47 protein-coding genes and 7 pseudogenes (1 of these 54 running past the window's edge) are annotated in these 46,767 nt (G+C 61.6%); 20 read left to right on the plus strand and 34 right to left on the minus strand.

Annotation, left to right across the window (positions count from 1 at the left end):
- A pseudogene (locus JCM12178_RS02335) lies at window positions 1-801 on the minus strand (nucleotide sugar dehydrogenase) (it extends 512 nt beyond the left edge of the window).
- A gap of 80 nt (window positions 802-881) precedes the next feature.
- Between JCM12178_RS02335 and JCM12178_RS02340 the strand changes: the two are divergent.
- Window positions 882-1,085, plus strand: coding sequence for a DUF2065 domain-containing protein (locus JCM12178_RS02340; protein WP_054648414.1), 204 nt, complete (start codon window positions 882-884; stop codon window positions 1,083-1,085).
- Here JCM12178_RS02340 and JCM12178_RS02345 read toward each other — a convergent pair.
- The 7 genes from JCM12178_RS02345 to JCM12178_RS02370 form a co-directional block, all read right to left on the minus strand.
- Complete coding sequence (locus JCM12178_RS02345; protein WP_054648416.1) at window positions 1,054-1,818, minus strand: ubiquinone/menaquinone biosynthesis methyltransferase; 765 nt, start codon at window positions 1,816-1,818, stop codon at window positions 1,054-1,056. The genes JCM12178_RS02340 and JCM12178_RS02345 overlap by 32 nt on opposite strands.
- A 3-nt stretch (window positions 1,819-1,821) precedes the next feature.
- Window positions 1,822-1,989 carry a hypothetical protein gene (locus JCM12178_RS18565; protein ID WP_172677056.1) on the minus strand — a complete coding sequence of 56 codons (168 nt, stop codon included), beginning with the start codon at window positions 1,987-1,989 and terminating at the stop codon, window positions 1,822-1,824.
- Between the two features lie 220 nt (window positions 1,990-2,209).
- Window positions 2,210-3,985 carry a midas domain-containing protein gene (locus JCM12178_RS02350; protein WP_054648418.1) on the minus strand — a complete coding sequence of 592 codons (1,776 nt, stop codon included), beginning with the start codon at window positions 3,983-3,985 and terminating at the stop codon, window positions 2,210-2,212.
- 79 nt (window positions 3,986-4,064) lie between these two features.
- The gene (locus JCM12178_RS02355) at window positions 4,065-4,439 is read right to left on the minus strand and encodes a cytochrome c3 family protein (protein WP_054648420.1); all 375 of its coding nucleotides are present in this window, start codon (window positions 4,437-4,439) and stop codon (window positions 4,065-4,067) included.
- Between the two features lie 170 nt (window positions 4,440-4,609).
- Window positions 4,610-5,356 (minus strand): precorrin-3B C(17)-methyltransferase, encoded by a 747-nt coding sequence (cobJ, locus tag JCM12178_RS02360; RefSeq protein ID WP_054648422.1) that lies wholly within the window; start codon window positions 5,354-5,356, stop codon window positions 4,610-4,612.
- On the minus strand, window positions 5,341-6,396 hold the full coding sequence (locus JCM12178_RS02365; protein ID WP_054648424.1) for a cobalt-precorrin 5A hydrolase: 1,056 nt from the start codon (window positions 6,394-6,396) through the stop codon (window positions 5,341-5,343). Before JCM12178_RS02365 ends, cobJ begins: the two co-directional genes overlap by 16 nt.
- A 41-nt stretch (window positions 6,397-6,437) precedes the next feature.
- The gene (locus JCM12178_RS02370) at window positions 6,438-7,079 is read right to left on the minus strand and encodes a class I SAM-dependent methyltransferase (RefSeq protein ID WP_157054673.1); all 642 of its coding nucleotides are present in this window, start codon (window positions 7,077-7,079) and stop codon (window positions 6,438-6,440) included.
- Between the two features lie 171 nt (window positions 7,080-7,250).
- Between JCM12178_RS02370 and JCM12178_RS02375 the strand changes: the two genes are divergently transcribed.
- The 3 genes from JCM12178_RS02375 to JCM12178_RS02385 are packed head-to-tail and all read left to right on the plus strand — an operon-like array spanning window position 7,251 to window position 9,607.
- Window positions 7,251-7,949 (plus strand): flagellar brake protein, encoded by a 699-nt coding sequence (locus JCM12178_RS02375; protein ID WP_054648428.1) that lies wholly within the window; start codon window positions 7,251-7,253, stop codon window positions 7,947-7,949.
- 18 nt (window positions 7,950-7,967) lie between these two features.
- The gene (locus JCM12178_RS02380; RefSeq protein ID WP_054648430.1) at window positions 7,968-9,170 is read left to right on the plus strand and encodes an HD-GYP domain-containing protein; all 1,203 of its coding nucleotides are present in this window, start codon (window positions 7,968-7,970) and stop codon (window positions 9,168-9,170) included.
- Between the two features lie 11 nt (window positions 9,171-9,181).
- Window positions 9,182-9,607, plus strand: coding sequence for a hypothetical protein (locus tag JCM12178_RS02385; protein ID WP_054648432.1), 426 nt, complete (start codon window positions 9,182-9,184; stop codon window positions 9,605-9,607).
- Here JCM12178_RS02385 and JCM12178_RS02390 read toward each other — a convergent pair.
- The 4 genes from JCM12178_RS02390 to JCM12178_RS02405 form a co-directional block, all read right to left on the minus strand.
- Window positions 9,604-9,849: a cysteine-rich small domain-containing protein gene (locus JCM12178_RS02390; protein WP_054648434.1), complete on the minus strand. Its 246-nt coding sequence runs from the start codon at window positions 9,847-9,849 to the stop codon at window positions 9,604-9,606. The genes JCM12178_RS02385 and JCM12178_RS02390 overlap by 4 nt on opposite strands.
- A 79-nt stretch (window positions 9,850-9,928) precedes the next feature.
- Window positions 9,929-10,147 (minus strand): DUF4389 domain-containing protein, encoded by a 219-nt coding sequence (locus JCM12178_RS02395; protein WP_245628570.1) that lies wholly within the window; start codon window positions 10,145-10,147, stop codon window positions 9,929-9,931.
- Window positions 10,148-10,202: 55 nt separating this feature from the next.
- Window positions 10,203-11,039 (minus strand): substrate-binding periplasmic protein, encoded by an 837-nt coding sequence (locus tag JCM12178_RS02400; RefSeq protein WP_054648436.1) that lies wholly within the window; start codon window positions 11,037-11,039, stop codon window positions 10,203-10,205.
- Window positions 11,040-11,212: 173 nt separating this feature from the next.
- Entirely contained in the window at window positions 11,213-11,608 is a 396-nt protein-coding gene (locus JCM12178_RS02405; protein ID WP_054648438.1) for a secondary thiamine-phosphate synthase enzyme YjbQ, read from the minus strand.
- A 243-nt stretch (window positions 11,609-11,851) separates the two neighbouring features.
- Between JCM12178_RS02405 and JCM12178_RS18570 the strand changes: the two genes are divergently transcribed.
- Window positions 11,852-12,010, plus strand: coding sequence for a hypothetical protein (locus JCM12178_RS18570; protein ID WP_172677057.1), 159 nt, complete (start codon window positions 11,852-11,854; stop codon window positions 12,008-12,010).
- Window positions 12,011-12,070: 60 nt separating this feature from the next.
- On the opposite strand, the gene cobM is transcribed toward JCM12178_RS18570, so the two are convergent.
- The 8 genes and pseudogenes from cobM to JCM12178_RS02445 all read right to left on the minus strand — a co-directional run bounded on the left by cobM (window position 12,071) and on the right by JCM12178_RS02445 (window position 20,754).
- Entirely contained in the window at window positions 12,071-12,835 is a 765-nt protein-coding gene (cobM, locus tag JCM12178_RS02410) for a precorrin-4 C(11)-methyltransferase (protein ID WP_054648440.1), read from the minus strand.
- A gap of 362 nt (window positions 12,836-13,197) precedes the next feature.
- On the minus strand, window positions 13,198-14,601 hold the full coding sequence (gene gltX, locus JCM12178_RS02415; protein WP_054648442.1) for a glutamate--tRNA ligase: 1,404 nt from the start codon (window positions 14,599-14,601) through the stop codon (window positions 13,198-13,200).
- 80 nt (window positions 14,602-14,681) lie between these two features.
- A complete protein-coding gene (locus JCM12178_RS02420) occupies window positions 14,682-14,906 on the minus strand; it encodes a NifU family protein (protein WP_054648444.1) in 225 nt (74 codons plus the stop codon).
- 56 nt (window positions 14,907-14,962) lie between these two features.
- Window positions 14,963-16,036, minus strand: coding sequence for an HDOD domain-containing protein (locus JCM12178_RS02425; protein ID WP_054648446.1), 1,074 nt, complete (start codon window positions 16,034-16,036; stop codon window positions 14,963-14,965).
- A gap of 69 nt (window positions 16,037-16,105) precedes the next feature.
- Window positions 16,106-17,502, minus strand: a pseudogene (locus tag JCM12178_RS02430) (sigma-54-dependent transcriptional regulator).
- Complete coding sequence (locus JCM12178_RS02435; protein WP_054648448.1) at window positions 17,499-19,280, minus strand: two-component system sensor histidine kinase NtrB; 1,782 nt, start codon at window positions 19,278-19,280, stop codon at window positions 17,499-17,501. The pseudogene JCM12178_RS02430 and the gene JCM12178_RS02435 overlap by 4 nt, the downstream one beginning before the upstream one ends.
- Before the next feature lie 12 nt (window positions 19,281-19,292).
- Window positions 19,293-20,114 (minus strand): DUF4405 domain-containing protein, encoded by an 822-nt coding sequence (locus tag JCM12178_RS02440; protein ID WP_054648450.1) that lies wholly within the window; start codon window positions 20,112-20,114, stop codon window positions 19,293-19,295.
- Between the two features lie 148 nt (window positions 20,115-20,262).
- Entirely contained in the window at window positions 20,263-20,754 is a 492-nt protein-coding gene (locus tag JCM12178_RS02445; RefSeq protein ID WP_054648452.1) for a periplasmic heavy metal sensor, read from the minus strand.
- 280 nt (window positions 20,755-21,034) lie between these two features.
- Between JCM12178_RS02445 and JCM12178_RS02450 the strand changes: the two genes are divergently transcribed.
- Window positions 21,035-21,274, plus strand: coding sequence for an FmdB family zinc ribbon protein (locus JCM12178_RS02450; protein ID WP_054648454.1), 240 nt, complete (start codon window positions 21,035-21,037; stop codon window positions 21,272-21,274).
- A 197-nt stretch (window positions 21,275-21,471) separates the two neighbouring features.
- Window positions 21,472-22,683, plus strand: a complete 1,212-nt coding sequence (locus JCM12178_RS02455; protein ID WP_218185621.1) for a permease — start codon at window positions 21,472-21,474, stop codon at window positions 22,681-22,683.
- A 73-nt stretch (window positions 22,684-22,756) separates the two neighbouring features.
- Here JCM12178_RS02455 and glyA read toward each other — a convergent pair.
- The 8 genes and pseudogenes from glyA to JCM12178_RS02495 all read right to left on the minus strand — a co-directional run bounded on the left by glyA (window position 22,757) and on the right by JCM12178_RS02495 (window position 29,434).
- Window positions 22,757-23,994: pseudogene (glyA, locus tag JCM12178_RS02460) on the minus strand (serine hydroxymethyltransferase).
- 18 nt (window positions 23,995-24,012) lie between these two features.
- Window positions 24,013-25,253 (minus strand): annotated as a pseudogene (gene fabF, locus JCM12178_RS02465) (beta-ketoacyl-ACP synthase II).
- Between the two features lie 104 nt (window positions 25,254-25,357).
- On the minus strand, window positions 25,358-25,591 hold the full coding sequence (locus JCM12178_RS02470) for an acyl carrier protein (protein WP_054648458.1): 234 nt from the start codon (window positions 25,589-25,591) through the stop codon (window positions 25,358-25,360).
- A gap of 38 nt (window positions 25,592-25,629) precedes the next feature.
- Window positions 25,630-26,373: a 3-oxoacyl-[acyl-carrier-protein] reductase gene (fabG, locus tag JCM12178_RS02475; protein ID WP_054648460.1), complete on the minus strand. Its 744-nt coding sequence runs from the start codon at window positions 26,371-26,373 to the stop codon at window positions 25,630-25,632.
- 100 nt (window positions 26,374-26,473) lie between these two features.
- Window positions 26,474-27,459: pseudogene (locus tag JCM12178_RS02480) on the minus strand (beta-ketoacyl-ACP synthase III).
- Between the two features lie 181 nt (window positions 27,460-27,640).
- A complete protein-coding gene (gene plsX / locus JCM12178_RS02485) occupies window positions 27,641-28,678 on the minus strand; it encodes a phosphate acyltransferase PlsX (protein WP_054648462.1) in 1,038 nt (345 codons plus the stop codon).
- A complete protein-coding gene (gene rpmF / locus JCM12178_RS02490) occupies window positions 28,671-28,850 on the minus strand; it encodes a 50S ribosomal protein L32 (protein ID WP_054648464.1) in 180 nt (59 codons plus the stop codon). The genes plsX and rpmF overlap by 8 nt, the downstream gene beginning before the upstream one ends.
- 56 nt (window positions 28,851-28,906) lie before the next feature.
- Window positions 28,907-29,434, minus strand: a complete 528-nt coding sequence (locus JCM12178_RS02495; protein ID WP_054648466.1) for a YceD family protein — start codon at window positions 29,432-29,434, stop codon at window positions 28,907-28,909.
- Window positions 29,435-29,641: 207 nt separating this feature from the next.
- Between JCM12178_RS02495 and rpmB the strand changes: the two genes are divergently transcribed.
- The 5 genes from rpmB to JCM12178_RS02520 all read left to right on the plus strand — a co-directional run bounded on the left by rpmB (window position 29,642) and on the right by JCM12178_RS02520 (window position 32,546).
- The gene (gene rpmB / locus JCM12178_RS02500) at window positions 29,642-29,854 is read left to right on the plus strand and encodes a 50S ribosomal protein L28 (protein WP_054648468.1); all 213 of its coding nucleotides are present in this window, start codon (window positions 29,642-29,644) and stop codon (window positions 29,852-29,854) included.
- Between the two features lie 345 nt (window positions 29,855-30,199).
- The gene (locus JCM12178_RS02505) at window positions 30,200-30,469 is read left to right on the plus strand and encodes an SHOCT domain-containing protein (protein WP_157054684.1); all 270 of its coding nucleotides are present in this window, start codon (window positions 30,200-30,202) and stop codon (window positions 30,467-30,469) included.
- 254 nt (window positions 30,470-30,723) lie between these two features.
- Window positions 30,724-31,029 (plus strand): TadE family protein, encoded by a 306-nt coding sequence (locus JCM12178_RS02510; RefSeq protein ID WP_054648471.1) that lies wholly within the window; start codon window positions 30,724-30,726, stop codon window positions 31,027-31,029.
- Window positions 31,030-31,118: 89 nt separating this feature from the next.
- Window positions 31,119-31,889: a prolipoprotein diacylglyceryl transferase gene (gene lgt, locus JCM12178_RS02515; RefSeq protein WP_054648473.1), complete on the plus strand. Its 771-nt coding sequence runs from the start codon at window positions 31,119-31,121 to the stop codon at window positions 31,887-31,889.
- A gap of 66 nt (window positions 31,890-31,955) precedes the next feature.
- Complete coding sequence (locus JCM12178_RS02520) at window positions 31,956-32,546, plus strand: hypothetical protein (protein WP_054648475.1); 591 nt, start codon at window positions 31,956-31,958, stop codon at window positions 32,544-32,546.
- Window positions 32,547-32,552: 6 nt separating this feature from the next.
- Here the strand turns inward: JCM12178_RS02520 and JCM12178_RS20625 are convergent.
- Window positions 32,553-33,339, minus strand: a pseudogene (locus JCM12178_RS20625) (glutaminyl-peptide cyclotransferase).
- 88 nt (window positions 33,340-33,427) lie between these two features.
- Window positions 33,428-34,054: a TetR/AcrR family transcriptional regulator gene (locus tag JCM12178_RS02535; protein ID WP_054648481.1), complete on the minus strand. Its 627-nt coding sequence runs from the start codon at window positions 34,052-34,054 to the stop codon at window positions 33,428-33,430.
- A gap of 150 nt (window positions 34,055-34,204) precedes the next feature.
- Between JCM12178_RS02535 and ispH the strand changes: the two genes are divergently transcribed.
- From ispH to JCM12178_RS02565, 8 genes and pseudogenes are all read left to right on the plus strand, one after another.
- Window positions 34,205-35,053: a 4-hydroxy-3-methylbut-2-enyl diphosphate reductase gene (gene ispH, locus JCM12178_RS02540; RefSeq protein WP_054648483.1), complete on the plus strand. Its 849-nt coding sequence runs from the start codon at window positions 34,205-34,207 to the stop codon at window positions 35,051-35,053.
- A gap of 404 nt (window positions 35,054-35,457) precedes the next feature.
- Window positions 35,458-35,820, plus strand: a complete 363-nt coding sequence (locus JCM12178_RS02545) for a molybdenum cofactor biosynthesis protein MoaE (RefSeq protein ID WP_054648485.1) — start codon at window positions 35,458-35,460, stop codon at window positions 35,818-35,820.
- A gap of 71 nt (window positions 35,821-35,891) precedes the next feature.
- Window positions 35,892-36,545 (plus strand): FmdE family protein, encoded by a 654-nt coding sequence (locus JCM12178_RS21215; protein WP_439646687.1) that lies wholly within the window; start codon window positions 35,892-35,894, stop codon window positions 36,543-36,545.
- Window positions 36,518-37,516 (plus strand): molybdopterin-binding protein, encoded by a 999-nt coding sequence (locus JCM12178_RS21220; protein ID WP_439646688.1) that lies wholly within the window; start codon window positions 36,518-36,520, stop codon window positions 37,514-37,516. Before JCM12178_RS21215 ends, JCM12178_RS21220 begins: the two co-directional genes overlap by 28 nt.
- 9 nt (window positions 37,517-37,525) lie before the next feature.
- The gene (gene moaA / locus JCM12178_RS02555; protein ID WP_054648487.1) at window positions 37,526-38,521 is read left to right on the plus strand and encodes a GTP 3',8-cyclase MoaA; all 996 of its coding nucleotides are present in this window, start codon (window positions 37,526-37,528) and stop codon (window positions 38,519-38,521) included.
- Window positions 38,522-38,565: 44 nt separating this feature from the next.
- Complete coding sequence (locus tag JCM12178_RS02560) at window positions 38,566-39,864, plus strand: cache domain-containing protein (RefSeq protein ID WP_054648489.1); 1,299 nt, start codon at window positions 38,566-38,568, stop codon at window positions 39,862-39,864.
- A pseudogene (locus tag JCM12178_RS18575) lies at window positions 39,810-40,067 on the plus strand (PAS domain-containing protein); the annotation flags it as partial. The gene JCM12178_RS02560 and the pseudogene JCM12178_RS18575, both read left to right, overlap by 55 nt.
- Window positions 40,068-40,273: 206 nt before the next feature.
- Window positions 40,274-41,416: a putative bifunctional diguanylate cyclase/phosphodiesterase gene (locus tag JCM12178_RS02565; RefSeq protein WP_245628574.1), complete on the plus strand. Its 1,143-nt coding sequence runs from the start codon at window positions 40,274-40,276 to the stop codon at window positions 41,414-41,416.
- A gap of 18 nt (window positions 41,417-41,434) precedes the next feature.
- On the opposite strand, the gene JCM12178_RS02570 is transcribed toward JCM12178_RS02565, so the two are convergent.
- From JCM12178_RS02570 to JCM12178_RS02585, 4 genes are all read right to left on the minus strand, one after another.
- On the minus strand, window positions 41,435-42,718 hold the full coding sequence (locus JCM12178_RS02570) for a nucleotide sugar dehydrogenase (protein ID WP_054648493.1): 1,284 nt from the start codon (window positions 42,716-42,718) through the stop codon (window positions 41,435-41,437).
- A gap of 18 nt (window positions 42,719-42,736) precedes the next feature.
- A complete protein-coding gene (locus tag JCM12178_RS02575; RefSeq protein WP_054648495.1) occupies window positions 42,737-44,290 on the minus strand; it encodes a glycosyltransferase in 1,554 nt (517 codons plus the stop codon).
- Window positions 44,291-44,293: 3 nt separating this feature from the next.
- A complete protein-coding gene (locus JCM12178_RS02580) occupies window positions 44,294-45,994 on the minus strand; it encodes an HlyD family secretion protein (RefSeq protein ID WP_054648497.1) in 1,701 nt (566 codons plus the stop codon).
- Between the two features lie 84 nt (window positions 45,995-46,078).
- Window positions 46,079-46,767, minus strand: a 689-nt coding sequence (locus JCM12178_RS02585) for a nucleoside hydrolase (RefSeq protein WP_054648499.1), incomplete at its 5' end; no start/stop codon positions are given.

Raw genomic sequence — 46,767 nt, forward strand, 5'->3', positions numbered from 1 at the left:
CGCCGATGCAGTGGCCGCCCACGAGCCCGGGCGGAAAGGCAGGAAGTTCCATTTGGTGCCGGCCGCCTCAAGCACGTCGAGGGTGTCGATGTTCATGCGGTCGAAGATCATGGCCAACTCGTTCATCAGCGCGATGTTCAGGTCGCGCTGGGTGTTCTCGATGACCTTGGCGGCTTCGGCGGTGCGGATGTCCGCGGCGCGGTGGATGCCCGCTTCAACGACGGTGGAATACACCTTGTCGAGCAGCTCGGCGCTCTCTGCGTCCTGCCCGGCCACCACCTTGACGATGGTCTGGAGGCAGTGCTCCTTGTCGCCGGGGTTGATGCGTTCCGGCGAGTAGCCCACCTTGAAGCCCGTGCCGCAGGCGAGGCCGGACTCGCGTTCGAGGATGGGGACGCAGACATCCTCGGTCAGGCCGGGATAGACCGTTGATTCGTACACGACAACGGTGCCCTCGCGCATGTGCTTGCCCACCGTTGTGGAGGCCCCGACCACCGGCCGCAGGTCCGGGCTGCGGAATTCGTCGATGGGCGTGGGTACGGCCACGAGGATCAGCCGGGTTTCGCTCAGGCGGGAGACGTCCGCGGTGAAGTCGAGCTTGACGTCGCCCACTTCGGAAAAGTCCACCTCTCCGGTGCGGTCAATGCCTTTCTTCAGCTCGTCCACGCGGGTCTGGGAAATGTCCACGCCCAGCACGTCGAAGTGCTCCGCCAGCGCCACGGCGAGCGGAAGCCCGACGTAGCCGAGGCCGAGAATGGCAATGGAATCCTTCTTCTGTTTCAGGCTCTCGAAAGTGACCATGGTTCTATATTCTCCGTCATTCGTGTGTTGATCGTCGTTACGGGTGGACAGCCGTCGCCGCGCAAGGTTAGAACGGGCGCATGAACATCGACTGGTCAACCCTTCTTTGTGCCGTAGGAATCGCGTTCATTTTCGAGGGCATCCCGTATTTCGCCTTTGCCGAGCGGATGCCCAAGGTCCTGTTGACGCTGGCGTCACAGCGGCCCAGAAGTCTTCGCTACCTCGGCCTGAGCGCCATCATCCTCGGCCTGCTCACGGTTTCGCTGGCGCGCTCCCTGAGCTAGGCGGCTTTTCCGCCACGTGCAGGAAGACGATGCCGGACATCATGGGCACGTGATACACGCGCCCGAATCCGGCCTCGGCCATCTCCCGTGCGAGGCTGCGCTCATCCGGGAACGTACGGATGGTGTCCGCCAGATAGCGGTACGCGTCCTCGTCGCCGGAGACGATGCGGCCCACGCCGGGCAGCATCCTGTCCAGATAAAAATTGTACAGCCCCTTCCAGACCCGTCTGCTGCCGGTGCCGAACTCCAGCACGCACAGCCGTGCGCCCGGCTTCAGCACCCGGTAGAACTCCGACCACGCCTCTTCCCGCGGCACGATGTTGCGGATGCCGAAGGCGATGGTGGCCGCGTCCATTGATGCGTCGGGCAGGGGCAGGGCGCGTCCGTCCGCGTGGACCGGGAAAATGCGGTTCTCACGTCCGTTTTTGAGCTTCTTGCGCTTGCCCTGCTCCAGCATGGGCAGCGAGTAGTCCAGTGCGGCGACCCGGATGCCCGGGTACTGGCGCAGCAGCTCCATGGAGACATCCATTGTGCCTGCCGCGAGGTCAAGCACGAATCCGTCCGGCGCGGGCTTGGCCGCGCGGGCGAGGCGGTAGCGCCAGTAGATGTCCTGCCCGAGGCTCAGGAAGTGGTTGAGAAAATCGTACCACCCCGCGATCCTGCCGAACATGTCGGAGACTTTGCGGCCGTGCTCTTCCGGGTCCACTGCGGGATGGGCGGTGTTTTCGGTCATGCGCTACTCGTCGTCGCCTGTCTGGCGGCTTTCGGCAATGGTGTTGACCACGTCGTCGTAGATGGTCTTGAAGTGCTCGCCGAAGTTGGCGGGAGAAATGCGGCCCACTTCGATGAATTTGATGACGACTTCCTTGGCGACCTGCAGGGCCTGCTTGTCGATCCTATCCATATGCTATCTCCATGAATTGTAAAACCCGCCCGGTGGGAAACGGCCTTGACCCCGTGTCAAAGTCAGCCGGGCGGGGGAAACGAAAGAAACCTGGCGGCACCTTTCGTTTTTGGGCGTCTGTATCATGGTCGGCCCCGGCTCGTCGAGTCGGAAGTGGGGCCGGAAACGAATACAGGCCCGCATGGGCGGGCCTGTGGGAAACACGTATGTGCAGGGCGCCCTAGTCGCCCATTTCGTTCATGAGCGCGGCGATCTCTTCGCGGATGATCCGCGCGGCCTCGGCTGGAACAGCCTTGGCAACCTCCTCCCGGACCATCTCGGCCACGGGGTCGGTGTCGGGCGTTTCGGGCTCGAAATCGGCTGCGGCTTCGGTCACTGCCTTGCGGGCCTCGTCGGCCACGAGGTCGCGAACGGCCTTTTTGACTTCCTCACGGATGAAGCCCTTGAAGCTTTCCACGCGGTTTTCCAAAACGTCCACGCGGGAGACGAGCTCCAGTTCATGCGCGGCTCCGGCCTTCATGAGCATCTCTTCGATGCGGCCCACGCGGTTGTCCACCGAGGCGCTGCCTGCGCCGCCTTCCATTTGGCCGAGGCGGCTTTCCAGCGCGTCAATGCGCATCATGAGCGCCTCGCTCACAACGGCGTCGGTGGTCAGATCGCCGCCGAGGTCGAAGGTGTCGTCCTCGGCCATGTCGGAGACGTCGATATCCGAGACGTCTATATCGCTTTCGTCAAGCAGGCTTTCCATGGCCTCGTCATCGCCGGTGTCGTCGTCGGGCTCTTCACCCGTTCCACCGCCGAGGCTTGCGAGTTCCTCGTCGGTCAGGGCGTCGATGTCCGGCTCGGCTATGTCGATGTCTTCTTCGATGATAGCGTCAAGGGCCGCTTCCTCGGGGCCTTCGTCGTCTTGGGCGTCTTCCTGCGCTGCCGGGGAATCTTCGTCTTCGACATCGGCCAGCAGTGAGTCGATGTCGTCGGCTTCGGTGTCCGCCTCGGGTGCAGGTTGGGCGACTTCCGGCTCGTCCGGGGTTTCCGCCGGAGCTTCTGGCTCCGTTGCGGTCTCGGGCGGGGCTGCCGGTTCCGCTTCGGGCGCGGGCTCGGCCTCTTCAGCCGGTTCCGCTTCTTGGGAAATTTCCTGAGGCTTTTCTTCCTGTACAGTTTCTTCGGGCTGCACAGTTTCTTCGGGCTGCGCGGCTTCTTCGGGCTGCGGCTCTTCCGCCGCCGTTTCCCCTTCGCCGCCTTCTTCAAGCAGGTCGTCCAGCTCTATGGCGTCAAGGTCGTCGCCGGAGTCCGCCTCCGCTGCAGCGGCGGGCTGGGACGTCTCTTCGCTGATTTCGTCCACCCCGGCCAGCAGGGCGTCGATGTCGTCTTCCTCTTCCTGCGGCTGGTCATCATCGGAGAGGGCGTCTTCAAGCCCGTCGAGGTCCAGATCGTCGTCGGAGCCCGGTGCTGCCAATTCGGCACCAAGGTCGAGGGGTTCCTCGTCGGCTTCCGGTCCGGCGGTGTCTTCCGCGCTTTCGGGAGAAGGTTCGGGAGCGGCTTCAGCTTCGGGCTGGGCGGCATCGTCCGGGACTTCAAAATCCGCGCCGAGTTCGAGGGGCTCCTCGTCGTCGGAGACGGTCATCTCTTCGCCGAGTTCAAGGACATCGTCGTCTTCACCGTCGCTGGCGATGTCGTCTAGAACCAGTGGCTCGGAGTCGTCCTCGAGCACGTCGTCCAGAACGAGCACATCGTCGTCGGCGTCGTCGGGAGTCTTTGCGTCCGGCTTTTCCGTGGCAGGGGAGTCGTCGCCTGCCTCGGCCTCATCGTCGAGCATGATGGGTTCCGCCTCGCCTGTGGGTGCTTCTTCACCGAGCTCTTCGGCAAAAAGATCCTCGAGTTCCTGCTCGAAGTCGGCGTCCGTGGCTTCCGGCGAGTTGTCACCGGAGGAGTTGCCGTCGCCTTCCACAATGTCGGTCAGCTCGAGAATGTCATCGGACGAATCAGACGGGGCCATGCTCGGAACCTCCGGAGAGACGGTTTTGGAAAAAGAGGGGGGCCGCTTGCCGCAGCCCCCCTGTCAACCTAGTGCGGCTTTAGCCCTTGGGGTGGCAGTCCTTACAACCCATGGGGCCCTTCTTCTCTGCCCTGTGGCACTTGATGCAGAGATCGTGGTAGGCCTTCTTGAAGGAAGGCGTTTCGCCCTTCTTGGCGCGCTTGGCTACGTGGCAGCCTTCGGCAGCGCAAGACTGAACTTCAGACTTGCCGTCCCACTCGTGGTGGCAAGTAGTACATTCGGGCACGAGCTTTTCGTGAGCGGCGTGCGGGAATTGAACGGGGGCCTGTCTCATTTTGAAGGGAGCCTTCAGTTCGATGTCAGCCGGAGCCTTGGGGGCGGCGCTCAGGTTGGGCAGTGCGAAAGCACACACCAGAGCGGCGACTACAAGGCTGATCATGAGAGATTTTTTCATTACTCCTCAGTCCTCCTGTTGCGAAAAGGTATAACGTCACACTCTCTACTATTGCGGAATAAATGACCAGTCCCGCTGTGTCAAGCCGACTTGACCAAGAGAGAGGCCGCCTTTCTACTAGAAATGTGGGGACTTCTGCAAGTGGATTGTGACATATTTCACCACTTCCCCTACAGTTGGTATTTGTCCCCGTACCCTCTTGGCGTGAGCATGTATCCGCCGCAGAGGCGAGTGCTGCTATTGCCAATGATGAGGGTCGTTTGCATGTCCACGTCCTCGGGGTTCACCGAGTCGAGGCGGACTGTCCTGACCTGCTGCCCCGGACGAAAGGCGCGGCCCACGATGCCCACAGGCGTGTGCGGTTCCCGGTGCCGGGAGATGATTTCGAGCGCTCTGGGGAGCTGCGACCTGCGCTTTTTTGAACGCGGATTATAAATGGCCATGACAAAGTCCGCTGCTGCTGCGGCGTCGAGGCGGCGTTCTATGGTCTCCCAAGGGGTCAGAAGATCCGAAAGGCTTACGGAGGCGAAGTCGTGCATCAGGGGTGCGCCCAGAAGCGCTGCCGAGGCGTTGAACGCCGCAATACCGGGAATGACCTCGAAGGGCACGCTGTCCAGCAGTCCCTCGACTTCGAGGATTTCCAGCGCAAGCCCGGCCATGGCGTAGATGCCCGCGTCCCCGGAGCAGACCAGCGCCACGCGTCGGCCCTTTGCGGCCTGCTTCACGGCGGCGCGCACGCGCTCCACTTCGCCCATCATGCCGGTTGAGAAAACTTCCTTGCCCGACAGCATGGCCGGGTCGACGAGGTTTATGTATCCTTTGTATCCGACAACGGTGTCGGCGTCCTTGAGCGCACGGCTGGCGGCCGGGGCCATGAGGGCCGCGTCGCCGGGACCGAGACTTACGACAACAAGCATTCGCTGCTCCGCGCCACGGCAAGCGTGGCCTTTTTCGATTTCTTTTTGGGGATGACCAGTGCTCCGCCGCCCGAGCCGAGGATGGCGGCGGCCTCGCATACTGACGGCGTGCCGATGACGTCAAGCACGAACTCCGAAGGCGAAGGGGCGTCCACTTCGGCCAGCGTCTCGCTGGGGTAGAACTCGATATCGAGGCCGAGTTCGCGGGCCGCTTCGAGAAGACCGGCTTCGTGACGTTTGGCCTCCACCGAGGCGATGCCGGTGACGCTCTTCAGGCTGAGGCGGGCGTCGCGGAGGGTCTCGTGAATCAGGGTGAGGATTTCGTCGCGCTCCGCCCCCCGGCGGCAGCCGATGCCCATGACGAGCAGCCTCGGGTGCAGACGCAGCGCGGTTTCGTCGCGACAGTCCTCGCGCCATGAGACCCAGATGCCGGGATCGCCTTCTGTCCATTCTTCGCGGCGCACTTCGCGCATGAAGCGTCCGTCGATGCCTCGCAGGTGCTCTTCGGGGTCGTATATCTGCACTTCCATGCCTTCAAGCCAGGCTGCGTTGATGCGTTTGACCGCGTCGAGGTTGCCGATGACCAGCCCGGAGCGGGCGGCCATCATGTCTGCGGAGGGAAGCCCCTCCATGTCCGTGGCGGTGGTGATGACCGGGTGGCCCTTGACCGCTTCGGCTACTCTGAGCGTCAGGGCGTTGCCGCCGCCGAGGTGTCCCGAGAGCAGGCTGATGACGTGACGGGCGTGGTGGTCCATGCAGACCACTGCCGGGTCGGTGTCCTTGCTGATGATGTGCGGGGCGATGACGCGCACTGCGATGCCCGTGGCCGCAATGAAGATGTGTCCCTCGTACCGATTGTAGGTGTCCGCAAGGCATTGGCGCAGGGAGGTGTATGGCGTGGCGGCCTCGCCCCCGGCCATGCGTTCGGGCACGAAGACGTCCGCGTCGAATGTTTCGCGAATCCTGCGCGCCGGGCTCAGGCCCTGCCGCGTGACCACGTAGACTGCCAGCTTCATGAGAAAGCTATAGCCGATTTGCATCCGATGCGCCACGGTTGCGCCCGAGGTGCAGGGCAGAGGCGCTATGACTGGCTAACGAAGTACAGCCCGGTCGTTCCCGAGAGGGCTGTGCGGCGCAGCTTCCAGCGAGCGTTCATGCGGTCGAGGAAGCCTTCGGCAGCGCCCGTGCGCATCCAGTTCCGGTAGTTGGCGAAATGCTCGCCGCCCGCCAGCCGCTCCACACAGTGCACGCCCCATGCGCCGAGTCGTGACGCGCCGTGCGGGTGACGGTAGTCGGCCAAGACCACCAGACCGTGCGGTCCGACCACGCGGATGGCCTCGCGGAAGATCGCCTGCCTGACCGGTTCCGGTTTTTCGTGCAGGGCAAAGGTCAGCGTGGCGGCTGGAAAGGACGCGTCGAGGAACGGCAGGGCCGTGGCATCGGCCAGAGCTACGGGGATGTGCGGCCGTTTCTTGCGGGACACGGCAAGCATGGCCGGGGAGAGGTCAACGCCGGTGGCTGGGATGCCGGCTCCGGCAAACACCTCGGCCAGCAGGCCTGTGCCGCTGCAAATGTCGAGAACCGCTCCCTGCCCGGCCAGAAGTCCGGACATGCGGCGGAAGACCGATGCGAGCGGCCTGCCCACTATGAAGTCGTACCAGTTGGCGGAAACGGCGTATTCGTCCATGAAGGGCAGAGTACGGGCTTCGCTTGTCGGCGGCAATGGATTATGCGTGCACGGGAGGAAAGAATTGCACTTTCAGACGGTTGGGGGTTTTCCCCAAAAAGATGTCTTATTTTGGGTTTATTTCCCTGTATCAGGCTCTTGCGCATCAGGCGACATAATGGCTATGATTATTATCTGGTGAAAAGAGAATAAATACAGGAAAGCCGCATGCAAACACAGGTGGAGACCAGCGTTGCCGAGGAAGCATCCTCGGGCAACGGCCAGATAACCAAAATGCCGGGTGTCAACCTTGAGGTGGCGCTGGGGGCTGACATCGTGGTCAAGTTCCCGGGCGTGCCGCAGGGCTACCGGGGCCGCATTGTCGGGTTCGACCCGTATGAGTACATTGCTTCCAATGTGCGCCTTCCCTCATCGGTGCGGCAATCCTTGAGCTACAAAGGTTCAGTGGTTATCAAATACGTCCATGAAGGAACTGTGTACGGTTTCGAGTCCGTTGTCCTCAATCACATCACCCGTCCGGCACCTCTTCTCTTTTTCGACTACCCCGACACCATTGAGAAGCTCGACCTCAGAAAGTCCTCACGCACGAACTGCAACATCGACGGCACCCTGCATACCTCGGAAGCCGACTACGACTGCCTTGTTGTCAACGCCAGCGAGACCGGCTGCCGACTGTCCGTGGCAGTGAAGAGCCGCGACGCGCTCACGCGGGCTCAGGTGGATGACGACATGGTCGTCAGTCTTGCGCTGGGCAATCTCGGCAATCTCAAGCTGCCGATCGTGATACGCAATATAGAAACCAGCCACGGCGTGATACTGCTCGGCTGCATGTTCACGGATATAAACGAGGAAGAGCAACAGCTTATCACCGCCTACGTGGAGAGAATCGCCAAGTTGGCCCGTTGACGGTGAAGGAGAGGGGCAATGATCAGGAAGATTTCCGTTCAGGATCTCAAGCCCGGAATGGAAGTGGTGCGCATGTCCTCGGACATGTGGACCCATCTGCCCTATCTGTACACCAAGCCCGGCGTCATCGAGTCGGAGATGCAGATACACCGCATCCGGCAGGAAGGGTATCTGGACGTCTTCGTGCGGTACGAGATCCCGGGATCGACGGAATCCGAGGAGGAGCGGCTGGAGCGGCTCATTCTCGACCGCACCAGCAAGGCCCCGGCCAAGAACAACGCGCCGTTTCACGAGGAATTTCGCAACGCCCGCAAGGCCTACGACGAGGCGTTGCATCTGACCAGGCGGATGGTCTCCGACGTCAAGATGGGTCGGCAGGTGGACGTGGAAGCCACCGGCCACGCCGTGGAAGGCATCATCGAAACCGCGGCCCGCAACCCCGACGCGCTCATCTGCCTCTCCAAGCTCTCTCGCTACGATTCGTACACCTACGCGCACAGCATTAACGTGGCCGCCATCGCCGTCGTCTTCGGCGAGTATCTTGAACTGCCCAAGGATGAACTGCTCATGCTCGGCATGGCTGGGATGCTGCACGATCTCGGCAAGACCGCCGTGCCGGACCGGATCATCAACAAGAAAGGCAGGCTGACCCCCCGGGAGTTCGAGGAAGTCAAGAAGCATCCCACCTACGGTCGAAAAATACTGGAAAAATCAGGCAACATCCCGCAGCGCATCATTCAGGCCGTGGAGGAGCATCACGAGAAGTTCAACGGCTCCGGCTATCCGAGCGGGCTGCGCAAGGACGACACCGGCGTGTTCGGGCGACTGCTCTCGCTCGCCGATGTCTACGACGCGCTGACCAGCGACCGCTCCTACAAGAACGCCATCCTGCCCAACAAGGCGCTGGCCATCATGTACGGCATGCGCGATCAGGACTTCTGCTCCAGCGAGGTGCAGATGTTCATCAAATGTCTTGGGATTTTCCCCTCGGGAAGCCTTGTGCGGCTGGACTCCGGCAATCTGGGCGTGGTGCTTGAAAGCAACCCGCAGCGGCCGCTTCTGCCGAAGATCAAGGTCATCCTCGACGAGGACCTGAGGCCCATCCCGGCCCAGCTCGTCGACCTTGCGGCCACCGAGACCCCCACGGTCTCCATCGTGGAGTGCGCTGACCCGTCCCAATACCGCATCAACCTGAAACCCTACCTGCAGTCGCCGCGCTGAGGAAACCCGTCATGCTTGATAACGACCTCTGGATACCGCTTTTTGCCCTCATGGGCCTTGCTCTGGTCATTAAATTCGCGTGGCGGCCGAAGAAGCGCAAGATCCTGCGGATATCCCCGGCTTCCGTTCAGGCCTCGCGCAAGGTGGCCATCGAGGTGCTGCCTCTTGTGGAAGGGGACGCGGACCATCCCATGGATGAGCGTCTGCTGCCGTACCCCAAGGACAGGATCAAGAGCGCCCTGAAGATTCTCATCTACCAGTTCGCGCATACCAAACAGAGTGGTGAGCTGGAGCGGGTCAAGAACTGTTATGTCGGGTTGGCTCGGTTTCAGGACCTTGAGATGCTGGGAGAAAATGCAGTCAAGGTGTGCGCCTCGGAGCGGGAACGCCTTTCAGCGGACATTCACCGCTACCTCATGAACGCCCCCCGGGGCTAGCCCCGGATGCGTTCGCGCAGTTTTTTCAGGATGTAGTCATATCCCTCGGGCATATGCGGGATGGTGCAGCCCGTGCAGTCCTTGACTCCCGCCTCGGTCATCGCAAACCGCCCGCCGCAGTCCTCCATGAAATAGAGCGGACAAAAGCAGAACAGACAGTTGAATTTCTCCGGGTCGCGCACCTTGTGGCACGGGAAGTATTCACATTCGCTGTTCCTGAAAAAACGATAGTTGTTCTTCACTGCTTCTCGAACTCCGGTTCGGGTGCGGGCTCGCCCTCGGCGGGAAATTCGTCAAACGGGAAGGGCCGCTCGTTTTCATTCAGCGTGGCGTAGCGCAGCAGCGGTAGGCGTAGAGCGAGAGGCGATTGTTGAAGCGTCTGAGCGGGCCGCTGTAGTTCTTGGTCAACAGCAGCCACGCGTACTGGAAGAGCGTGGAGACCTGAACGATGAGGCGGACGATCTCGAAGACGAGCAGACAGACCAGCGTAACGGCCAGTCGTTTGAGGATGCTTATGCGGTCGGTATCGGTATGTGCCATGGGTGCTCCGTGGTAAATCGGTTATGTTGGCGGCCTCCCTGCTTGCGAGGGCGGATTACTGTTCGGCTGTTGACTGCGGGACAAGGAACGGGTTCGGAATATGGATGATTCGTCTGCCTTCAAGCCCGGCCTTCATCTTGTTTTCGCTGAAGTGCTCATTGAACAGCTTGTCAAAGCTCCCATCTTTTTGTGCCCGGCGCAAGCCCGCTTCGATTCTTCGGGCCAGCCGGGGCGCTTCCGGCGAGACGAAAAAGTAGCTGGGCATGGGCAGATGCAGCGCCAGCGTGGGCTCGATCATCAGGTTTGGATACTGGTTGGAGTGGGTCTCGTGTTCATCATAGATTTCAAAAAGCCCACGGATCAAGGCATCGAACCGTCCGTAGGACAGCATGCCGAAAAGACCTTCAAAATTCGGTGCGGTGACAATCTGAAAGCCATGTTCTTTGAGAATTCGGGTGGTTGTCCACTGTATTCGGGCTCCAAAGCGGACAGCCTTCAGGTCCGAATAGCTTTGAATGCGTGAGAACTTCCGGGCGTTTCCCCTCGTGACGAGCAGCAGGCGATAGTCCAGAAGGTCCTTGAGGATGGGAACGCGAATCGGGATGGCTGCTCTTTCCCACTTCGGCCTTGTGGCGGCCACGGCGACGTTCAGGCGTTTGCCTTCAATCAGTTCGGCAAGTGTTCGGTTGCGCGTCGACCCTTCGTAAGTCTTCAGCAGATTGAAGGGGCCGAAATCCGAAACGGTTTTTTCGAAAGCCAGTTCAAGCAACGCCAAGGGGTAATCGTGCCGTTTGTCGGTGGGGTTGGGGGCGTAGGTGATGACCGTGTCCAGTGCCGCGGCGGGTACGGAAAACATGAAGATGAAAAGAAGGATTGTGGACAAAATACGCATGGAGCACCATCGTTGTCAGAATAATGGCCTTCCAATAGCCCAGATTCCGTGTCTTGAGAAGGCGTAAATGGTATTGTGGGGGCAGAGTATAATGCGTGTCTTTACCCCCGCATCAAGTGATGGCGTGAACAGGTGGCCCCTTCTATCGAAGCGCGGGCTGCCGTTGGCGAAGGCTACGCCGACAACCACTTCACCCACAGCTTGCGGGTGCGCGGCCCGTCGAATTCACAGAAGAAGACACGTTGCCATGTGCCGAGCTTCAGGTCGCCGCTCTCCACGATGATCATCTGGGACGGGCCGAACATGCTGACCTTGAGGTGCGCGTCTGAGTTGCCCTCGGCATGCCTGTAGTCGCCCTGATGCGGCACCAGTCTGCGCATGTTCACCACGATGTCGCGCTTGACATCGGGATCGGCGCCTTCGTTGATGGTGATGGCACCCGTGGTGTGCGGGCAGTAGAGCAGCACGCCGCCGTCGCCCCAGCCGTTCTGCCGGATGAGCTTCTGGACTTCCGTTGTGATGTCGATCATCTCTTCCCGTTCGCGGGTGGGAATCTGCAAGGTCTCCATGGTCACACTCCCTGATGTTGCTGTCTTTGACGCAGGCTTCGGCATTCGCCGGGGCCGTTTTCATGTATACGCATGATTGCGTAAAATATCCACGCCGTTAACAGCCTTGACTGCCGCACAAGCCCCGGATGCGAGCCGAAAAAAGCGGCAATCGCTGGACTTCGTGGGGTGTATATGGGAAATACTGGTACTGTGTGAGCAGTGTCGCTCGCGCCGAGAAACCCCATACTGAGGAGAATCGAAATGGCGAATTGTCACGAGATGAAACCCGGCGACGTGTATTACTGTGAATCCTGCGGCCTGACCCTGAAGGTCGAGAAGTCCTGTTCCTGCGAGCCGGGCGGCGAGGGAGCCTGCACCGTGCCCCTGAGCTGCTGCGGCAAGGAGATGACCAAGAAGTAGATCGGACTGAAACCATCAGAAAAAAGCCCTCCCTGCACTGTGCGGGGAGGGCTTTTGCGTTTACGTGGCCTTGGCGTCGCGGAACATGTGGCGGAAGTCTTCGTCGTACAGGAGTGAGCGGGCCTCCCGGCTGTCCTGTCCCGGAAGGATGAGGAAAAGGGTCTGGCGGGTGAAGCCGTTCTCCCGCGCAGTGCGGGCAAGGTCGGCAAGCCGGGTCTCGACAATGGACTCCTCGGGCCAGCCCACGCGGTAGGCGATGACAGCAAGGGTTTCGTCCGGGCACCCGCCTTCCTGTATGGCTGCCTGCACCCCCTCGGGATCGCCAGCGGAAAGGTATACGGCCATGGCCGAACCGTGACGGGCAAGCCTGCTGAGGTGCTCGCGCTCAGGCACAGGCGTGCGTCCCTCCAGACGGGAAATGATGAGCGTCTGCGTGCCGCCGGGAATTGTAAAGGAGCGGCCCGCCGCAGCCATCCCCGCCGAGGCGGACGTCACGCCGGGAACAATGGCCCACGAAACGCCCTCGGCATCCAGCAGCTCCGCCTGCTCCCGAACGGCTCCATACAGTCCGGGATCACCGGTATGTACCCGCGCCACCGTGCCGCCGCCCTGAACGGTCTCCATGATGAGCCCATGCGTCTCTTCAAGCGACAACGGCGCGGAATCCTCAACACGAGCGTCTTCCCTCGCACACCCCACAAGCTCGCGGGGAACAAGCGAACCGGCATACAAAACAAGGTCGGCCTCCTGAATGAGCCGCCTGCCCTTAACCGTCACAAGCTCCGGATCACCCGGCCCCGCCCCGATGAAATATACTTTTGTCATGATGCCTCGCAATCCAGATTGCCCGCTACACGCTTAGCAGGCGTGCGCCTTCAAAAACCGCCCAACCTATACCCCCTCGTTCCGTCAAAGCCAACCGCTACCCTGCATCCGAGGGTGCCAGGGAGCGAGTGCCTCCGGCGGCCCTCCGGGGGCTTAAGAACCTTTTGCAAAAGTTCTTAAGAATCTCCAAAAACCTTTGGGTTGCCTTCGGCAGGGCTAGTCGTTGACGCGCAGTTTTTGCGTGTCACAAACGCCTTCAAGTCAGGGAGTGCAGAGGGGATTATCCTCTTTGCCGGGTGCAGGGCAGCGCCCTGCCCGCCGGAGGCAAAAAAAGCCCGCCGTGCAGGGCGGGCCGTTTTCTTTTAGAGCTTCACTGCCCGTTCGAGCCGTGCGAGTGTTTCGTCTTTTCCGAGCACGAGCATGGTGTCATAGATGCTTGGGCTTTGGGTCGAGCCGGTGACGGCCACGCGCAGGGGCTGGGCGAGGTTTTTGAACTTGAGTTCCTTTTCTTCCACGAGTCCTTTGCAGATGGCTTCGAGGGAGTCGTGGGTGAAGTCGCTGTCGGCTTCGATTTTGGCGCGGATTTCTTCGAGCAGCGGGCGGGCCTCGTCGTTGATGAATTTGGTGGCGGCTTTCTCGTCGTATTCGAGCTGGTCGGCGGTGACGAGGAAGGGGCGCGACTGGGGGACCATCTCGACGATGGATTTGGCGCGGGGCTGCAGGTGCGGGATGAGCGCGAGCAGCTTGGTGCGCGGGGCGTTTTCGGCGGCTTCGGGGCCGTCTTCGCGGGCGAGGAAGTCGAGGATGAGGTCTGCGAGGCGTTCGGGGTCGGCTTCCTTGATCCAGTGGGCGTTGACCCATTCGAACTTTTTGAGGTCGAAGACGGACGGGGAGTTGCCAAGGTTTTTGGTGTCAAAGAGCTTGACCATTTCTTCGGTGGAGAAGATTTCCTGATCGCCGTGGGACCAGCCGAGCCGGGCGAGGTAGTTGACGGCGGCTTCGGGGAGGTAGCCCATCTTTTCGTATTCCATGACGGAGAGCGCGCCGTGACGCTTGGAGAGTTTCTTCTTGTCCGGGCCGAGGATCATGGGCACGTGGCCGAAGACGGGTACGTCCCAGTTCATGGCTTTGTAGATGAGGATCTGGCGCGGGGTGTTGTTGACGTGGTCGTCGCCGCGCAAAACGTGGTTGACGCCCATGTCGTGGTCATCGACGACCACGGCGAGGTTGTAGGTGGGCGTGCCGTCGGAGCGGCGCAGGATCATGTCGTCCATTTCCTCGTTGTTGACGGCGATGGGGCCTTTGACCATGTCGTCGTAGGCGGTGGCGCCGTCGATGGGGGCTTTGAGGCGTACGACGCGGTCGGGACCGGGGCCGAGGTTTTTCTCGCGGCAGGAGCCGTCGTATTTCGGCTTGCGGCCTTCGGCGCGGGCTTTTTCGCGCATGGCGTCCACCTGCTCCTTGGTACAGTCGCAGTAGTAGGCGTGGCCTGCTTCGACGAGCTGGTCGATGACCTCGTTGTGGCGTTCGGCGCGTTCGCTCTGGTAGGTGATTTCGCCGTCATGGTCGAGGCCGAGCCATTTCATGGCGTCGAGGATGGCGTCGATGGCTTCCTGGGTGCTGCGTTCGCGGTCGGTGTCTTCGATGCGCAGCAGAAATTTTCCGCCGGAGTGGCGGGCGAGCAGCCAGGAGAAGAGGGCGGTGCGGGCGCCGCCGATGTGCAGGAAGCCGGTTGGGCTGGGGGCGAAGCGGGAAACGATGGTCATTGGGGTTCCTTTCATTTCGTGCGAACGCGACGCTTCGGACGAATCCTCGGCGTCGCGGTCACTGTCGTGTGCGGTTGTATCTAGTCGGCCTTTTCCACGCCTTTGACTTCGGGGATGGCCTTGAGGATGGTGCGTTCGATGGCGTTCTTGAGCGTCACCTGAGACATGGGGCAGCCTTTGCAGGCGCCTTGCAGACGGACCTTGACGATGCCGTTGTCGGTGATTTCCACGAGTTCGACATCGCCGCCGTCGGCCTTGAGCATCGGGCGTACCTGATCGAGCACGGCTTCAACTTTTTCGCGCATGGGGTTTTCCCTCCGGTTTCGATATGGAGGTGAGGTAAGTCCTTTGCCCGATTATGTCAACGAGGCTCGGGTATGAGGATGCTGAAGGAGTCTTCGAGCTCCTCGTCGAGACCGAGGATCATGTCTTCGAGCTGGTCGGGCGTGATGCCGAGGGAGGCCCATGTCTCCGGGTTGGGCGGCTGGACGTAGAATTCTCCGCTGGAGCCGATACCGAGGCCGGTGGTGATGGTTTCGGCGCAGTGGACGAGGCCGGGTTCGGCTTCCTTCTGGTTTTTTTTGGGGTTGTGGTGTTCCAGCACGGCGGCCACCAGCACGTAGGGGAAGTTCCATTTGCGCAGGAGCATCCCGCCGAGGGTGGCGTGGTCGAAGCCGATGATTTCCGCTTCGGCGTTGAAGAGCAGGTCGTCCCGGCGGCGGGCCTCGGAGATGAGCTGGGCGGCGCGTTCGGGGCGGGTCTTGAAGAATATGAGCTGGCCGATGTCGTGCAGCAGGCCGGCCACGAAGGCGCGTTCGGGGTCGCCTTTGCCGGTGACGCGGCAGAGGCCTCTGGCAACGAGACCGCAGGCGATGGAGTGCATCCAGAAGCGTTCCATGTCCACGATTTCGGGCGGGATATCCTTGAAGAGCTGCATGACCGAGGTACCCACGGCCATGGTGGAAAGCTGTTTGACGCCGACAACGGTGACGGCGCGGGAGATGGTGTCGATCTGCATGGGCAGGCTGTAGAAGGCGGAGTTGACCATGCGCAGCAGGAAGGCGGTCAGGCCGGGGTCCTGGCTGATGATGTCGGCAAGGTCGCTCGCGCTGGTTCTGGGCGAGTTGATGGCCTGCTGCAGTTCCATGAACACCTGCGGCAGGGAGGGAAGCTGCTGCTCCTTGCGCAGGATGTCGAGGGGGTCGATGTGCGTGGTGTCGACTGGCTCGTCCGTAGCTTGTTCGACGGGTTCGTATTTTTCCGGGTGCGCGGCCATGTCGCGGGCCACGTGCTCCAGCCCGAGGCGCGCGAGTTTCTTCATCAGCGCGTCGGGCTTGTGGATATGCCTGTACCGTTTGGTCAGGTAGGCTTTCGCCTTCTCCCGGATTTCCGGGGATACGTCCTCAACGTGGGTGTCGAGCAGCTCTTCGGTCATTGCACCATCCTGTTGTTCAGACCTGTTACTTACACCTTAGAGCAAATGCTCATTGACCGGAAGGATAATCTATCCCCTTCGTGTCAGTCCGAATTTCTTGAGCTTGTATTGCAGGGTGCGCCTGCTTACGCCGAGGGCGTCGGCGGTGCGCTCGCGGTGGCCGCCGTTTTCCTCCAGCGCGCGGATGATGGCGAGCTTTTCGGCCTCCTCGAGTGACGCCGGGGACTGGTGCTGCGGCTGTTCCATGTCCGGGGCAGGGGCGGCCGCGCCGGTGATCATGGGCGGCAGCAGGTCCGGGCCGAGAGCGTCGGAGCGGGCGAGGATGAGCGCGCGTTCCAGCACGTTCTCCAGTTCGCGCACGTTGCCGGGCCAGTCGTAGCGGGAGAGGGCTTCGAGGAAGGGAGGCGTGACGGTGCGCACGGCCTTTCGGTTCTTTTCGCCGAGCCTGCCGAGCAGGAAGCTGACCAGCAGGGGCAGGTCTTCCTTGCGGTCGCGCAGGGGGGGGATGCTGATTTCGAGCACGGCCAGCCGGTAATAGAGGTCCTCGCGGAAACGGCCTGCCTCGACTTCGGCGCGCAGGTTGCGGTTGGTGGCCGCGATGATGCGGACATCGGTCTGCACGGGCTGCACGCCGCCGAGGGGTTCGATGGTCTTTTCCTGCAGGGCGCGCAGGAGCTTGGCCTGCAGGGCGGCGGGCATCTCGCCGATTTCGTCGAGGAAGAGGGTGCCGCCGTCGGCGAGCTGGAAGCGGCCGGGCTTGTCCTTGACCGCGCCGGTGAACGCGCCTTTGACGTAGCCGAACAGCTCGGATTCGAGCAGCTCGTCGGGCAGGGCCGCGCAGTTGACCTTGATGAGCGGGCGGCTGGCGCGCAGGCTGGCCCGGTGCAGGCCTTCGGCCACAAGCTCCTTGCCGGTGCCGGATTCGCCGAGGATAAGCACGGTGGCTCGCTCGGCCCGGCCTGATTGATGAGGTCTCGCACTCGCTCCACGCCCGGGCTTGCGCCGATGAAATCGACCATGCCGTCGGCGTGCTTCCTGAGGCGGGTGTTTTCGCGGATGAGCCGGTGATACTCGTGGGCCTTGTCCAGCACGGCCTTGAGTTCCTCGTTGTCCGCGGGTTTGGTCAGGTAGTCGAACGCGCCCTTTTTCATGGCTTCAACGGCAGAACCGACGCTGCCGAAGGCCGTGAGCAGGATTACGGGCAGGCCGGGGCGGCGGATGTTGATCTCCCGCAGCAGCTCCAGCCCGTCCATGCCGGGCATCTTCATGTCCACGAGGGCCACGTCCGGGGGGCAGTCCGCGGGGTTGCAGTCCTCGCCCGCCATTGCGGCAAGCTCTTCAAGCGCGGCATCGCCCCGGTCGGCCTCGGTGACATGCCATCCGGCGTCTTCGAGCACGGCGCGCACCATCAGGCGGTGGCCCGGCTCGTCGTCCACGATGAGTACGGTCTTCTGCATTTCGGTCATGCTGATTCCTCAAGGTCCGGGAAGAAAAGCTTCACGGCGGTGCCGCGTCCCGGTTCGGAGTCTATGTCGATGCGTCCCTTGTGGGCGCGCATGATATTCTGCACGATGGCCAGCCCGAGGCCGGTGCCGGTGCGTTTGCCGGTAAAAAACGGTTCAAGGGCCTGTTCACGGGTTTCCTCGTCCATGCCCGCGCCATTATCCTCCACGATGACCCAGGTGCCGCCCCTGTCTGGGGTGGTGCGCAGGGTGATCTGTCCGTCCTCGCGACCGTCCAGCGCGTCGAGGGCGTTGGCCATGAGGTTCAGGAGCATCTGGCGCAGCCCGTCCGGGTCGGCCATGACAAAGGGAGCCTGAATGTCCATGTCCGGCTCCACGCTGCGGTGTTCGAGGTCGAAGCGCATCAGCTTCACCAGCGCGTCGGCAGCGGCGGCGATGTCCACGGATTCCGGGGCGAGCTCGCGCGGGCGGGCCAGATAGAGCAGGTCCGTGACCACGCGGTTCAGGCGGTCGGCCTCCTGCACCATGGTGGTGGCGTAGGCGTCCAGTGGGGCCTGTCCCCGGAGTTTTTCGGCAAAGAACTGGGCAAAGCCGCGCAGGGAGCTCAGCGGGTTGCGGACCTCGTGGGCCACGCCTGCGGCGAGCTGTCCCACGGCCGCGAGGCGGCGGGCTTCGTCGAGGTCCTCCTCAAGGCTCTTGATGCGCGTGCGGTCGCGGATGAGCACGAGGCGGCGGCCGAGCTCTTCGGTGTCGTCGCCCTCGGCGAAAGCGATGGAAAGAATTTCAAGGCGGCGGCCTTCAAGGTCGTACTGCCGCCAGTCGTAGTTGCCCTGCATGTCGTCCACCGGGAACTCGCTCCAGTTTCGTCCCACCAGTTCGAGGGGGTCGCCGTCCTGCGGGGCGAGCAGCAGCTTGGCCGAGCCGTTGGCCGCAAGGATGGTCCCTTCGGCGTCCAGCGTGACCAGCCCGTCCGGCATGTGGTCGAGCAGCCGGTTCTGGAACTGTTCCAGCCGGTCGAGCCTGCGGCCCTGATCGCGGCGGCGCAGGTAGGCGAAGGCCAGCGACCAGAGCACCACTGCCGCGAGAAAGACGTAGCCTGTCTGCAGAATGGCCGCCCTGCGGTACTGGCGGAACTGGGCCATGTGCTTGGTGGCGTTGATGCCCACCACCAGATAGGCCTCGGGCCGCGTGGTCGTTGTCAGATGGTCGTCGTCGGGATCGTTCTCGCCGTGCATCCTGCCGTGGCGCATCCCTTTCCCGCCGTGCATGCCCATGCCCCGTCCGGGGGCGCGTCTTCCTCCGGCCATGAAGGAGAGGCCGGGCTGCATCATCAGGCCGGAGACAAGCACCTCCTTGCCGCCGAGTTCGCTGAGTACGTGCCATGCGTTGCCGGAGTTGATGAGCCCTGAGTCTATGGGAAACTGCAGGCGGGGCGGCGTTTCTTCCGAAGAGTGGATGAGCGGGTTGCCGTCCGCGCCGTAGACGCCGACAAAGGCGATGTCGTCCGAGGTGGCGAGTTCGCCGAAGAGTTCTCCGGAAACCGCCGGGAAGATCGTTGCACTGTCGGGGTTGCCGCGCAGGCCGCGCATGATGCGCATCAGGTTCGCCTCCACCCCGCGCAGGATGGAACCGCCCGAGAGGATCATGTGTTCGCGCACCAGTTCCTTCTGGCGGTCGATGCTGCGCCACGTGAGAAACACGCTGCCGAGACCGAGGACGATCAGCGCGAGCACGAGGGCCACTACCGGGCCGTGTTCAGAGTCTTTCGAGCGTATTTCCATTGCGTTCCGGCGTTACTCGGCGGTTCGGAGAATCGAGTACAGGTCGCGCGGGGATTTCCCGGCGGCGGCCGCCATGTCCTTGAGCGTGGTCCCTGCCGAGGCGGTCACGCCAGCGTTTTCAAGCTTCTTGACCGCCGCGTCGAGGGGCAGACCGTATGCCGCGCAGAGGTCCGCGAGGGTCATTTTGCCGGTGCCTTCGGGCGGAGCGGGCGGCAGGGCGGCAAAGGGATCGGGAGCCAGCGCAGAGCGGATGGCTTCGTATATTCCCTGCGGCGTGGTGTCGTTGGCCTCGGCCAGCTCCAGAAGCGGCGTTTCCGGGGCGACCTTATTCGTGAACCCCTTCGTTTTCAAGGCCTGCATGGCCTTTTCCAGATCGAAACCCATGTAGCCGCAGAATTTTACGAGGGGCGAGAGTTCGGCGTGCCCGTAGGGCGGATTGCCATAGGTGGCCGTGGCCCGGTCCTTGAACCATGTGCCGAGGTCCATGAGCTGCTGCATGGGCGGGATGTGAAGGAGTGTCCCTGCGGTGACGAAGACGGTCAGCACGCAGGCATAGACCATGGGCCGGGTGAAGAAAACCAGCTCGCGGGCCGCGTTCTTCATGTAGGTCATGACCGGCTTCCAGTTGAGCCAGACGTGCAGGATTGCGCAGATCAGGAACAGGGTGCCTACGGTCAGGTGGATGTCGCCCCACTGGGTTTTGGAGAGGCCCCAGAGGGACCAGTCGGCCCAGTAGGCCACGCGGCCGTGAGGCTGGATGTACAGAACGACGCTGGTGACGGCCAGCACGATGAAGGAGAGAAAGCTCGTCAGGGAAACCGTTCTGCGGAACATCGTCATACCTCCGGGTTTCTCAACTGCATAGCACCGGCGCAGGGGCAGGGGAAGCGGATGATTGGGAGACGCAAAACGGAACGGCGGTGCCCATTCCGCCGTTCCGGTTCACTACCGTATTCCGTTTATGTTCGTTGCCTTTGAAAATCTACCAGCGATCCATGCCGCGTCCGTGGCCGTAGCCGTGCCCGCCGCCGTGGTAGCCGCGGCCCTGGCCGTAGCCTTCGCAGTAGCCGTTACCGGAGCCGCGTCCGCCGCGTCCGCTGAACTTCAGGCCGGTCTCCGCTTCGAATTCCTTTGCCATGGCAGTGCGGTTTTCCCACATCTGATTGCGCAGCTTGCTCATTTCCGCCACGAGCTCGTCGATGCGCTTTTCATCGGGGTTGCCAGAGTTGGCGATGGCGTCCAGCTTGATGCGAGCGGCCACTGCCTTGTCGTGCAGTGCGGTTTGCTTTGCACGGAACTTCTCGAAGATCTGGTTCGCTGCTTCCTGCTTTTCCGGGGTCAGTTGGCTGTACATGCCGTCGCCGTAACCGCCGCAGCCGCCGCCGCGACCGTAGCCGGGGCCTGCATAGGCCATTGCGGCCATGGAAAGCATTGCGGCCAGCGCGATGGTAACGATGAGAGTCTTCCTGGTCATTGTGTCTCTCCCTGTGGGTTGAAAGTGTAAACGTTGATCCCCTCCCGGGCTTTTCGCCATATGTGTTGTGAGTACAGCACTGGCTGTGCCAAAAGGTGATTCTCTTTTTGTTTTGAAATGTTATCCAGTTTTTCCTACTGAGGAAGTGTGTTTATTGCGCAATATGCTGCACATTTTTTGCACAAAGACTGTGTCTGTTGTGCAGGGGTGTCCACTTGACAAGTGCTCTTGGTGAACCAATTCTATGCATCCCGACAATGCAACCCTTGAGGAGTCATATATGCCTATCTATGAATACGCCTGCCCGGACTGCGGCAAGGACTTTGAGGAGCTGGTCTTCGATCCTGACGAAATCCCGGCCTGTCCGCACTGTTCGGGCGGCAATGCCCAGAGGATCATGTCGCAGGTGAACACCCGCGGCGACGTGCGGGTGGAGATACCGGACTTTCAGAAAGCCCTTGGCGACAAGTACAAGAACGGTGGCCCCGGCGGCGGGTGCGGTTCGGGCGGCTTCTCTTGAGGCTAGGGAGTATCCCTCCGGTCCGGAGGGAACGGTTTTCAACCCCTGTCGCTTTGGCGACAGGGGTTTTTCTTTGCACAATGAAGACTCCTGCCCGAAATCTCGCACGTTTTGACATGAAAGCGATTTGTCTGCGACACTTAAGGACTATCGGAAGGTCCGGCATGATGACGGGCCAGTTCAACGTGTAGGGAGAAATGATGCAGACCTTCATGCAGACGTGGCATGACGCGGCAATGACAACCATCGGGCTTTTCTGGATGGCCCTGTGGGCCTTCGGGCTCGGGTATCTCATAAGCAGTATGATTCAGGTGTTCGTGACCCGGCAGCGCATGAAACGCAGCATGGGCGAGACCGGCCCCAAAAGCGTGGGGCTGGGGACCTTCTTCGGCTTCATCTCAAGCTCGTGCAGCTTCGCGGCCCTGTCCACCACGCGCTCGCTGTTCGCCAAGGGATCAGGGCTGGTCCCGGCGCTGGCCTTTATGCTCGCATCCACCAACCTTGTCATCGAACTGGGAATCATCATCGCGGTCTTCCTCTCATGGCAGTTTGTTGTCGGCGAATATGTCGGCGGAATCCTGCTTATCCTCTTCATGTGGATCGTGGTCCGGGCCACGCTCCCGAAACGTCTTGAGGAGAACGCCCGCGAGCACGCCCGGCGGCAGACCGGGGACGAAGGCGAGGAAGAGGATCAGGACTGGCGGCGGCTCATCGTCACCAAGGAGGGCTGGCTCCGGGTCGCCCGTCGCTACGTCATGGAGTGGGACATGGTCTGGAAGGACGTGACCATCGGCTTCACCGTGGCGGGAATCATCGCGGCCTTTGTGCCGCAGGAGTTCTTTCAGGCGCTGTTCCTCAGCTCCACGGACGCGGCCCCGGCCTTCTGGCAGGTGGTCGCGCAGGCGGTCATCGGCCCGGTTGCCGCGTTCTTCACCTTCATCGGCTCCATGGGCAACATCCCGCTGGCCTCGGTGCTGTTCAGCCACGGCGTCAGCTTTGCGGGCGTGATGGCCTTCATCTTCTTCAGCGACCTCGTGGTTTTCCCTGTGCTCAGGATTCAGGCCACCTACTACGGCTGGAAGATGGCGCTGTACATTCTTGCCGTGATGCTGGTGACGCTGGTCTCCTCGGCCGTGCTCATGCACTACGGCTTTGCCGCACTGGATATGCTGCCTGAGGCCAAGGTCGTGGGAGCCATCACGGACCGTGTTTTCTTTGAGGTGAATTACACCATGTTCCTCAACGTGTTTTTCCTGATTCTGTCCGGTGTGTTCCTGTTCTGGAAGATGCGAACGGACGAGGGCGGGATGGACATGGAGCCCTCGCTGGGCGAGCGGATTCTCTCCGGGCTTTCCATGGCCGCATACGGCTGGCTCGGGATCGGCGTTGTTCTGCCGCTGTTCATTTGACGGGGCCTCGCCCCATGAAAAAAGGCCCGTGCAGCAATGCTGCACGGGCCTTTATCTGTATTGCAATCAGTGCCTACCAGCCGAAGAGCGGGAATTCGCGGGCGAATTCTTCCACTTCGTCGGCGATTTCGTTGAGCACTTTTTCGTCCTTGTAGTTTTCCAGCGCGGCGGTGATGGCCTCGGCCACGACGATCATGTCTTCCTCGATCATGCCGCGGGTGGTCAGGGCCGGGGTGCCGAGCCTGACGCCGGAGGTCACGAACGGGGATCTGGTCTCGAACGGGATGGTGTTCTTGTTGACCGTGATACCGGCGAGGTCGAGCGCGTGCTCGGCGTCCTTGCCGGTGATGTCCTTGTTGGTGAGGTCAATCATCATCAGGTGGTTGTCCGTGCCGCCGGAGACCAGCTCGAAGCCGGATTCCTGCAGGGAGTTGGCGAGCACCTTGGCGTTCTTGACCACCTGCTGCTGGTATTCCACGAACCCTTCCTTGAGGGCCTCGCCAAAGGCCACGGCCTTGGCCGCGATGACATGCATCAGCGGGCCGCCCTGAATGCCGGGGAAGATCTGCGAGTTGAGCGTCTTGGTCTCGTCCTCGGTGGAGAGGATCATGCCGCCGCGCGGGCCTCGCAGGGTCTTGTGGGTCGTGGTGGTGGTGATGTGGGCGTGCGGGATGCAGCTGGGGTGTTCGCCCGCTGCAATGAGGCCCGCGATGTGCGCCATGTCCACCATGAGCTTGGCGCCCACTTCATCGGCGATGGCCCGGAAGCGGGCAAAGTCGATGATGCGGGGGTAGCGCTGGCGCCTGCCACGATCATGGCCGGTTTGTGTTCCTTGGCGAGCGCCTCGACCTGTTCGTAGTCGATGGTCTGGTCCTCGCGGGTCACGCCGTAGTGCACCACGTTGAACAGCTTGCCGGAGAAGTTAACCGGGCTGCCGTGGGTCAGGTGGCCGCCGTGGGACAGCTCCATGGTCAGGATGGTGTCACCGGGCTGGCAGTAGCCGAAGTACACGGCCATGTTGGCCTGCGAGCCGGAGTGGGGCTGGACGTTGACGTAGTCGCAGTCGAAGAGCGCCTTGGCGCGGTCTCGGGCGATGTCCTCGGCGATGTCCACGAACTCGCATCCGCCGTAGTAGCGCTTGTGCGGATAGCCTTCGGCGTACTTGTGGGTCATGATGGACCCCTGCGCCTGACGCACTGCGGTGGAGACGAAGTTTTCACTGGCGATCAGTTCCAGCTTGCTGACCTGCCGATCGGCTTCCGCTGCGATTGAGGCGGCGATTTCCGGATCTTGAATAAGCAGTTCTTCCATGGCGGCAAACCTCGTGGGTTATCCTTCGAAACGCTTGAACAGCACGCAGGCGTTGGTGCCGCCGAAGCCGAAGGAGTTGGAAAGGGCGTATGCGACCTTCTGCTCCCGCGAACCGTCGGTGACGAGGTTCTTGAGATCGCAGTCCGGGTCGGGATTTTCATAGTTGGCGATGCCGGGGATGACGCCTTCGGCGATGGTCTTGACGCAGAAAACGCCCTCAACACCGCCTGCCGCGCCGAGCAGATGCCCGACCTGGCTCTTGTTGGCGGTCACGGCGATCTCGTCGGCATGGTCGCCGAACACGGAACGGATGGCTCTGGTTTCGCAGAGGTCGTTCAGCTTGGTGGAGGTGCCGTGGGCGTTGATATGGTCAAGCGCCTCGGGTTGGACCTTGCCTTCGCGCAGGGCGGCCTTCATGGCCAGCGCCATGCCTTCGCCGTTTTCCGGCGGGGCGGTCATGTGGTAGGCGTCGCCGGATGCGCCGAAGCCGGTGATTTCCGCAAGGATGGTGGCACCGCGGGCTTTGGCGTGCTCCAGAGATTCCAGAAGCATCAGGCCACAGCCTTCACCCATGACGAAGCCGTCGCGCTCGTTGTCAAAGGGACGGGAGGCGGCTTCGGGATCGTCGTTGCGGGTGGACAGCGCTCTCATGGCCGTGAAGCCGGAGATGCCCAGCGGCGTGATGGTGGACTCTGCGCCGCCGCAGATCATCACGTCGCGCGGCCGAGCATGATGTCCGTATATGCCGCGCCGATGGCGTGGGTGCCGGAGGCGCAGGCGGTGGTGGTGCAGATGTTGGGTCCCTGTGCGCCTGCCTCGATGGACACCTGACCGGCGGCCATGTTGGCGATCAGCACGGGGATGAAGAACGGGGAAATCTTGGAGGGTCCCCGTTTCTGCAGTTTTTCATGCATGCTCTCGATGGTGGCGAGGCCGCCGAGGCCCACGCCGATGATGACGCCGGTGCGGTGCGACTCGGACTCGGGCACGGTCCAGCCTGCGTCTTCCATGAGCATTTTGGTGCAGGCCACGGAATACTGCGTGAAGGTTTCCATGCGCCGTGCCTGCTTTTTATCGATGAAAGTGGTGGGATCGAAATCCTTGACCTGTCCCGCGATGCGGGCATCGAAGCCTTCGGCGTCGAACTTGGTGATGGGGCCGATGCCGGACTTGCCTGCAATGAGGTTCTTCCAGCTGGTCTCGATGTCGTTACCAAGAGGGGTGATGGCGGAAACCGCCGTGACGACAACCCTGTTCATTGACTGCCTTCCAGTTGCTTGTTGGTTCCGTATAGCAAACAGAGCGCCTTATGCCCGTTCGGGATAAGCGCTCCTGATAATACCGTATCTCGTCGGCGTGGATGCTACTGGTTCTTTTCGATGAACTCGATGGCGTCCTTGACCTTCAGAATCTTCTGGGCCTGTTCGTCATCGATTTCCAGATCGAATTCTTCTTCCATGGCCATGATGAGCTCGGTGAGGTCCAGGGAGTCTGCACCCAGGTCTTCAACGAAGGCTGCGCCTTCCACGACTTCGTCGGCGCTCACGCCCAGCTGATCCACGATGATGTCTTTAACTTTGCTGGCAACGTCGGACATGGTGTCCCTCCAATACGTAGGTTTTGTTTATGTGTTGATTACATGTACATGCCGCCGTTCACTGCCAGCACCTGACCGGTGACGTAACCGCCACCCGGGCCTGCGAGGTAGGAAACGGCAGCGGCGATGTCGTCGCTTTCGCCCAGCCGCTTGAGCGGAATCTGGGTCAGCATGGCTTCAACGGCCTGCTCCGGAAGTTCGGAGGTCATGTCCGTCTGGATGAAGCCGGGAGCAACGGCGTTCACAGTGACGCCGCGTGCGGCAAGCTCACGGGCAGTGGACTTGGTCAGTCCGATGAGTCCGGCCTTGGCGGCGCAGTAGTTGGCCTGCCCGGCGTTGCCCATCTGGCCCACGACGCTGGTGATGTTCACAATGCGTCCGCGGCGCTGCTTGCTCATGAGCTTGGCGGCTTCGCGCTGGAAGGCGAAGCATCCGGTGAGGTTGATTTGCAGGACGCGGTCCCAGTCTTCGTCCTTCATGCGCATCAGAAGGCCGTCGCGGGTGATGCCCGCGTTGTTGACCAGAACCTCCAGCTCGGCTTTGCCCTTGATCTCTTCCTTGAAGAAGGCGGCGATGGCGTCGCGGTCGCCGGAGTCGAGCTTGAAGGCGCGGGCCTTGCCGCCCTTTTCCTCGATTCCTGCCACGACTTTTTCGGCTTCTTCGGGGCGGCTGACATAGGTGAACCATGTCTCGAAACCGTCCGCTGCGAGGCGTTCGGTCACGGCACGTCCGATGCCGCGGGAGCCGCCGGTAACAAGGGCCACTTTGGGAAGATCACTCATTCGTTGTTCACCTCATTGGTATGAGTAGTTGACCGAACCCAATATACCAATCCGTGCCTGACTGCAAATCTGCCGCAAACGATCGTTTGAAACTTTTTGGTTAAAATTGCAACAGCGCCGAGGCCCATGTGAAGCCCCCGCCAAAACTTGTCAACAAAACGACGTCGCCGTCTTTGATGAATCCGGTTTCGTGGGCTTCGGAGAGGGCTATGGGGATGCTTGCGGCAGAGGTGTTGCCGTAGCGCTCGACATTGGAAAATACCTTTTCGGGCGGCACGTCGAACTTGCGGCCCACGGCGTCGATGATGCGCCAGTTGGCTGATGCGGGATGAGTACATTGAGCTGGTCGCGGGTCATGTCGTTGTCTGCAAGAATCTGGTTGCAGACGGTGGTCATGGAACGCACCGCGTGCTTGAAGATTTCGCGCCCTTCCATCTGAATGAAGTAGTCTTCGCGGATGGGGTCGCCGACTTTTTCGTAGGAGGAGCTGGAGCCGCCGCCTTTGACGGTGAGCAGCTTGCTGAGGCTGCCGTCGCTGGAGAGCTTGACGTCCCTGATCTTCGGACCGTCGCCGTCACGGGTCACGATGGCCGCCCCGGCACCGTCGCCAAAGAGCACGCAGGTGGTCCGGTCATCAAAGTTTGTGCGGCGGGTGCAGGTCTCGGCACCGATGACCAATACTCTGGCCTCGGGGTGCAGGGCGAGGATGGCCCGGGCGTTTTCCAGCCCGTAGAGAAATCCGGAGCAGGCTGCGGCGATGTCGTAGACCGCGCGGCCCTTGATGCCGAGTTTTTCTTCCACGATGCAGGCGCAGGAGGGGACCATGGCGTCGGGCGTGAAGGTGGCCACCACGATGTGGGTCAGTTCCTCGGCGTCCATGCCCGCGTTCTTGAGGGCCATTTCGGCCGCGCCCACGGCGAGATCGCTGGTGTATTCGCCTTCGGAGACCACGTGGCGGGTCTTGATGCCGGTGCGGGTGGTGATCCATTCGTCGGAGGTCTCGACGATTGTTTCGAGATCGGAGTTGGAGAGAACCTTTTCCGGTACATGGCGGCCGAGGCCGCGGAGAACGATTTCGATGCTCATCGTGTATGGGGTGGGCTTGGTGCCCGGTTGTCGGCGACGGTTTCCCGTGTGCAAAACGCATGGCGCCACGGCGGCGCGAGCGGCAGTCTGCCGGAAATGGGTATCCGGCATCTGTCGGGAATAGGGCCTCGAGGTCCGCCTTGGTTGCGGGACGGTGATGGTCCCGCGGTCTTCGAATGTGCTAGGCGGCTTTCTCGTCCTTGCGTCCGGCCAAGGCGCTGTGCGCCTCAAGCCCTTCGGCAAGGTGTTCGTGCGCCTTGTTGGACACGAACTTGGCCGACATGCGAATGGCGTTGGTGATGGCCTTTTCGTTGGACTTGCCGTGACAGACTATCACGATGCCCTTGAGGCCGAGCAGGGGGGCGCCGCCGTATTCGGCGTAGTCCACCAGCCGCTTGAAACGCCGGAACGCACCAAAGGAAAGCAGGGAGCCAAGCCGGGAAAGGATGCTGCTTCCCAGCTCCTTCTTCAGGATGTTCCCGAACGACTTGGCAAGACCCTCGGACAGCTTCAGGGCCACGTTGCCCACAAAGCCGTCGCAGACCGCAATATCCACGTCGCCGGTGAATATGTCGCGGCCTTCCACGTTACCGATGAAATTGAGCTCGGACTCCCGGAAGAGTTCGAAGGCTTCCTTGACGATGGCGTTGCCCTTGCCTTCCTCCTCGCCGATGGACAGAAGCCCCACGGTGGGGCGCTCGGTGCCGAGCACGTCGCGCGCGAGGACGTCGGCCATCAGGCCGAACTGCAGAAGGTGCTGGGGTTTGGAGTCCACGTTGGCACCCACGTCAATAAGGACGCAGGGGCGCTTTTCCGTGGGCATGACCCCGGCGAACGCCGGACGCAGAACACCCTTGATGCGGCCAAGGACGAACATTCCGCAAGCCACGGTGGCTCCGGAGTGTCCGGCGCTGACCACGCCGTCGGCCTTGCCTTCCTTGACGGTGCGGCAGGCCACGTGGATGGACGAGTCCTTCTTGCGGCGAAGGGCGTCCGAGGCTTTGTCGTCCATTTCGACGACTTCGGACGCGGGCACGATGTCGATTTCGAGTCCGTCCGTCTTGTGGGCGTCCAGCTCTGCTCGAATCGCGGTCTCGCCACCCACGAGGGTGATAGCAATGCCTTCCCGGGCTGCCTGAACAGCGGCCGGCACCACCACGCGGGGACCGTAGTCTCCGCCCATGGCGTCGACGGCTATGCGGGCTTGGGTGCTAGGCATCGTCGCTGTTTACGACTTGGCGACCCTTGTAGTTGCCGCAGACGTCACAGGCACGGTGGGGCAGAACGGGTTCACCGCATTCGCAGTAAACGACATTGGGGGCGGTGATGCGGTCGTGAGCGCGACGCATGCCCTTGCGGGAACGGGAAGTCTTTTTCTTGGGAACTGCCATGATGGTATCCTCTCAAACATTGATCTCCTGACAGGGGCGGACCCGGTCAGGGCTGGTTACTTTATCTTCAAATTGCGTAAGACCGCAAGTCTCGGATCGCCTTCTTCCTGCTCGGGGTTGCATTCGCAGGACTGGCTGGGCTTGCCGCACTCGGCGCACAGGCCGCCGCACTCTTCGGCGCAGAGCGGCTTCACCGGGAGGGCGAGGGCGAACTCTTCCCAGAGTATCGCGCCCATGTCAAGGTGAAGTTGCCCATCCTTTGTAATGATGCGTACTTCTTCGCCGTCGAGGACCTCCTCGCCGCCGTTGGCCTCCTCGAAGACGTCGAAGTCGGTCTGGACCTCGAAGTCGTAGGGCTCGGCACAGCGGTCGCAGGGGATGCTCACGGATCCGGAGATGGACCCGCGGACCAGCGCGGCCTCGTCACCCTGCGGAAGCACGGTGAACACCGCCTGAATATCCCTGCCCGGAGCGAACCCAAGGCCGAAGGCGTTCCAGCGATCCTGCCAGAGAGCCTGTTCCGCAAAAGAAAATTCCCGGCCCTCTGCCGGGATGTCGTTCAGCGGTATGGTAAATTCGGTCATGGGTCGTATCCTTGTTTTTCGGCTGCCGATCTCGGGCAACCGGTGATTCCTATATGGGAACTTTTTCCCTTGTCAAGAAAAAAACCCTTGCCAACGCCACCGCAAGACGGTAAGGAATCTCCCTCTGCCGTTCGGGAGACGCATTTCGCGATCGGCACAACGAGCACGAAAAAAGATAAATTTTGTATATTACGCGAGGAGGTCGCCATGTCTCAGGTTTGCGATATTTGTGGAAAGGGTCCCCAGACGGGCAACAACGTTTCCCATTCCCACATCAAAACCAAACGTCGTTTCATGCCTAACCTGCAGTCGGTCCGCCATCAGCTGGAATCCGGTCAGGTCGTGTCCATCAAGGCTTGCACCCGTTGCATCCGCAGCGGCGCTGTTACCAAGCCGGTGGCCAAGAAGGCTGCTGAATAGCAGGACGAAGTTTCCCCACCGAACTCGTTTCGGTGACATGCCCCGCTGCAAGGCGGGGCTTTTTCTTGTGCGAGGACTCTCTTCGCACCGTTTTCCTCTGCGCTCCGCTCTGCATCCACTCGCGGTCATCGCGCTCACTTCCCACATCATCACCCTGACATTCTGCTGAGCACCATGCAAGGGTGCCACTGTGCAAGTGCAGCCACTTGTGGTTGTCCTTGCGTGCAATGATTGCACTTTTGCACATGTCTCTATTTTTTATCTGTCTGTATTGGTTGGGTTTTTGGTTTTGGCATGGCCGATGCTTAGTCTCCACAAAGTTCAAAAGGAGTGGCCATGGAATTCATGAGTGCAATCGGAAACTGGTTTTGCGGATACGGTCCCGGCTTTGGGCATGGCGGGCACGGCATGTCCTCCTGGATGCCGTTTCATTTCGGAGGCTGGTTCAATCTCCTGATCGTCGGCCTGCTGCTCTTTGCCGCGTACAAATTTTACAGCAGACTTCGCGAGCCTGCCCACCAGAGCATTGCGCTTGAAGTCATCAAGCGCCGCTATGCCGAAGGCGAGATAGACCATGAGACGTATGCGAAGCTCCGGGATGAACTTAGAAAGTAACCAGTGATACACACCGTGTCGTGTACACCATCCTCCCCCCTTGCCCCGCCGGGTTGTCCGGCGGGGTTTTCTTATGCCTGCGTCCATTGGTCGTGGAGTGTCCACTGATCGTGGTGCGTTATTTCGGTGCTTCGGCACGTCTTGGAACAGCTGTTCTTTTGTAATGCGCCGTAATCATAGGCTAAGTGTGGATTTTTTAACACTGGCATGGATGCTGCTTTATGTCGTTCAGCAACGAATCAAAGGAAAGTATCATGCAGATCATTACAGATAGAAACGCCTCCCGTGCAGGCATGACAGCGGTTGAGATGGCCTTGATTCTCCCGCTGTTCTTCGTGCTGCTTATGGGTATGTTCGACGTGGGGCGCTGGTGCTGGGCGCGCAACGTGGTGCAGGACGCCGCCGACGTGCTTCTCTCCTACGGCGATCGGCACGCCGAGGCCGCAGCAGTGGCCGTGGCCTTTGCCCGTAAGAATCTCCGCGATCAGGATATCCCGGCTTCTGCCCTACAGTCTCGGACGGTCGTTTTTTCAAGGATGGGGCCGAAGCCGGTCCAGTAGCAGACAAGCCTTTACGAAACCGGACCGCAACCGTAAAACAGGCTGGCACACTGGTGTCAGCCTTTTTCACGCCAACATTCTGGGGAAGCATGTTCATCCATCCCGGTTTCGACCCCGTCGCCATCTCCATCGGTCCCGTCGCCATTCGCTGGTACGGCCTCATGTACCTGCTTGGTTTCCTCTCGGGCTGGCTGCTCGGCCGCTACCGCGCAAAACAGTCGTGGCGCGGCTGGACCGTGACGCAGGTGGACGACTTCGTGACCTACGTTATCCTCGGCGTGGTTCTCGGCGGCAGGCTGGGTTACGTGCTGTTTTATCAGCCGCAGTTCATTTGGACCGATCCGTTGGAAATCTTCGCCATCTGGCACGGCGGCATGTCCTTCCACGGCGGGCTGCTCGGCGTGATCGTCGCCTGCTGGTGGTTTGCCCGCAGGCACGGCAAGTCCATTTTCGACGTCGGGGACTTCGTGGCTCCGCTCATTGCGCCGGGACTGTTTTTCGGCAGGCTCGGGAATTTCATCAACGCCGAACTCTGGGGCCGGGTGACGGACGGCCCCTGGGGCATGGTCTTCCCCGGTGCCGGGGCTGTACCCCGGCACGCATCGCAGCTGTACGAGGCCACGCTGGAGGGGCTGGTGCTGTTCCTGCTGGTCTGGTTCTACTCCGCGTCCCCAAGGCCGAAAGGGGCGGTGGGCGGTGCCTTTTTGGTGGGCTACGGGGCGTTTCGTTTCATCGTGGAATTCGCCCGCCAGCCTGATGCGCACCTCGGATACATTGCCTTCGGCTGGCTGACCATGGGGCAGATTCTGTGTGTCCCGATGATCCTCTTCGGCGCGTGGTTGATGGTCAGAAACCGCTAGGCCGAACCTCTTGCCTTTCTCTGCACAATGGGGCAACTGCCCCCAGAGCAACCAAGGAGACGACCCATGCGGGTATTTATAGCATGCATTATTGCCATCCTTGCGGCCACTGCTGCATTTGCGCACGGCCTTAATGATTACGAGGTGGGGGAGAAACGACAGTTTCTCTGGGAGAAGAACGCCATGGAGACCGCCTGTGAGCGGGTATCCAGAAAGGTGCAGGGACGGCTGCACAGGCAGGCGTTCGGCTGGGACGAGGAACGCGAGCTGTTCTACATACTGGACGCGTCCGTCGGGACTCCTCAAGAGGGCTGGACCCTTGAGCGGTACTATTTCGGCACCCATCCCCTGCGCAAGGTTTCGGTAACGATCCATGAGCCGGATGACGCCGCTCAACGGAAGGGGCTGAAGCCGTGGGCCGAAGTCTACTTCGAGTTCGTTCGCAAGGCCGTGGAAAAGCACACGCTGCCCATCGAACCCGGCCAGCGCGAGGACCGCACCACTGAACCAGAGTCCGTGGAAATGGTCGAGCACATCCGGCTCGACATCTGCTCGGTGGAGGCGGCCCGGCATCTTGCCGCCGCGTTCGAGGCATTGTGCTGGTGGACGAAGTTCAGCGAGCAGGTCAAGGCTTTCGGGCCGGAAACAAACAACTGACGGCTGTCACCGGCGGTTCGGAAGCAGGCCGGGAACGTCGATCTCGAAGATGGCGTCCCAGTCCTTACCCGTGACGTAGAGACTGCGGTTTTTCGCGTCCCATGCAATGCCGTTCGCCACGCCTGCCTTGTCGCCCAATCGCGCGCGAAGCGGGGTGAGGTCGATCCATGCTTTCACGGCCCCCGACTCCATACTGATGACCGCAATGCGGTCTTTCTTCCAGATGTTGGCAAGCAGCGACCCTCGACGAACTCCATTTCGTTCATTCGCCTGACGGGGCGGCCGTCCTCCTGAATCGTCAGGTGGTTCACCGGCTTGAAAGTGATCGGCTCCAGCACGGTCAGCCGCGCGGTGCCGTCGCTCATGACCAGCAGGGTGCCGGTGCTGGCAAGGCCCCACGCCTCGTGGTCGTTCGGTCCCTTGGACGGAATGGCGAAGCGGCCCGTGACGTTGAGCGTGTCCGGGTCGAGCAGGTAGCCGTTTCCTGATTGCCAGGTGAGCAGATGGAGCACGCCACGAGCAAGGGCGATGCCTTCGGCAAACTCTTTTTCGTCAAGAATGTGAATCGCTTCAGGCGTCCCGATTCCGGATGCATGCGCCGGACCGTGGAGGTGCCGAAGTGTCCGGTGCTTTCAATAAACCGGCCCTCATGCCAGAGCAGCCCCTGCGTGAAGGCGGTGGGGTCGTGCGGCAGTTCCCGGACAATGACCGGCTTGAACGACGGCGCGCCTGCCGAAGCCGCTGTCGGCAACAGCACCGCGACGAGCATCAGCAACAGGACGATGCGTGGCATGGCTTCTCCGCTCTAGGGGGATTCCGGACTGCGCAAGTGACCTTGCGCAGGGCCGGAAACAGTCGTCAGCGGGACTCCCGGATGGCGTTCAGCCGCCGAGCGTGAAGGTGATGACGTGGTCGGCAAAGGCTTCCAGATTCTCCTGCACCCGGGGGCGCGGGGGGCGGAACCTGTCGGTGATCGGCATCATCAAGAGCGGGTCGAACATCTGGGACCAGATGCTCATGGCCGCGTCCATCACCATGCGGTGCGTGGGCGGCACGCCGAGAAACTCGCTGACCAGAGCGCGCAGATCGCCAGCGTAAGACTGGATGTGGTCCTGCACCAGAGAATCGAGGTGCGGGCTCGGGGTGGCCATTTCCATAAGGAAAATGGCCCAGTGGTCCGAGGCCACGCCGCTCCACCCTTCATCCGCGTATATTTCGTGGATGTGGGTGCGGATATAGGCTGCCAGGCGGTCCTCGACGGGTGCGTCGTCCGCCACGGCAAACCGTTCCCGCAGAGCCTCGGTCTTTTCCAGATCGAAGGTGTGGTCCAGAACGGCGGCATAGAGCGAGTCCTTGCTGCCGAAGTGGTAATTGACTGCGGCCACGTTGGCTTCCGCGAGCTGGCATATCTCGCGGACCGTGGCGGCCCGGAAGCCTTTTTTCGCAAAGACCCGGACAGCCGCCAGCAGCAGGGCCTGTTTGGTATTGACGTCGTTGGTTCTGTTCATTCCGCCCGACCTTGTTTTAAACAAATGTTATAGCGGATTGTGACTACATCGGGGCCGGCTGTCAAGTTTTCCGCCCCCGGCAGGGGGTTGCAAAAGCGCTCCGGGACGATTACAGCGTTCCTTTCGGAAAGAACGGCAAGCGGAGGAAGAATGAAGGTCAAGCTAGCCAAGACAGCCGGTTTCTGCATGGGCGTGGACCTTGCGCTCACCAAACTGGACGACATTATCGCCGAGGGCGTGACCGGTCCCGTGTTCGTTTTGGGACCCATCATTCACAACCCGCAGGTGCTGGAGCGCTACGCCAAAAAGGGCGTGCTCATCGCGGAAAAGCCTGAAGAGGTCCCGGACGGCAGCCGCGTGGTCATTCGTGCCCACGGCATCACCCGTCAGGTGGAGGAAGGGCTCAAGGAGCGCGGCATTGAGATCGTTGACGCCACCTGCCCCAAGGTGAAAAAGGCCCAGAAACTCATCGGCAGGCACACCGCGGAAAAGCAGTTCCTGCTCCTTTACGGAGAGGACGATCACCCCGAGGTGCGCGGGCTCGTGAGCTACGCGGGCAACGGCGGGCTGGTTTTCGACGACGTGTCGCTTGTGGACGAGTTTCCCTTTTCCCCGGACAAGAAGTACGTGCTGGCCGCCCAGACCACGCAGGACCGCGACCAGTTCGGCGCACTTGCCGAACGGCTTCAGGCGCGCGAAGACATCGATATCACGGTGCTGAACACCATCTGCGACGCCACCAAGCTTCGCCAGCGCGAGGCCATGGAGCTTGCGGACGAGTCTGATTTCGTGGTTGTGGTGGGCGGGTATTCCAGCGGCAACACCCGCAGGCTGGCGCAGGTTGTCCGCGATCAGGGCAAGCCCTGCCTGCACGTGGAAACGGCCGACGAACTGCCGGAAGACGATCTGGCCGATTACTCCGTGGTGGGCGTCACTGCCGGGGCATCCACCCCGCGCGACCTTGTCATGCAGGTCATCGACAGGCTGGAGCGCATCTGATTTTTAAAAAGGACGCCGGACGACTCGGGACGGGCTTCCGAATCGTCCGGCTTTTTGGCCGCTTCAGGATTGAATCGAGGCCGCAGGCCACCGCAGACTTTTGGAGGGCTGGGCGGTCGCCGACGGATGCTGTTCCTTCCTCGATTCTGGCATCCAGGCCGGGTGGACGCCAAGGGACGGGCTGGCTCGACCCGAAGCGGCATATGAGGGAGGAATGCTTATGACGAATTCCCTGCATGGGAGTTCATCCGGTTTCAGAATAGAAACCGCCATATCCTCCCGATATTATATTCACGGAATATAACGGGCCGCGACAGTGCCGAACCGCACCGATATTCGGAAGGGGTTGCCCCGGCAGCGAAGCGGTACTATCGTATGTGTCCATTCCCAACAATGGAGGACACATGGACATCACGAAAGCGCTCAAGGACCTCAAGAAGGAACCCGGCTTCACCGAGAACGTGGGCATGGTTCTGGTACACAACGGCGTGGTCCGCGGCTGGTCCCGGCAGGACCGGCAGGACGTGACCGCCATAGAGATCACCCCCGACTACGACCGGATGGAGGAAATCCGCAAGGAGATCGAGGGACGCGAAGGCATCTGGCGCGTGGTCTGCCACGCCAACGAAGGCCTCATGAAACCCGGCGACGACGTGCTGTTTCTCATCGTGGCCGGAGACATTCGCGAGAATGTCAAAGCCGCGCTGGCCGAACTGCTTGACAGAATAAAGGCCGAGGCTGTGAGCAAAAAGGAAATCTTCGCCTGATACGCTGTCGGCCCTTTCCCGATGGTGGGAGAGGGCCGTTCAACAACCAATCCGCAAGGGAAGCAAAGACGATGAACATCGGTCAATACACGTTTGAAGAGTTCAAGGAAATCGCCCGCCAGTTTCACGGATACCCCGCCCCGGGGCTGCTCATCGGCGGCTACATGGTGGAACTCGCCAAGTCCCACATGCCGGAAGGGACGCTCTTCGAGGTCATCGTCGAGTCCAATAAGTGCCTCCCCGACGCGGTGCAGCTTTTGACCCTCTGCAGCACCGGCAACAACTGGATGCGCGTGGTCAACCTCGGCCGCTACGCCCTCTCCATGTTCGACAAGTACACCGGCGAGGGCGTGCGCGTGTACATCGATACCGAAAAGATCGAACAGTGGCCGGACATTGCGGACTGGTTCCTGAAGCGCGTGGCCAAGGCCGATCAGGACACGGACCTGCTGTTTGCCAAAATCAAGGAAGCGGGTGCCGCCTACACCTCCGTGGAACGCGTCACCATTCCCGAACGGTTTCTCGGCCACAAGCAGATGCGCGCCATCGGCGTGTGCCCGGCCTGCGGCGAGGCCTTCCCCACCAACGACGGCCCCATCTGTCGCGGCTGTCAGGGCGAGGCCCCGTACGTGACCATGGACCAGCGTTCCGCGCCGCTCGTCTCTCCGAACATCGAGCCGTTCCCGTTGAGGAGGCCGTGGGCAAGGCCGCCCTGCACGACATGACCCGCATCGTCCCCGGCGAGAGCAAGGGCCCCGAGTTCCGCGCCGGACACGAGCTTTCCGTGGGCGATGTCTGCCGACTGCATCAGATGGGCCGCTCCAACGTCTACACCGACGACGTGGACCCCGGCGAGGACTGGCTGCACGAAAACAAGGCCGTGGAAGGCTTTGCCAAGCGCATGGCCGGGGACGGCATCGCCTTTGAGGAGCAGCCCAGCGAAGGTAAGATAGATTTTACGGCGGACCGCGACGGACTCTTTGTTGTGGACCGCGAGAAGCTGGAGGCGTTCAACCTCGTCCCCGACGTCATGTGCGCAACCCGTCAGGGCGAGAGCCTTGTGGAAGCGGGCAAGCGCATCGCCGGAACCCGCGCCATCCCGCTGTTCATTTCCCGCGAGAACTACAGCAAGGCCGTGACCATGCTCGAGGGCGGCCCGCTCTTCGAGGTCAAGCCGCTGCGCAAGGCAAAGACCGGTGTTCTCGTCACCGGAACCGAAGTGTTTCAGGGGCTCATTGAAGACAAATTCATCCCCATCATCTCCGGCAAGGTGGCCGGGCTGGGTGGCGAGATCACGGCCACGGACATCGTCCCCGATGACCGCGAGGCCATTGCAGGGGCCGTGCGCAGGATGATCGATGCCGGGTGCGACCTCATCGTGACCACCGCAGGACTCTCCGTGGACCCGGACGACGTGACCCGTCACGCCCTGAACGACGCCGGATTGACCGACGTGGTCTACGGCGCGCCCGTTCTGCCCGGAGCCATGACCCTCGTGGGCCGCATCGGCGGCGTGCAGGTGCTCGGCGTTCCTGCCTGTGCCCTGTTCTTCAAGACCACGAGCCTCGACCTGATGCTTCCGCGCCTCATGGCCGGACAGACCGTGACCCGGCGCGATATGGCCCGTCTGGCAGAAGGCGGGTACTGCCTCGGCTGCCGGACCTGCACCTTCCCCAAATGCCCCTTCGGCAAGTAGCAGGCGATCATGGCAGGCAAACTCATCGACGGGCACGGCAGGGCAGCAAGCTATCTCAGGGTCAGCGTCACCGACCGCTGCAATCTGCTGTGCCGGTATTGCGCCAGCAAGGAGCGCACCTTCATTCCGCACGATGACATTCTCCGGTACGAGGAGATCACCGAGGTCATCGAGGTGGCCCGGCGCATCGGCATCGACAAGGTGCGCTTCACGGGCGGGGAGCCGTTCGTCCGCAAGGGGTTTGCCGACTACCTTGAGCAGATCGGGGCGCGCTTTCCGGACCTGACGCTTGCCGTGACCACCAACGCCACCGTGATCGGCAAGCACATCGACAGGCTGGCCGTTTCCGGTCTCTCCCGCGTGAATATCTCGCTCGATACCATGGACCGGGATCGTTACCGGCACATGACCGGGCGTGATCTCTTCGACGTGGTGCTGGAGAACGTGCGCCGCTGCGTGGACGCGGGCATGACCGTGAAGGTCAACGCCGTGGGCGTGCGCGGCTTCAACGATGACGAGCTTCCGGCATTCGTGGAGTTCGCCCGCCAGAATCCCGTTGACGTGCGGTTCATCGAGTTCATGCCCATCGGCACGGACACCGGCTGGAACGAGTCCTCGGTATGGACGTCGAAAGACATCGTTCGGGAGGCCGGGGAGCTGGCCGACCTGGCCCCGGCAGAACGGGGCGCAGATGCCGGGCCCGCCAACATGTTCGCCATCCGGGACGGCAAGGGCCGAATCGGGGTCATTTCGCCGTACACGAACCATTTCTGCGGCACCTGCAACCGCCTTCGGCTCACTTCCGAGGGCAATCTGCGCACCTGCCTGTTCTCCGACAAGGTTTTTCACTTGCGAAAAATCATAAGACACCCCACACTGGATAGTGGAGTGTTGGAGCGTGTCATCCGCGGCGCGCTTCGCAGCAAGCCCATAGGGAACGACCTGCTTCTGGCACGGAGCCGGGGCGGTGTCTGCTCCACGAAAATGGCGTCAATCGGCGGATAGGATTTTTCCGAAGCTGTCCCGGGACGGACGGCTTTCACGCGAGCATGCTCACAGGACTACTCAGACGATTCAGCATACGCACCCGGCTGGCCCTCGGCCTGTCGGCGCTTTTGGCCGTTGCCGTCTACGCGACGGCCTTTCTGGTCAGTTCCGCCGTGAGCAACGTGATTGCCAGCGATATCCACGAAGCGCTCAGAAACACCACCCGCACCTTTGCCACAACCGTCAGTTCCATGGCCAACGCCTCGGTCAGGAACCGGCTGAGTGCCGTGGCAGAAAAGAACCTCGAGATCGTCAGGGCGATCCATCGTCGTGAGCGAAACGGCGAGATAACGGAAGCCGAAGCCAAGAAGCTTGCCCGGGACGTTCTCCTGAGCCAGACCATCGGGCAGACCGGGTACCTCTATGCGATCGACAGCGGCGGCAAGGTGGTCGTGCATCCGCACAAGGAAGTCGTGGGCACCGACGTGACGGACCACGAGTTCATCCGCACGCTCATGAAGACCCGCCGCGGCTACCTCGAGTACGACTGGAAGAATCCGGGCGACGCGGAGAGCATGAAGAAGGTGCTCTCGGCCACATATTTTGCGCCGTGGGACTGGATCATCACGGCCAGCGCCTATCGCCACGAGTTCGGCGACCTTGTCAGCCCGGATGACTTTCGCCCGGCCGTGAACGCCCTGCGTCTTGGGAACAGCGGATACGTCTTTGTGGTTGACCGTAACGGCCTGCCGCTCATCCACCCCAGAGATGTGCCGTCCATGCTGGGGCTCAAGGACGCCAAGGGCATGCCGTTCGGCAGCAGGATACTTACCGAGCGCAACGGATCCATCGGTTACTGGTGGCGTGATGCCCCCAACGCCGAGCCGAGGGAGAAGTTCGCGCTGTTCAAGGAAGTGCCTGCCATGGAGTGGATCGTGGTGGCCACGGTCTATACCGATGAGCTTTACAAGCCGCTGTTCCAGATAAAGGTCCTCACCTACGGCATCGGTACCGTCACGCTCCTGCTGATGCTCCTGCTGGGCATGGCGGTCAGCCGTTCCATCACCCAGCCCCTCAGCCGATTCATGGATACGGTGGATCGGGCAGGACAGGGGGATTACGGCGTGCGGGTCCGTGATGCGGGCAATGACGAGATCGGCCGACTTTCAAAGCACTTCGACCGCTTCATGGACCAGCTCGTGGCGTCCATCACCCAACTTGAAAACGAGACCGAGTACCGCAAGTACGAGCCTTCCAGCGCCATCTTTTCGAAGAGGTCTTTGTCAACGCTCTTGAAGGCATATGCATTACCGACGCCAAGGGGACCATCATTGCCATCAACCCGGCATTCACGACCATAACCGGGTACTCTGAAGAGGAAGTGCTGGGCAGGAATCCGAGCGTGCTGAAGTCCGACCGGCATCCCAAGGAGTTTTACGACCAGATGTGGGGTGCGCTGTCCGCCAACGGGCACTGGGTGGGCGAGATATGGAACCGCCGCAAGAGCGGGGAGGTGTACCCGGAACTGCTCAGCATCAGCGCCATCAAGGAGACGGACGGGCAGATCAGGCATTTTGTGTCGGTGTTCCATGACATGACCGACGAGAAGCGAAAGGAAGAGCAGATATACCGCCATATCTATCTGGACGCGCTCACCGGCCTGCCCAACAAGGAGCTCCTGCTCGACCGCATAGCCATGGCCGTGGGCCACGCCCGCGACAGGGAGCCGGGGTCGGGCTCATTTTCATCGACCTCGACAACTTCAAGAACATCAACGACTCCATGGGGCATCCTGTGGGTGACACCCTCTTGCAGCAGGCGGGCAGGCGCTTGGTGGACGAAGTCGCGCCCGGTCAAACCGTGGCCCGCTACGGCGGGGACGAGTTCGTGCTGCTGCTGGAAAACGTGCGGGAAACCGACATGGTTTCCTTTGCCGAAAAGGTGTTGCACGCGCTTAAGCAGCCCTTTGTCATCAGTGGCACGGAGGTCTTTGTGACAACCTCCGTGGGACTGTCCATGTTCCCGCAGGACGCTGACGATCCGGCAACGCTGATCCGCAATGCCGAGATGGCCATGTATCAGGCCAAGGACTCCGGCAAGGACTCCTACAGGATGTTTGCCGCAGAGATGAACGAGCGCGCCCTGCGGCGTCTGGAGCTGGAGGCCAACCTCCGGCAGTCGCTTCTCAAGCGGGAGTTCGTGGTCCACTACCAGCCCAAGGTGTCGCTGACCACGGGCCGTGTGGTCGGGGCCGAGGCGCTGGTTCGCTGGTCCCTTGCGGACGGTTCGCTGGTCAGTCCTGCCGAGTTCATCCCTCTGGCCGAGGAGACCGGACTTATCGTTCAGCTTGGCGAGCAGGTTATAGAAACGGTCTGTGGGGATATTGAAGGGCGTGATTTCCCGTCAGATTTCCGCGTGTCCATCAACCTCTCCACCACCCAGTTCCGCCAGAAGGACCTCATCAAGTCCATCAGGAGCATCGTGGAGCAGTCGAACGTCAGTCCGCAGCAGCTTGAGTTCGAGATCACGGAATCCGTGCTCATGCAGGACATCGACCTGAACACGGCTGTGTTGGAGCAGATGGTGGAGATGGGATTCTCGGTGTCCATCGACGACTTCGGCACCGGGCACTCCTCGCTCTACTATCTCAAGAAGCTGCCCATCGAAACGCTCAAGATTGACCGCTCTTTCGTGCGCGACATCGTGACCGACCCCAGCGACGCGCTCATCGTGCAGACCGTGGTGCTCATGGCCGGGAGTCTGAACCTGCGCGTGGTGGCCGAAGGGGTTGAGACCAACGCACAGGCCGACCTGCTGCGCACCTTCGGGTGCAGCACCGTTCAGGGCTTCCTGTATGCCAAGCCCATGCCCTTCCTTGAATTCATGGCTTACCAGAAGGCCGTGAACACCTAGCCTACCAGTAGAGTCCGATCACCTTCGCGTGTCCGGCAGTCTGCCGGTGCCGTCAAGGTCGTAGAGCGGCTGCCCATCACGCCACGGCATGGCCGAGAGGTCTGTCTGCGGGAAGTGACGGCCCAGCACCACGACATCGCATTCGCGGACCATGGCCTCCGGGTCGGTGGTCAGGAGGCTTTCGTGCTGCGGCACGGTGTCGCGCAGGTAGCACAGGCTCGGGGCGCAAAGATGCTCGGGATCGAGTCCCGGATCATACGCTCTGACCTCAAGCCCCTTGCCGCGGAGCCGCTCGGCCAGTTTCACCAGCGCGGAGTCGCGTAGGTCGTCCGTATCCGCCTTGAACGCCAACCCGAACAGGCCCACTGAAGTGGGATTCGTTTCCATGACCCGCTCCGCAAGTTGGTCTATCTGGCCTTCGTTGGAGTTGCGGATATTTGCCAGCATGGGCATTTCCACGAACTCACGGCGACAGTATGCCGTGAGCGCGGCAAGGTCTTTGCCGAGACAGCTTCCGCCGTAGGCGAATCCGGGCCGGAAGTATTTTGATGAAATATTGAGCTTGGTGTCTTCGCAGAACATTTCCATGACTTCGCGCGAGTCCACGCCCATGGCCGCGCAGGAAAGGCCGATTTCGTTGGCGAAGGTGACCTTGAGCGCGTGGAAGCAGTTGTCCGCGTACTTGAGCATGGAGGCTTCCTTGGGGCCGCACTGGAGTATCGGGGCATTGATGCCGGGATACAGCGCGTCGCACGGGCCGAGGGCGGCCTCGTCGCTGGTGCCGAACACGATCTTCGGCGGGGCGAAAAAATCCGCTACAGCGGTTCCTTCGCGAAGGAATTCGGGATGCACCGCATAGGCTGCGGGCTGCCTGCCATCCAGCAGAGCGGTGATGTCATCAAGTATCCTGCCGTGCGAGACGGGCAGGGCGGTGGAGCGCACGAAGACCGGAACCACGCGGTCCAGTTCCAGCCGGGCACGCACGATCTCCAACACCACCGCGCGCAGGGTGGAATCATCAAGCATGCCGCCGCGCGTGGACGGAGTGCCAACACAGACAAAGGCGCAGTCTGCGGTCCGGAGCGCTTCGATAAGGTCGGTGGTTGCTCGGATTCTGCCTTGTTCCACATGCTTCGAGACGAGCTTGTTCAGGCCCGGTTCGGTCACGGGAACGGCTCCGGCGGCAAGTGCTTCCGCTCGGTCCCTGTTTACGTCCACGCCAATGACTTCATGCCCCAGCTCGGCAAGGCAGCCGAGGGTGGTGCTCCCCACATATCCGAGGCCGATGGTTGCGATAATCATGAGTATTTCCCTGAGGTTCTAGTCCAAAAAAAGGTGTTTCAAAAAGTCCAGCGGCGGTGGGTGAAGCACCCCGATGTAGACCAGCACGAAGAAGAAGAGGGCCGAGACGTAGATGAGGGTGAGGTAGGAGGCAAAGAGTGTCTTGAGCCGCCACTTGAGGGTCTCTTCAAAGTTGAGGTGCTGGTCCTGCCTGTTGGCCCAGCGCTGCATGGGCAGGCGGAACAGGATGTAGATTTTTACCACTGCCGCGGCCAACTGGTTGATGTAGAGGATGAACGGGAATGCCAGATCCACCCGCTTGGCGTAATAGAAAAGGAACATGCTCAGGAGCAGCCGGGTTGAGAGGACCCACAGCACATAGGACGAGAAGAAGACCGGGGAAATGACGAACCCCGCCGAGATCATGGCCAGCGGGCCGCACAGACTGGTCCACATGGCGATGCGCTGGTCCACGATGCACCACCAGATGAAGAATCCGACCCGGCGCGGACCGAGCGCGATGGCCCGTGAGCCGTTGCGCAGCATGTTGCCGGACCAGCGCAGCAGGTTCTGGATGCTGCGCTCATAGGGGTCGCCCTCCACCACGTCCACGGTCCAGACAAGTGCGTCCGGAACGTACATCATTCTGGCTCCGTCCTTGAGCAGCACGTACCACGAGCTTTTGTCGTCCCCGGAGAGGAACCGGAAACGCCCCCAGAGCCAGTGGGTCAGGTGGTCTTTTTCGATAAGCTCCACGAATTCGGGCCGTGTGACCTTTTCGGCGCGGAAGACGCTCATGCGTCCGGTGAGCGTGAGAACCTTGCCGGAGAGAGCGTGGGACTGCATGGCGAGGTGGCGCTGGGCAAAACGCAGGTCTATCCAGCGCTGCATCCAGCGGGGGCCTCTTACCACGCCCATCTCGTCGGTGGTCAGGGCGTGCATCTCCCTGTCCAGATGAAAATGGGGCAGACAGCGTTCAAGGCATCCCGGTGCGAGGATGGAGTCGCCGTCCATGAAGACAACGGGGGTGTCCTTGTGGACCATGCTCCGCGAAATGGCCCTGAGGGCGAGGCCGATGGCCACGCGCTTGCCCGGCTGGTTCTGGCGCACGAAGGTCACTTCGATGTCGTCGTTCGGGGCCAGCCGGTTGATCATGGAGGTGATGAGCCGTTCATCGGAAAAATGGCCGGTGCCGACGAACAGCCGGGCCGGGACACCCACGGAGCGCGTCTCCTGCACGATGCTGCGGATCACGTGTTCGGTGATGTCCCGCTTTTCATGAAAGGTGGTCATCATGTAGATGACCTCTCTCGGTCTCCAGCCGCTGGCCCAAAGGTCTTCGGCCTTGGCGCGTTTATGGGGATAGGCCAGTTTTGCGTAGATGAGCGAGCGCACGAAGTGGGTGAACCACCACGCGTAGCGCCACGTTCCGAGCACGCCGAGGATGATGATGACGCGGCCGGAGTCGCTGTCCCAGATGTTGTTCGCAACGCTCTGGAACCCGATGAGCAGCAGGCCGATGAAGACGTACAGCTTGAAATACTGGGCGGCGCTCATCCGCCGCCGTTCGTGGTGACCGGCCGGATGGGGCATGGATCAGTTCTCCGTCTGTCCGAAACCCGCGTCAGGGAACTTCGGAGGCGGCGGGACCGGTGCCTGATAGATGCCCCGGCGGATGGTCTCCGCCTCTTCGGCGGGCATCTTCTGTTCGCTGTCGTAGCCAAAGATGGCAAACAGCCGGTCCATCAGTTCGGAGGTGGTCACGCGGCGGAAGTTGACCACCGCCGGAAGCCCGGTGGGTACTTCCCGGTTCAGGCCCGGCATGTCCTGCTGGGCGAACTCCACGATGGCCAGCGCAGAGCGGTCGCGCGAGGTGCGCCACTTGAAGCGGCTCTCCATCTCGCTGACGAATCCGCTGGTGCGGTCGATCATGACCACCCGGCCGTCCACGCGCAGGTCGAGGGCGGGTATGAAGACCATGGCGGTGTCGCCGAGCTTGATGCTCTCCACCTCGTCCTGCGTCAGGTAGGCGGTCACGAAGCGGTCCTTGTCCTCTTCGATGATGGCGAGCTGCTCGCCGGTCTCCACGGTGTTGCCGACGGTCTTGAAGACCTTGACCACCGTGCCGTCAAAGGGCGACTTCAGCACATACTTCTTGAGCTGTTCGCGGGCCACCTCGAGCTTCTTGCGGGCGATGTCCACCGCGCTCTCGGCCTCGTCGAGTTGGGCCTTGATGCCGAGCGTTTCGCCCTCCACCTGATTGCCGGAGAAGAAGAGCCCCTTCTTGAGTGCGGCAAAGGAGTCGCGGGCCATCTGCAGCTCGGCCCGCGCTTCCAGCAGGTTTCGCTCGATGGTCGTGACGCGCTGCTGTTCGCGTTCCACTTCGGAACGGCTCAGCACGCCCTGATCAAGAAGCTGCTGCTTGCGCCTGAGTTCCGCGCGGGCCAGCTCCACCTCTTCCTGAAACTTGTCAACCTTGTCCCGCGCCGCCTTGAGGCGCGAGCTGCCCACCTGTCGGTAGATGCCGAGCGAGATATTTTCGGCCTCCAGCCTGTCGCGCAGGTTGCGGTAGCGGTACTGGGCCGCTTCCACGGCCACCTCTGCCAGCCGCACGGCTTCCATCTGCCGGGCGTTGTAGAGCATGATGATGGGTTGGCCCTTGCTGACCCGCCCGTCGTCCGGAACGAGAATCTTTTCAAGGATGCCGTTCTGCGGCGATACAAGCGGCTCCACGTGAGCCGCGACCACGCCCGCGTCCACTTGTATGCGGAAGAATGTGGAGTAGAGGGTGATGGCGATGTAAACGCTCACCGCTAGGCCCACGGTCAGATACAGCCCGGCCACGATGACGCGCTTGATCTGCCGCCGGGCGGGAACCTTTTCTCCCTTGGGCGCTGACGAGAGCTCCACCGGAGTCACCGGTGTGTCGATGCGTCGGATCGCTTCTCCCGCAGTCCCCATTTCACCGGAAACGAGTCCCTGACTGAAGTAGGTCAGCACATCTCTGGTGCGTTCATCCATGTCGATAAACTGGGCGGCCAGCGTGCGTTTTTCAGCGTCATAGCGGACCACTTCGCTTTTTTGGACAAAGGAGATTGCGTATCCCTGAAAGTTGATGCTCACGACTGCGTCAAAGCGGTATCCCTTGCGCATGTCGAGGTCGATGTCTTCTATGCGGAACCCGCCCATGGACCAGTCCGAGGACTTGTAGACGGTGTCGCCGATCTCGATGGTGATGGGGGCGGATATCCTGTAGTGCATGCGCTGGCTTGGCGCTTCGTGCTTGATGTTTGCCATGGCGAGTACGGAAGTTGAGGTTTCGGGTTTAGATGAAAGCGTACATCAGATTCGCGCGGGCTACATCAAAAAAACAGGAATAATTCACACGTTGCCGAACACCCTGAGCCGGTCGCCCACCAGCGTCTCGGCTGCGGCGATGTCCACACCGGACGCGACGCGCACTGTCGGCCCGTTTCCGTTTTCTCGGAGAAACGTGCCGTCCGGTTTCAGGAGCGTGTCCATGTCGACGAGCATTTCCCTGTAGGTGCAGATGTCCGGGGCAAAGGCCAGCGCCAGCGCGAGGGGATCATGGAGGTGTGCGCCGGGGAGCTTACGGGTCTTCATGCTCCAGCGCAGCCACGGCATGCACGCGGCGTGGAGGTATTCTCCGAAGGGTCGCCCGCAATCCTCAAGGGGGGCGATGTCCCCGGGCCGCAGAAAGACCTGCATGGTCACGTTGGCCGGGACCACGGTGACGGGAATGCCGGACTCGAACACCGCTGCCGCTGCCTCGGGATCGAAGAGCGGGTTGAAGCGCAGCGTGTCGCGCCAGACCTCGGGCGGGATGTCCGGTGTGGAGTTCTCCCAGTCTGTTGCGGTATCGGGAAACGCCCCGCCCATGTGGATGATCTCGCGGACCCTTGCGGCTTCGTCAGGGAACTCTCGCACGAGCATGGCCGCGTTGGTCAGCGAGCCGGTGCACACAAGCGTCAGCCCGTCCGGTTCCGCGGCAGCGCATTCGGCCATCAGCACGTGCGCCGGGCGCGGGTCCGGCTCCCCCTGCGGTTCGG

The organism is Salidesulfovibrio brasiliensis JCM 12178, from assembly GCF_001311825.1.
Lineage (GTDB): Bacteria > Desulfobacterota > Desulfovibrionia > Desulfovibrionales > Desulfovibrionaceae > Pseudodesulfovibrio > Pseudodesulfovibrio brasiliensis.

What these genes read in the sequence shown, in the direction of transcription:
- moaA (WP_054648487.1), top strand. Translation starts at nt 37,526, where the DNA reads ATGGCAGGCAAACTCATCGACGGGCACGGCAGGGCAGCAAGCTATCTC.
- JCM12178_RS18570 (WP_172677057.1), top strand. Translation starts at nt 11,852, where the DNA reads ATGGCGAATTGTCACGAGATGAAACCCGGCGACGTGTATTACTGTGAA.
- plsX (WP_054648462.1), bottom strand. Translation starts at nt 28,678, where the DNA reads ATGCCTAGCACCCAAGCCCGCATAGCCGTCGACGCCATGGGCGGAGAC.
- ispH (WP_054648483.1), top strand. Translation starts at nt 34,205, where the DNA reads ATGAAGGTCAAGCTAGCCAAGACAGCCGGTTTCTGCATGGGCGTGGAC.
- lgt (WP_054648473.1), top strand. Translation starts at nt 31,119, where the DNA reads ATGTTCATCCATCCCGGTTTCGACCCCGTCGCCATCTCCATCGGTCCC.
- cobJ (WP_054648422.1), bottom strand. Translation starts at nt 5,356, where the DNA reads ATGCTTGTTGTCGTAAGTCTCGGTCCCGGCGACGCGGCCCTCATGGCC.
- JCM12178_RS02355 (WP_054648420.1), bottom strand. Translation starts at nt 4,439, where the DNA reads ATGAAAAAATCTCTCATGATCAGCCTTGTAGTCGCCGCTCTGGTGTGT.
- JCM12178_RS18565 (WP_172677056.1), bottom strand. Translation starts at nt 1,989, where the DNA reads ATGGATAGGATCGACAAGCAGGCCCTGCAGGTCGCCAAGGAAGTCGTC.
- JCM12178_RS02405 (WP_054648438.1), bottom strand. Translation starts at nt 11,608, where the DNA reads ATGGAGACCTTGCAGATTCCCACCCGCGAACGGGAAGAGATGATCGAC.
- JCM12178_RS02495 (WP_054648466.1), bottom strand. Translation starts at nt 29,434, where the DNA reads ATGACCGAATTTACCATACCGCTGAACGACATCCCGGCAGAGGGCCGG.
- JCM12178_RS02395 (WP_245628570.1), bottom strand. Translation starts at nt 10,147, where the DNA reads ATGGCACATACCGATACCGACCGCATAAGCATCCTCAAACGACTGGCC.
- JCM12178_RS02560 (WP_054648489.1), top strand. Translation starts at nt 38,566, where the DNA reads ATGCTCACAGGACTACTCAGACGATTCAGCATACGCACCCGGCTGGCC.
- rpmB (WP_054648468.1), top strand. Translation starts at nt 29,642, where the DNA reads ATGTCTCAGGTTTGCGATATTTGTGGAAAGGGTCCCCAGACGGGCAAC.
- JCM12178_RS02450 (WP_054648454.1), top strand. Translation starts at nt 21,035, where the DNA reads ATGCCTATCTATGAATACGCCTGCCCGGACTGCGGCAAGGACTTTGAG.
- JCM12178_RS21215 (WP_439646687.1), top strand. Translation starts at nt 35,892, where the DNA reads ATGAACATCGGTCAATACACGTTTGAAGAGTTCAAGGAAATCGCCCGC.
- JCM12178_RS02520 (WP_054648475.1), top strand. Translation starts at nt 31,956, where the DNA reads ATGCGGGTATTTATAGCATGCATTATTGCCATCCTTGCGGCCACTGCT.
- JCM12178_RS02420 (WP_054648444.1), bottom strand. Translation starts at nt 14,906, where the DNA reads ATGCGCGAAAAAGTTGAAGCCGTGCTCGATCAGGTACGCCCGATGCTC.
- JCM12178_RS02365 (WP_054648424.1), bottom strand. Translation starts at nt 6,396, where the DNA reads ATGCAAATCGGCTATAGCTTTCTCATGAAGCTGGCAGTCTACGTGGTC.
- JCM12178_RS02570 (WP_054648493.1), bottom strand. Translation starts at nt 42,718, where the DNA reads ATGATTATCGCAACCATCGGCCTCGGATATGTGGGGAGCACCACCCTC.
- JCM12178_RS02340 (WP_054648414.1), top strand. Translation starts at nt 882, where the DNA reads ATGAACATCGACTGGTCAACCCTTCTTTGTGCCGTAGGAATCGCGTTC.
- JCM12178_RS02535 (WP_054648481.1), bottom strand. Translation starts at nt 34,054, where the DNA reads ATGAACAGAACCAACGACGTCAATACCAAACAGGCCCTGCTGCTGGCG.
- JCM12178_RS02455 (WP_218185621.1), top strand. Translation starts at nt 21,472, where the DNA reads ATGATGCAGACCTTCATGCAGACGTGGCATGACGCGGCAATGACAACC.
- JCM12178_RS02580 (WP_054648497.1), bottom strand. Translation starts at nt 45,994, where the DNA reads ATGGCAAACATCAAGCACGAAGCGCCAAGCCAGCGCATGCACTACAGG.
- JCM12178_RS02440 (WP_054648450.1), bottom strand. Translation starts at nt 20,114, where the DNA reads ATGTTCCGCAGAACGGTTTCCCTGACGAGCTTTCTCTCCTTCATCGTG.
- fabG (WP_054648460.1), bottom strand. Translation starts at nt 26,373, where the DNA reads ATGAGTGATCTTCCCAAAGTGGCCCTTGTTACCGGCGGCTCCCGCGGC.
- cobM (WP_054648440.1), bottom strand. Translation starts at nt 12,835, where the DNA reads ATGACAAAAGTATATTTCATCGGGGCGGGGCCGGGTGATCCGGAGCTT.
- JCM12178_RS02545 (WP_054648485.1), top strand. Translation starts at nt 35,458, where the DNA reads ATGGACATCACGAAAGCGCTCAAGGACCTCAAGAAGGAACCCGGCTTC.
- JCM12178_RS02380 (WP_054648430.1), top strand. Translation starts at nt 7,968, where the DNA reads ATGATCAGGAAGATTTCCGTTCAGGATCTCAAGCCCGGAATGGAAGTG.
- JCM12178_RS02425 (WP_054648446.1), bottom strand. Translation starts at nt 16,036, where the DNA reads ATGACCGAAGAGCTGCTCGACACCCACGTTGAGGACGTATCCCCGGAA.
- JCM12178_RS02575 (WP_054648495.1), bottom strand. Translation starts at nt 44,290, where the DNA reads ATGCCCCATCCGGCCGGTCACCACGAACGGCGGCGGATGAGCGCCGCC.
- JCM12178_RS02400 (WP_054648436.1), bottom strand. Translation starts at nt 11,039, where the DNA reads ATGCGTATTTTGTCCACAATCCTTCTTTTCATCTTCATGTTTTCCGTA.
- JCM12178_RS02505 (WP_157054684.1), top strand. Translation starts at nt 30,200, where the DNA reads ATGAGTGCAATCGGAAACTGGTTTTGCGGATACGGTCCCGGCTTTGGG.
- JCM12178_RS02385 (WP_054648432.1), top strand. Translation starts at nt 9,182, where the DNA reads ATGCTTGATAACGACCTCTGGATACCGCTTTTTGCCCTCATGGGCCTT.
- JCM12178_RS02510 (WP_054648471.1), top strand. Translation starts at nt 30,724, where the DNA reads ATGCAGATCATTACAGATAGAAACGCCTCCCGTGCAGGCATGACAGCG.
- JCM12178_RS02470 (WP_054648458.1), bottom strand. Translation starts at nt 25,591, where the DNA reads ATGTCCGACGTTGCCAGCAAAGTTAAAGACATCATCGTGGATCAGCTG.
- rpmF (WP_054648464.1), bottom strand. Translation starts at nt 28,850, where the DNA reads ATGGCAGTTCCCAAGAAAAAGACTTCCCGTTCCCGCAAGGGCATGCGT.
- JCM12178_RS02445 (WP_054648452.1), bottom strand. Translation starts at nt 20,754, where the DNA reads ATGACCAGGAAGACTCTCATCGTTACCATCGCGCTGGCCGCAATGCTT.
- JCM12178_RS02435 (WP_054648448.1), bottom strand. Translation starts at nt 19,280, where the DNA reads ATGGAAATACGCTCGAAAGACTCTGAACACGGCCCGGTAGTGGCCCTC.
- JCM12178_RS02375 (WP_054648428.1), top strand. Translation starts at nt 7,251, where the DNA reads ATGCAAACACAGGTGGAGACCAGCGTTGCCGAGGAAGCATCCTCGGGC.
- JCM12178_RS02350 (WP_054648418.1), bottom strand. Translation starts at nt 3,985, where the DNA reads ATGGCCCCGTCTGATTCGTCCGATGACATTCTCGAGCTGACCGACATT.
- JCM12178_RS02345 (WP_054648416.1), bottom strand. Translation starts at nt 1,818, where the DNA reads ATGACCGAAAACACCGCCCATCCCGCAGTGGACCCGGAAGAGCACGGC.
- gltX (WP_054648442.1), bottom strand. Translation starts at nt 14,601, where the DNA reads ATGACCATCGTTTCCCGCTTCGCCCCCAGCCCAACCGGCTTCCTGCAC.